Origin of the sequence: Methyloversatilis sp. NSM2, assembly GCF_038066675.1 — a bacterium.
In the GTDB taxonomy this organism is placed as follows: Bacteria; Pseudomonadota; Gammaproteobacteria; order Burkholderiales; family Rhodocyclaceae; genus Methyloversatilis; species Methyloversatilis discipulorum_A.
This window is the reverse complement of sequence record NZ_JBBUKV010000009.1, coordinates 1-45,599: the sequence shown is the minus strand read 5'-3', so window position 1 is coordinate 45,599 and position 45,599 is coordinate 1. Positions and strand designations below refer to the sequence as shown.

Below are 45,599 nucleotides of genomic sequence, written 5' to 3'. Positions count from 1 at the left end.
AACTCGGAAGAGAGGTCGGTGAGCTGCTCGGTGTCGCCGCGTTCTTCGATCCAGCGGGCGCGCAGCGCGGGCAGGCCTCGGCGGATGTCGATCGAGGCCTTGGGGTCGGTGTAGGGGCCGGAACAGTCGTAGACGAAGACCGGCGGGTTCTTCTCGCCGCCGAAGCCGGTGGGCGTGTCCGCCTGGGAGATCTCGCGCATCGGCACGCGGATGTCGGGGCGCGAGCCTTCGATGTGGATCTTGCGCGAATTGGGCAGCGGCGCGATCGCCGCTTCGTCCACGTGTGCCTGGTCGGCGAGGAAGGTGTCTTTGGCGTTCATGGAAGCTCCTGTGCTTGCTGCGTCGGCGCGGGGAACGCCGGCTTCCATGTCGAGAAGTCGCCCGTTTCCCTACGCCGGCATGATCCGGATCAGGTGTTGAGGGTGTGTCTCAGCCGGCTGCCATGCTTCAGGTCACCGGCACCCCTAACGTGTGCCTGAACACGGTAACCCGGCCGCGACGCAAGCGCAAGGCGTGCCGTTCAAGCCAACGGGCCCCTCTGCCGTAGACCGGTCATCGCCCCGATACGGGCAGAGCCTGAACGAGACCGGACATGACGCAGCTTTCCATCTTCCGACCGACCCTGATCGCGCTGGCGATCGGCTGCGCCTGCGGCGCGGTGCAGGCGGCCGACTGGCACACGATTTCGACCGACCGCGGCAAGAAGATCGAGATCGATCGCGACAGCGTGCTGCGCGCGGAGGGCGGCAAGAAGGTGGCCTGGGGCCGGCTGGTGCTGACCGAGGCCGACGCCGAAAAAACCGGCTACGCGATGGTGCAGGCCCTGAATCGCTACGACTGCCAGAGCCTGCGTTTCGCCACGATCAAGCGCGTCTATCTGGACGCCAACCAGAAAATCCTGCGCGAGGAGCGCACCGGCTCGGACAGCGAAATTTCGCTGCTGCCCGGCACGCTGGACGAAAAGCTGTTCCGCGAAGTGTGTCAGCCGCCGGCCGCCGAAGAACTCCGTCAGGTGGCCGAACAGGCTGGCCGTGCTGCGCGTACCGCCGCCAACGCGGGCGACCTCGGCAAGGTCGAGCGCACCGAAATGGTGAACATCAAGCCCGATCTGCGCGAAGCCGCGGCCCAGGCGCGCGAGGAAATGAGCAGCGCGAAGAAGCCCACCGGCTCGGCGGGCAAGCCGGAGGCAGCGAAGGCCGAGCCGGCAAAGGTGGCCGATGCCGGCACGAAGAAGCCGGACACTCACGACGCCGCGCCGGCGGCGACCAAGCCGCCGGTGATGCGCAGCGAAATCCCGCTGCCGCCGCCGGCCCCGAAGCCGCGGCCGCGCCCGGTCATGCAGGCCGCCGTCGCGCCGGCCGCTCACGCTGCGCCGAAGAAGCCGGCGCTCGAGGCTGCGCCCGTCGCGCACGCGCACGGCGACATCCACTGGAGCTACGAGGGCGAATTCGGCCCGCAGAACTGGGGCCGGCTGAAGCCGGAGTGGACGAAATGCGCGACCGGCCAGACGCAATCGCCGATCGACATCCGCGACGGCATCAAGGTCGATCTGCCGCCGGTACAGTTCGATTACCGGACCACCTATTTCACCGTCGTCGACAACGGCCACACGGTGCAGGTGAATGTCGGCGAGGGCAGCACGATCACGCTGGTCGGCAAGCGCTACGAGCTGGTGCAGTTCCATTTCCACAAGCCGGCCGAAGAGCGCGTCAATGGCAAGACCTATGACATGGTCGCTCACCTGGTGCACAAGGATCTGGACGGCAATCTGGCCGTGGTCGCGGTGCTGCTCGACCGCGGCACCGAACACCCGCTGTTCAATACGCTGTGGGCCTACCTGCCGCTGCAGAAGAACGTCGAGTCGCGCCCGGACGTGAGTATCGATCTGGCAAAACTGCTGCCGGAAAAGCGCGACTACTACACCTATATGGGTTCGCTGACGACGCCGCCGTGCTCGGAAGGCGTGACCTGGCTGGTGATGAAGGAGCCGCTGCAGCTGTCGCCGGAACAGATCGGCATCTTTGGTCACCTCTACCGCAACAATGCGCGTCCGGTGCAGGCAGCCAACAGCCGACTGATCAAGCAGTCGCGCTGAGCCGCGCGGGCGCAAATAAGGCCATCCCGAGGGATGGCCTTTTTCATTGGCGCGGCCCGAAGGGCGCGCCAACCGCGAACCGAATGCTCAGTAGCGGTAGTGGTCCGGCTTGTACGGGCCTTCCTTCTGCACGCCGATGTAGCGGGCCTGCGCGTCGGTCAGCTCGGTCAGCTGCGCATTCAGCTTCTTCAGCTGCAGGCGCGCCACCTTCTCGTCGAGGTGCTTGGGCAGCGTGTAGACGCCGACCGGGTACTTTGCGGTTTCGGTGAACAGCTCGATCTGCGCGATGGTCTGGTTGGCGAAGCTCGAAGACATCACGTAGGACGGGTGGCCGGTGCCGCAGCCGAGGTTCACCAGGCGACCCTTGGCCAGCAGGATGATGCGCTTGCCGTCCGGGAAGATGACGTGATCGACCTGCGGCTTGATCTCTTCCCACTGGTACTTCTCGACTGAGGCGACGTCGATCTCGTTGTCGAAGTGGCCGATGTTGCAGACGATGGCCTGGTCCTTCATCTTCACCATGTGATCGTGCGTGATCACGTGGTAGTTGCCGGTGGCGGTGACGAAGATGTCGGCGTGTTCGCAGGCGTAGTCCATCGTGACCACGCGGTAGCCTTCCATCGCCGCCTGCAGAGCGCAGATCGGATCGACTTCGGTCACCCACACCTGGGCCGACAGCGCGCGCAGCGCCTGCGCCGAACCCTTGCCCACGTCGCCATAGCCGGCGACCACCGCCACCTTGCCGGCCACCATCACGTCGGTGGCGCGCTTGATGCCGTCGACCAGCGATTCGCGGCAGCCATACAGGTTGTCGAACTTGGACTTGGTGACCGAATCATTGACGTTGATGCCAGGGAAGGCGAGGCGGCCTTCCTTGTGCATCTGGTACAGGCGGTGCACGCCGGTCGTCGTTTCTTCGGTCACGCCCTTGATGTGCTTGATGCGCTTCGAGTACCAGTTCGGGTCGCGCGCCAGCGTGGTTTTGATCGCGTTGAACAGGCACACCTCTTCTTCGCTCGCCGGGTGGTGCAGCGCGGTCGGGTCGGTTTCGGCCTTGGTACCCAGGTGCAGCAGCAGCGTCGCATCGCCGCCGTCGTCCAGGATCATGTTGCTGTAGCCGCCGTCCGGCCATTCGAAGATGCGGTGGGTGTAGTCCCAGTACTCTTCCAGCGACTCGCCCTTGACCGCGAACACCGGCGTGCCGGCAGCGGCGATCGCGGCGGCGGCGTGGTCCTGGGTCGAGAAGATGTTGCACGAGGCCCAGCGGACTTCGGCGCCGAGCGCTTCCAGCGTCTGAATCAGCACGGCGGTCTGGATGGTCATGTGCAGGCTGCCGGTGATGCGGGCGCCGCGCAGCGGCTGCTGCGTCGCGAATTCCTCGCGGATCGCCATCAGGCCGGGCATTTCGGTCTCGGCGATGGCGATTTCCTTGCGTCCCCAGTCGGCCAGCGACAGGTCGGCAATGACGTAATCCTTCAGTTCGGCGGGTGCATTCATTACGGGCTCCTTTTGATGCGGCAGGCGGTATCTCACCTGCCATCCGCGGCCGGACTGCTGCCCGGGCGGCGGGTTCAGGTGAGCGCCGTTGCAAAAGTGCCCGCGACCGTGGCGGTCTGGCGGGGTCCGAGCCTGGGGGCCTTGCGGCACCTTGCAGCGCTCCTCGGAAGCTTTGGATTATAGCGTCGCGCCCCGCATCTGCCGGGTGAAGTACCCGGTTTCACGATCGGCGCCCGCTACAGAGTGTGGCAACGGATAATCCGTTCCCGACCTCCGCACGATTTACGGCATCCGACGATGGAACTGGAACCGACGCCACCCCGTTCGCCTCTGGCCGACCTCGCCCGCAATCTGGGTGCCGGTCTGCGCGCCCTGCTGCTGTGGAAGGCCGCCCCGGCCCTGTGCGCCGGCGCGGCGGCCTGGATAGCACTCGAACTGCTGTCGCTGGCGCTCGATTTCGGCTTCGACTTCGCGCGCGCCGGGCCGGATGGCCAGTTCATGGCCGACGCGCTGGCCGGCAAGCTGTTCCACCTGCCCTGGCTCATGCTCGCCGTGTGGGCGGCGGCCCGTCTGGCCGGCCGGCCAGAGGCTTGGCTGCGCGGCGTGGTCGGCATGGCGGCGCTGTGGATATGGCTGTCGCTGCTGTGGAATGCGCTCGCGCTGCTGCCGGCCGAGGTGTGGGCGGAACTGGGCGACGCGGTCGATCTCGTCTGGTGGGCGCCCGCGGCCTGGGGGCTGATCGCCTCTGCCGTGCTGCTGGGAGAGGTATTCGAGGCCAGACCGGCGCGGCGCCTCGGCATGCTCGCCATCGTCGGTCTGTGCTACCTGCTGCCGACTGCGATGCTGGGTACGCAGATGCCGCTGTGGGTGGCGGCGCACACCGATGACGACGGTGAAACGGCGCGCTGGCAGGCCGCCCGCAGCGAAGCATTGATCTACCGCCAGCCCCTGCTGCTGACCGAGGCGATCGCCCGGATCGAGCCCGGCGAACCGGGTCGGCCGGAACTGTTCCTGCTGGCCATCGCCGGCCATGGCGCACAGGATGTGTTCCTGCGCGAGGTGGACAAGGTCGAACGCCTGTTCGCCGAGCGCTTCGACACCGGCGGCCGCAGCATCGTGCTGGCCAACAACCCGGCCACCGTGCTCGACCGGCCGCTGGCCACCGTCAGCGCGATGGAAGCCAGCCTGCGCGCGCTGGGCGAACGGATGAACCGCGACGAGGACGTGCTGTTCGTGTTCCTGACCTCGCACGGCGCCGAGGACCACCGCTTCGACCTCAGCCTGTGGCCGTGGGAACTGGAACAGCTGACGCCGCAGCGCCTCGGCGCCCTGCTCGACGCGGCCGGCATCCGCCACCGCGTCATCCTGGTGTCGGCCTGCTATTCGGGCGGCTTCATCGCGCCGCTCGCCGGACCCGATACGCTGGTCATGTCGGCCGCGCGCGCCGACCGCAGTTCGCACGGCTGTTCGCACGAAGCCGACTGGACCTTCTTCGGCCGCGCCTTCTTCGACGAGGCACTGCGCGCAACGCCATCCTTCACCGAAGCCTTCGCCCGCGCCCGTGCGGCGGTCGGCACGCGGGAGGCGGCGGAGGGGCTGGAAGCGTCGGAGCCGCAGATCGCCGTTGGCGAGGCGATCAAGGCACGGCTCGACGCGATGGCCGCGGACTGGCAACGGATGCCGCGCACGCTGCAGGCGCAGCAGGGCGGTCCGAGTGGCGAGCCGGCCGCGACCTCAAGTTGCGACCAGGCGCGCTGCTGACGGGCTGCTCGACCGGCGACTCAGACGCCGCTGCTGAACCACCACCAGCCGCCCGCCGCGAAAACCGCGACGACGACGGCGATGGCAATGTTCCGCTGCAGCGGGTAGCGCTCCAGCTTCACCAGCGGCGTGCGGTAGGAAATGTAGAGGAAGCCGCCGCCGAACAGCGCCAGCACGGCCAGCAGCGACCAGCGGTTGCCGGTGCGCGCGGCCAGCCGCAGCAGCGTGCCGCAGACCAGGATGAGCGCGAAGTAGCCGAACAGCGACAGTGGCGTGATGCCGGTGCACGAGCGCCCGCCGCATTCCGGACACACGGCCGGCGCCTTGGCGCGGGCGGTCAGCTTGATCAGGCGCGCGATGGTGTCCCGCCCGCAGTGCGGGCAGCGGTTCAGGGCTGACATATCACTTGCCGGCGAGGAAGGCGGCGCGCTGCACCGGGTCGGGAATGTCGCGCGACAGCTCTTCGAGCAGCGCCTGTTCGTCGCTCGCCCGCTTCAGCGCGCGACCGACCAGGATGCGCGCCATCGGCCCGATGCGTCGGGCCAGCCGGTGCTCGATGTCGGCGATCAGCGCGTCGTCCAGCGGTCGCGGGCCGAAAGCGCTGCTGCGCGACGTGGTGGTGAGCGGTGTGCTGCGGCGCGAGGCGCTGACCGTATCGATGGACGCACTGCGCACCGTCGATGACACGCCGGTGGTTCCGGCGATATGCCGCTTGGCCTCGATCAGGAAACCAGCGCGCTGCGCGTCGCCCGGAATGTGCGTCGCCAGCTGCTCGATCAGCAGCGCCGGGCTGGCGACCTTGGGTCCGATGCGCGTCACCAGCACGCGCGCCATCGGCCCGATGTGGCGGGCGAGCAGCGCTTCGAGCACCGGGGTCAGCGCGTCCTGCGCCAGGCCGGGCTGGGCATCGTCGACGCGGCGGGTGATGCCGCTGCGCGCATCCAGTTCGAACACCTCCTGGCTGCGCGAGGCGATCTCGGCGCGCTGGCCGGTGGCGTGCAGGCCGACCGGCGCGCCGCTGCCCAACGCCGACACGGTCTCGAAATAGGCGCGCGACACCAGCACCTGACCGGCGCGTGCCAGGCCGGCCAGCGTGCGCGCGGCATCGAGGCCGTCGCCGTGCACGTCGAGCGCGCCGGTGCCCGCGCGGGTCACCCGTACCGGGCCCAGATTGATGCCCTGACGCAGTCCGCCGCCCTCGTCGCCGAGGTCGAGCGCGCGCAGCCGCTGCGCCACCACGCAGGCGTCCTCGGGCTGGCCGAGCAGGCACAGCGCGGCGCCGTCCTCGGTGTCGTGGATGAGCCGGCTGTCGGCATCGACCGAGCGCGCGGCGCGCGCCAGCGCGTCGTCCAGTTCCGATTTGCAGGCCAGTCGCTGCGCCGTGTCGAGATCGACGCTGCGGTCGATCTGCGCGTACAGCACGCTGCAGACGATGGTGCGCCGCTCCTCCGACGCGCCGCTGGCGCGTACCGCGGGTGCCGGCGGCGTGCCGGACGCGAGCGGGCCGCGCGCCGCCGGCACCGGCATGAACACGCGACGGAAGTCGGCCACGCTGCGCGGGCGCCGGGTTTCGTGCGGCTCGAGCGCCCAGTCGATGGCACGCAGCAGCGAAGCGCCGAAGATGGCCGCGTCGGCGGCCTTGGCGGCCGGCCGCAGCGGATCGTTGTGCACGCGGGCGGCCGATTCGACCGGGCGCTGTCCGGTCACCAGCCAGTACATGACGGCGGCCAGCGAGTAGATGTCGGTCCACGGTCCCTGATTGCCGTGCGAGTGGTACTGCTCGAACGGTGCGAAGCCGGGCGTCACGATGGCGGTCAGCGTGTGCTCGGTGTCGTGGTAGCGGCGCGCCGCACCGAAGTCGAGCAGCACCGGCGTGCCGTCGTCGCGGATGCAGATGTTGGCCGGCTTGATGTCGCGGTGCAGGAAGCCGCCGTCATGCACCACCTGCAGGCCGTCCAGCAGCGGCTTGACGATGGCCAGCAGCGTCGTGCGGTCGATCGCATCGTTGCGCTCGCGCACCCACTGGTTCAGCGTGCGCCCCTGCACGTAGTCCATCACCATGTAGGCGGTGCCGTTGGCTTCGAAGAAGCGGCTGACGCGCACGATGTTCGGGTGGCGGAAGGTGGCGAGCGCGCGCGATTCGTCGAGGAAACGGCGCAGGCCCTGCTCGAACATCTCGACCGCCGGGCCGGCCCGCGGCAGCACGCGCTGCGCGTCGCCGCGCACCGCGATGTCGGTGGGCAGGAACTCTTTCACGGCGACCTTGCAGTCGAGCAGCGTGTCGTGCGCCAGATAGGTCAGGCCGAAGCCGCCGCCGCCGAGCAACGATTCGATGCGGTACTCGTTCAGTGCCCAGCCGACCGGCAGCGCACCGGGGCTGGCGTTGGCCGTGGGCAGGAAGCCGCTGCCGGCCAGCACGTCCGAGTTCACGCTGTCTTCGGTGAACGCCTCGTCGTCGTCGCCGAAAGGAGTAGGACCTCCGGCCATCTCAGTTTTCCGCGGCGCCGCGCGCCGCCCGCCGGGCCGGCTGTGCAAGGCCGGCCCTGTGCGAACGAAGTAAGCGTGGGGGCAATTTCATGTCAGCTGTCGATCATGCGCATCGCCGTTTCCAGGCTGCGTCGCATGCGGTTGAAGGAGGCGCCGAGCACCGACACCTCGTCGCGCCCGCCGTCGCCGAACTCCGGCACCGAGAAGTCGCCGGTGCTGATGCGGTCGGCGGCGGCCGACATGCGTGCGACCGGGCGGATGATGAGCCATTCCAGCATCAGGTTCAGCGCCACCATGACGAACACGAACACCCCGACAAGCGAGGCCATGAAAGTGGTGAAGGCGCGGTCGGCGTTGCTCACCGGCACCGTCATCGGCACCGACACCACCTGGGCACCGATGATTTCGTTCATCTTCCAGCCGAAGCCGTTCGCCTCGCCATACACCTTCACCATGCTCGGCGGCGCCGTCGCTGGCGTGTTGTGACAGGCCAGGCAGGCGGGGTTGGTGATCTGGATGGGCCGCGCGATATACATGTGGCGACCGGTCGGCGTGTCGCGTTCGCCGGTGAGCTCCTTCACGTCCATCGCGTTGCGGAAGCTGGCCACCAGATCGGCTTCCCAGTCCGACGCGCGATCGCGCGGGTTGGACGGGTTCAGCGTCGCTTCCTTGTAGGCGTACTCCGGGTGGTTCTTGCGCAGCTCGTTCAGCGTTTCGGTCGCCGCGTAGGCCGGCACCGTCTGTGGCAGAAACTGCTCGGCCAGCATCGGATCGAGGTGGGGCTTGATCTGGCTCACCGTGTAGGCGCGGATGGCGAGCGCGGTTTCCATCATCAGCCGGGCGTTGCGCTCGACCTCGGCGCGTGCGTTGTCATGCAGCAGCCGGTGCGACAGCGCCGCACAGGCGGCGAGGCCGATCGCGAACACGCCGATCAGCACGAGGTTGAATTTGAGTCTGAGTCCCATCGCAGGCACCGGTCAGTTTTTTGCCGCGGCCTCTTGCGGGGCCGCTCTGATTGCGGCCCGATTGTAAGTCATTGACGGGATTGCAAGGAATTGTGTCAGCGCAGGCAGGCGCAGGCTGTCACGCTGCCGGGCTCCGGTTCATCCACCACCAGGCGATGGCGGCGATCGACGCCGCCCACAGCAGCAGGATGAAGATGCCGGCCGCCCAGTTGGCCGGCAGCTTGCCCGCACGGGCGCGGGCGCGCGCCGCCTCCATCACGTCCGGCGGGATCATGCGCACCGCCAGCCAGATGCCCAGCGGCAGCAGCACCACCTCGTCCAGCATGCCAAGTACCGGGATGAAGTCCGGAATCAGGTCGATCGGGCTGGCCGCGTAGGCGAGCAGGAAGAGCAGCAGGATCTTGGCACGGCGCGGCGTGCGAGTGTCCTGCGCGGCGACGGCAAGCGCCATCACTTCGAGCTTGATCGCGCGTATGCGCTCTTTCAGTCCGGATCCGGTCATGATGGCCTGCAATTTGTTGTGATCGATTTGCATTCAATCAAACCACAAAAACGCCTTGTCCGTCAGCCAAGTACTGTCACACAACGGCCAGGGCCTCTGGCTCAGAGCAGCACGATGTCGAACTGCTCCTGCGAATAGCTCGACTCGGCGTGCAGCGAGATCGGCTTGCCGATGAAGTCCGACAGCATGGCCAGCGCCTGCGACTCTTCTTCGAGGAAAAGGTCGACCACCTTGGGGTGGGCCAGGATGCGAAATTCGCGGGCGGTGAACTGGCGCGCTTCGCGCAGCAGTTCGCGCAGGATGTCGAAGCTCATGGTCTGCGCCGTCTTCACTTCGCCGCGGCCGCCGCAGGTCGGGCAGGGTTCGCACAGCACGTGGGCCAGCGATTCGCGGGTGCGCTTGCGCGTCATTTCGACCAGGCCGAGCGAGGTGAAGCCGCTGACCGAAATCTTCGTGTGGTCGCGGCCCAGCGCCTTGTGCAGTTCGGCCAGCACCTGGGCGCGGTGTTCCTCGCTTTCCATGTCGATGAAATCGATCAGGATGATGCCGCCGAGGTTGCGCAGGCGCAGGTGGCGGGCGATCTGGTGCGCCGCCTCCAGATTGGTCTTGAAGATGGTTTCGTCGAAATTGCGCGAGCCGACGAAGCCGCCGGTGTTCACGTCTATCGTCGTCATCGCCTCGGTCTGATCGAAGATCAGGTAGCCGCCGGACTTCAGATCGACCCTTCGCGCCAGCGCCTTCTCGATTTCCTCCTCGACGCTGTGCAGCTCGAACAGCGGGCGCTCGCCGGTATAGTGCTCCAGCAGCTTGGTCAGCTGCGGCATGTATTCCTCGGCGAAGCTGCGCAGCTTCACGTAGTTCTCGCGCGAGTCGACCTGGATGCTCTGCGTATCGGCGCAGGCGAGGTCGCGCAGCACGCGCTGCGCCAGCGTCAGGTCTTCGAACACCAGCGTGGGCGGCTTGGCGGTCTTTGCGCGATTCCGTATTTCCTGCCAGGTCTTGCGCAGGTAGGCGATGTCGGCTGCCAGTTCCTCGTCGCTGGCCGATTCGGCCATGGTGCGCACGATGTAGCCGCCCGGGTCCTCAAGCGGCAGCAGCGCGTGGATGCGCGCGCGCAGTGCCTCGCGTTCCTCGGTCGATTCGATGCGCTGCGAAATGCCGACGTGGCGGTCCTGCGGCAGATGCACCAGCAGGCGGCCGGCGATGCTGATCTGCGTCGACATGCGCGCGCCCTTGGTGCCTATCGGATCCTTCAGCGCCTGCACCAGCACGCTCTGCCCTTCGGTCAGGATGCGTTCGATCGGCTTCGGCGGCTCGCCGTTCTGGCGCGCTTCCCAGATGTCGGCGACGTGCAGGAAGGCGGTGCGTTCGAGGCCGACGTCGATGAAGGCCGACTGCATGCCGGGCAGCACGCGCACGACGCGCCCCAGATAGATGTTGCCGACGATGCCGCGCGCGCTGCTGCGCTCGATGTGCAGTTCCTGCACCGCGCCCTGCTGCAGCAGGGCGACGCGCGTTTCCTGCGGCGTGAAGTTGATGAGGAACTGGTCGTTCATGGTGCGGACCGGAAAGTGGGAAGTCGGATCAGATGTCCATGCCAAAGCGGCGCAGCAGCTGCCAGGTTTCGTTCAGCGGCAGGCCGACGATGCCGGTATAGGAACCTTCGACGTGCTCGACGAAGGCGCCGGCGCGGCCCTGTATGCCGTAGGCACCGGCCTTGTCCATCGGTTCGCCGCTGAGTACATAGCGTTCGATGTCGCGCGGCTCGAGTTTCGCGAAGCGCACGGTGGAAATGGACAGCGCGTGCTCCAGCCGCCGGCTGTCGCTGACGGCGACCGCGGTGAGCACGCGGTGCGTGCTGCCGGACAGGCGGGTGAGCATGGCAGTGGCGTCGGCCGCGTCGGCCGGCTTGCCGAGGATGTCGCCGTCGATCTCGACCGTGGTGTCGGCCGACAGCACCAGCCCGGCCGACATGCGCCGCCAGGCCAGGCGCTGTTCGCCGCCCAGCGCCTTGGCGCGTGCGACGCGCACGACATAGGTTTCGGCGTCCTCGCCGTCGCGCACGTCTTCAGATACGTCGATGTCCTCGCGCGGCAGTCCGCGGAAGGGCAGCATCAGGAAACTCAGGCCGATCTGGGTGAGCAGTTCACGCCGGCGCGGGCTGCGCGAGGCGAGATAGAGGACGGGCGGAACGGTGTTCGAAAGGCTCATTCTCGGTGATAGGGGTGATTGGCTTCAAGGCTCACCGCACGATACAACGCTTCGGCCAGAAGCAGGCGGGCCAGCGCGTGCGGCAGCGTCAGGCTCGACAGGCGGATCAGCTCGTGTGCGCGCGACTTCAGCGCCGGCGACAGGCCGTCTGGCCCGCCGATGAGGAGCGCGACGTCGTCACCGTCGGCGCGCCAGCGACGCAGCCGCGCGGTCAGCGCGACGGTCGTCAGGTCGTCGCCACGCTCGTCGAGTGCGACGATGCGGGCGCGCGGCGGGATGGCCTGTTCGATGCGTGCCCGTTCGGCTTCGATCAGCACCTCGACCGGCTTGCCCTGGGTGCGCGGTTCGGCTTTCACTTCGATGATCTGCATGGCCGAGTCGCGCGGCATGCGGCGGGCGAATTCCTGCACGCCAGCATCGACCCAGTCGGGCATACGGTGCCCGACGCAGATCACCAGCAGTTTCAACGCGCCGCCGTTCCGCGTGCGCGGGCCGCGGCCGACTTGTCGGTTGACGGCTTGGCCGAGCCGGACCACAGCTCTTCGAGGTTGTAATAGGCGCGTACCGCCGGCTGCATCACGTGCACGACCAGGTCGCCGAGGTCGACCAGCACCCACTCGCCGGTGTCCTCGCCCTCGACGCTGATCACCGTGCCGCCGGCTTCCTTCACCTTCTCCTGCACGTTGCGCGCCAGTGCGCGCGTCTGCCGGTTCGAGTCGCCGCTGGCGATGACCAGGCGGTCGAACAGCGCATTGAACTTCGAGGTGTCGATCACTTCGATGTCCTTCGCCTTGATGTCTTCCAGCGCGTCGATGACCAGCGCCTGCAGTGCATTGATATCCATGTAAAGCTTTCAGTAGAGCCGGTTAAGGCGGATGTATTCGAATACTTCGTCGGGCAGCAGGTAGCGGCAGCGCTCGCCGCGCGCCAGCCGTGCCCGGATGTCGGTGGCCGACACCGCCAGCGGCGTCATGTCGAAACGTACGATGGCGCCGGACGGGCGCTCGCGCAAGGCCTGCGCATCACGTCCGCCGCGTGCCGCCAGTTCGGCTGCCAGCGCTGGGTCCAGCGCCGCGGCGTCGGCGGCCTGGCCGGCTCGGGTCGCCAGTCCGATATGGGCCAGCGCGAACAGCTCGCGCCAGCGGTGCCAGGTATGCAACAGGCTGAACGCGTCGGTGCCGAGTATCAGCACCAGCGGCAACGCGTCGCCCAGTTCTGCGCGCAGCGCGGTCAGCGTGTCGACCGTGTAGCTCGGCCGGCCGGACGCTACTTCACGGCCGTCGACCTCGAACGCCTCGTTCGACGCTACGGCCGCCTCGACCATGGCCAGTCGGTGCGCTGGCGAGGTCTGCGGCGCCGCGCGGTGCCAGGGCTGACCGGCCGGAATCCAGCGCACGCGCCCGAGCTGCAGTGCTTCGCGCGCCTCTTCCGCCAGTCTCAGGTGGCCGACGTGCACCGGATCGAAGGTGCCGCCGAACACGCCGAGCGGCGGCGCTTCACTCATCGGCGGGCTCGGGCGCCGGCTGCTCGCCCGGCGCGAACACCTGGCGGAAGCTCACGTACAGGCTGGCGGCCAGCGTGGGCACCAGCACGAACAGCAGTGCGATGCGCAGCAGGAAACGCAGCGCACTGGCCAGACTGCCGTCGCCGCCGAGCACCTGCACCACCAGCATCGGCAGCCCGACGCCGAGCAAGGCCGCGCCGGCGAAATAGACGATGAAGGCGCCGGCGTTGCGCAGCACGGCTACCGCGCCGAAGAACAGCGACTTGCCGAGCGGCATGTCCTGCGTCGCGATCAGGTAGGGCGGGAACCACATGATCAGGATGAGCGGCAGCACCAGCGGCAGCAGCTGCATCAGCGTGCGCATGAACAGCTCTTCGTCGGCGTCGACCGCGGCGCCTTCCGGCATCTGGAAGATGAGCGTGTGGATCAGCACCACCACCAGCGATCCGCCAAGGTGCACGAAGCCCAGCTGCACCAGCGTGCGCGCGTTCGCCATCAGTCCCTGTTTCAGGCCGGCGGCGTCGATGTCGCGCTTCTCGTCGAGGATGCGCGCACCGTTGAACACGATGACCGACATCACCGGCAGGCACACCGCCACCAGCACCGGACCGAGCAGTGGCACGATGTTGAGGAAGACCATGACCAGCAGATAGGTCATGGTGAGCGCCGTCATCAGCGGCGGATTGCGGCGGAACAGCGCGAAGCCGCCGCTGATCCACGACCAGCCGGCGAGCGCGGGCAGCGTGCGCGCCTGCAGGCTCACCGCCATGGCAGCGCGTCACCGGCGCGGATGCGCGCGCGCAGCACATCGCGGAAACGGGCCGGATCGTGCGTGTGCACCATCTCGCCGCCGCGCGGCATGTGGAAGTCGTAAAGCCGCGACATCCAGAAGCGCAGCGCCGCGCCGCGCAGCATCGCCGGCCAGGCGCGATGCTCGGCGTCGGACAGCGGCCGTTCGGCGTGGTAGGCCTTGATCAGCGCGTCGGCCCGGTCAGCCATCAGTTCGCCGGAGGCGTCGGAACACCAGTCGTTCAGCGTCACCGCGAGGTCGAACAGCAGGTAGTCGTCGCCGGCGAAATAGAAATCGATGATGCCGCCGATGCGTTCGCCATCCATCAGGCAGTTGTCGCGGAACAGGTCGGCGTGCACGACGCCGAAGGGCAGGTCGCGGCACAGGCCCTGTTCGCGGGCTTCGCGCTGGAAGGCGATTTCGGTTTCGAGCAGCGTGCGCTCGTCGTCCGGCAGGAAGCCGAGCAGCTTCGGCGCCGTTTCGAGCCACCAGCCGTAGCCGCGCGGGTTGTCGAAGCGGCGGCCGTAGCTCTGGCCGGCCACGTGCATGGTGGCCAGCATGCCGCCGATGGCGGCGCAGTGCGCCGCGCCCGGTTCCATCTGCGAGCGGCCGGCGAGGCGGGTGGCCAGCATGGCCGGCTTGCCGTGGATCGTGCCGAGGTATTCGTTGTCGCGGTCGGCGATCGGCGCCGGACAGGGAATGCCGTGACGCGCCAGATGCGCCATAAGGTGCACGTAGAACGGCAGTTCGGTGCGCGTCAGCTTCTCGAACACGGTCAGCACGTAACGACCGTGCGAGGTGTCGACGAAGTAATTGGTGTTTTCGATGCCGGCCGGAATTCCCTCCAGCGACACCAGATGGCCGATGGAGTAATTCTTCAGCCAGTCGCGCAGCTCATCTGCGGTGACGGTGGTGAAGACGGACACGAGTCAGAACGGATGGTTGGGCACGCGCCGGCGGCGCGCGCGGGTCAGTCGAACGAGAAGATCACCCACTTCGGCACGCGCAGGCCCGAATCGAGATCGTCATAGCGCGTCATCGCGCCGGAGCCGTTCTCGTCCATCAGGTAGTAGGGCACGCCGTGACGCGGCGTCACCTTGATCATGTAGAGCTTGCCGTTCACGCGGTGCTCTTCCACCGTCTCCTCACCGCGCTGGATGATGGTGATCTGCGGCTCGACGGCCACTTCGCCTTCCAGCGGCTCGGGCGGCGGCGGCGGTTCGGGAATCGGCTGCAGGTCGGGCGGACGACCGGCCTGGGCATATACCGCAGGCGCCAAACTGCCCAGCGCGGCTGCGAGAACTGCTGCAAAAAGTAGCGGACGCATCGAAAATCCTTCGTAATTCCGGCAGTTTAACAGAGGCAGGGCGGGGGGCAGCGGGGAGAGGCTAGGGGCTAGGGATGAGGGGCTAGCGAACAGGCGCGGCGGTCGCCGCGCGAGATCTTCACTAGCCCCTAGCCTCTAGTCCCCAGCCCCTGCCTCTCAAAGATTCAACATCGCCTCGTGTTCCTCAGGCAGCGGCATGAAGCTGCGGTTCTCGTAATGCCGGAATATCGCGTCGACGATCTGGGCAGGGTCGTCGATGATCTGCACCAGATCCATGTCTTCCGGCGAAATCATGCCTTCGGCCACCAGCGTGTTGCGGAACCAGTCGATCAGGCCCGCCCAGAACGGCGCGTGCACGAGGATGACCGGAATGCTGCGGCTCTTGCGCGTCTGGATCAGCGTCAGCGCCTCCATCAGTTCGTCCACCGTGCCGAAACCGCCGGGCATCACGACGTAGGCGGCGGCGAAGCGCACGAACATGTATTTGCGGGCGAAGAAGTGCTCGAAGGAATGCGATATGTCCTGATAGACGTTCGCGTGCTGTTCCATCGGCAACTGGATGTTCAGGCCGACGCTCGGCGACTTGCCGTGGAAGGCGCCCTTGTTGGCCGCTTCCATGATGCCCGGGCCGCCGCCGGAAATGACCGAGAAGCCCGCGTCCGACAGCTCGCGCGCAACCCGCTCGGTCAGTGCGTAATACGGATGGTCGACTGGCGTGCGGGCGCTGCCGAAGATGCTCACCGCCGGCCGGATCTGCTGCAGCCGCTCGGTCGCCTCGACGAACTCGGCCATGATGCCGAAGATGCGCCAGGCCTCGCGTGCGCTGCTGGTGCGTGCCGCTTCACCGGGGTCGATCATGCCCGGCAGTTTGTCTTTTGCGCTCATGGGAAAAGTATCCGGTGAAAGTGCCCGATCAGGGCGGGTGCGGCGATAATCGCGGGCCGACCGAATGTCCCCACGCGGAATCCGCCATGCCCACGCTGCTGCTCGTCGATGGATCGTCCTACCTTTACCGCGCCTTCCACGCGATGCCGGACCTGCGCAATGCACAGGGCGAGCCGACCGGCGCGCTGCGCGGTGTCATCAACATGCTAAGGCGGCTGGCAAGCGACTACAAGGCGGACTATCGCGCTGTCGTGTTCGATGCCAAGGGCAAGACCTTCCGCGAGGACTGGTATCCGGATTACAAGGGCCACCGTCCGCCGATGCCGGAAGATCTGGCCGCGCAGATCGCGCCGATCCACGACGCGGTGCGCGCGCTCGGCTGGCCGCTGCTGATGATCGAGGGGGTGGAGGCCGACGACGTGATCGGCACGCTGGCCGCGCAGGCGACCGAACGCGGCATCGACTGCGTCATATCGACCGGCGACAAGGACCTCGCACAGCTGGTGAACAAGCACGTGACGCTGGTGAACACGATGAGCGAGGAAAAACTGGACGAAGCCGGTGTGCTGGCCAAGTTCGGCGTGCCGCCGTCGGCCATCGTCGATTACCTCGCGCTGATCGGCGACAGCGTGGACAACGTGCCGGGCGTCGACAAGTGCGGCCCGAAGACCGCGGTGAAGTGGCTGCAGCAGTATGGCGGCACGCTGGATTCGGTGGTCGCCAACGCGGCCGACATCGGCGGCAAGGTGGGCGAGAACCTGCGCGCCCACCTCGACTTCCTGCCGCTGGCGCGCAAGCTGCTGACCGTCAAATGCGACGTCGATCTGCCGCAGCCGCTGGAATCGCTGACCTCCGACGGCGAGAACGCCGACGCGCTGCGCCCGCTTTACGAGCGCTACGGTTTCAAGGGTCTGCTCGAGGATCTGGCCAAGGGCCCGCGCAAGACGGTGACGGTCAATGCGCCCGCACCGGCCGAGGACGCCGTGCCCTCGACCGCACCTGAAGGCAGCCACCGTGCCGACTACGAAACCCTGCTCGACTGGGCGGCCTTCGAGCGCTGGCACGCGAAGCTGATGGCGGCGAAGGTGGTGTCGCTGGACACCGAAACCACCAGCCTGGAGCCGATGGAAGCGCAGCTGGTGGGCATGAGCTTCGCGCTGGAACCCGGTGTGGCCGCCTACCTGCCGCTGGCCCACGTGTACCCGGATGCACCGGTCCAGCTGCCCCGCGACGAGGTGCTGGCGAAGCTCAAGCCCTGGCTGGAATCGGCGACGCACGGCAAGCTCGGCCAGAACCTGAAGTACGACCGCCACGTGTTTGCCAACCACGGCATCCGGCTGGCCGGCGTGGTCGATGACACGCTGCTCGAAAGCTATGTGCTGGAAGCCGATCGCAACCACAACCTCGACACCCTGGTCACCCGCCACCTCGGCCTGAAGGTGATCAGCTACGACGAGGTGACCGGCAAGGGCGCGGCGCGCATCGGTTTCGAACAGGTGGCGCTCGACCGCGCCGCCGCCTACGCCGCCGAGGACGCCGACGTGACGCTGCGCGTCCATGAAGTGCTGGCCCCGCGCATTCAGGCCGATAGCAAGCTTGCATATATATATCGCGACATCGAACTGCCGGTGTCCGACATCCTGTTCCGCATGGAGCGCACCGGCGTGCTGCTGGACAGCGCCTCGCTCGCCGCGCAGAGCAACGAACTGGGCCAGAAGATGCTGGAGCTGGAACAGCGCGCGCACACCGCCGCCAAGCAGCCCTTCAACATCAATTCGCCGAAGCAGCTGGCGGAAATCCTGTTCGAGCGCGAAAAGCTGCCGGTGATCAAGAAAACGCCGTCCGGCACGCCGTCGACCGACGAGGAAGTGCTGTCGCAGCTCGCGCTGGACTACCCGCTGCCGGCGCTCATTCTCGAGTACCGCGGCATGGCCAAGCTGAAAGGCACCTATACCGACAAGCTGCCGCGCATGGTGCGCGCCGACACCGGCCGCGTGCACACCAGCTTCGGTCAGGCGGTGGCGGTGACCGGCCGGCTGTCCTCGGTCGATCCCAATCTGCAGAACATTCCGGTGCGCACCGCCGAGGGCCGGCGCATCCGTTCCGCCTTCATCGCGCCGCCGGGTCATGTGCTGGTCAGCGCGGACTATTCGCAGATCGAACTGCGCATCATGGCCCACCTGTCGCAGGACGCCCGCCTGCTGCAAGCTTTCGCCGACGGCGAGGACGTGCACCGCGCCACCGCGTCGGAGGTGTTCGGCGTGCCGCCGGACGAGGTAAGCAGCGAACAGCGCCGCTATGCCAAGGTGATCAATTTCGGTCTGATCTACGGCATGAGCGCGCACGGTCTGGCGAAGAACCTGGACATCGAGCGCAGCGCCGCGCAGAGCTGGATAGACCGCTACTTCGCGCAGTACCCGGGTGTGGCCCGCTACATGGACGAGACGCGCGCGCTGGCGCGCGAGCAGGGCTATGTCGAAACCGTGTTCGGCCGCCGCCTGCAGCTGCCGGACATCCGCGCCCAGCAGGTGGGGCGCCGCCAGGGCGCCGAGCGCGCGGCAATCAACGCGCCGATGCAGGGCACGGCGGCCGACCTGATCAAGCTGGCGATGATCGCGGTCGACGGCTGGCTCGCCGCCGAAGGCCTGAAGACGCGCATCATCCTGCAGGTGCACGACGAACTGGTGCTCGAAGTGCCGGAGGCCGAACTCGACCGCGTGCGCGAGCGGGTGCCGGCGCTGATGGAAGGCGTCGCGCAGCTGTCGGTGCCGCTCAAGGTCGAGGCCGGTGTCGGCCGCAACTGGGACGAAGCGCACTGACAGGCCGCAGCACCGCGGGCACCTTGCCCGCGCGGCTCTCCCTATGCTGGTTCACGCGCACCCGTCGATGCGCCGGCGAGCCGGTTCGCCCGGCTCGCTGCAATCCGGTCGAGGAGAACCGCCATGTCTTCGCTGTATTCGGACCACCATCGCGCACTGCAACAGGCCTACGGCACCACCGGTCTGGCCGAGATGCTCGACACCGGATGGGTGCATGAGCAGATTTCGGACGACGAGCGCGCCTTCATCGCGTCGCGCGACATGTTCTTCCTGTCGACGGTCGATCCCGACGGCAATCCTACGGTGTCGTACAAGGGCGGTCCCACCGGCTTCGTCAAGGTGCTCGACGCGCACACGCTGGTCTTTCCGGGCTACGACGGAAACGGCATGTTCTATTCGGTGGGCAATATCGTCGGGCAGTCGCGCGTCGGCCTGCTGTTCATCGATTTCGAGAACCCGCACCGCGTACGTGTGCAGGGCACGGCCGAATTCCTGGCCGACAATCCGCTGCTGGCCGACTACGACGAAGCCAAGTATCTGGTGCGCGTGACGGTCAGCAAGATCTGGGTGAATTGTCCGCGCTACGTCCACCGTTACCGCAAGCTCGAACAGTCGAAGTACGTGCCGAGGGCGGAATGCACGACGCCGCTTGCCTCGTGGAAGCGGCTGGACATGGTGCAGGACGTGCTGCCGGAACACGAACGCCGGCAGGCGATGCAGGAAGGTCTGCTGGATCTTGCCACCTACGAGGCAAAGGTGGCGCGCGGCGAGGGCTGACGCGGCCGGCCTTGAATTCGGGTAAGCGGCATGCACAATGCGGTGCCTCGCACTGGAATCTCCCGCAATGCACGTCCCGTCGGCCGGTACCGATACCCTCTCCCGCGTCGACCGGCACGACGCCGCGTCGCGCCTCGCGGTATTCGACACGCTGAAGGCGGTCGCGTCACAGCTCATCGTGCTGCATCACCTGGTCGCCTACGGTCCGCTGGCGGAGGCCTTCCGCAGTCGCTTCCCGCAGCTCGCCGACTGGCTCTACTACGACGGGCGGCTCGCGGTGCAGGTGTTCTTCGTCATCGGCGGCTTCCTCGCTGCCCGCGCGCTGGCGCCAGCGCTGCAGCCGCGACCGCTGTCGCTGCCGGCGGTGCTGTGGAAGCGCTATCGCCGGCTCGCACTGCCCTGCATGGTGGCCGTGCTGATCAGCGTCGTCTGCGCCGCGATTGCCCGCGCGCTGATCGACGACCCCAGCCTGCCCGGTACGCCCTCGGTCGGTCAGCTGCTGGCGCACGCACTGCTGCTGCAGGACATTGTCGGCGTCGAGGCACTGTCGGCCGGTGTCTGGTACGTGGCGATCGACTTTCAGCTGTACGCGATGGCGGCGCTGCTGGTCTGGTTGGCCTCGCACACCGGTCCGACACGCCACGCCGTCGTGCTCGCCGCGATCACCGCCGGCGTTGCGGCGGCGTCGCTGTTCGTGATCAATCGCGACACCGGTTGGGACGTCGCCGGTCCTTACTATTTCGGTGTCTATGCGCTGGGGGCAGCCGTCTGCTGGTTGTCCAGACCAGGCCGCTCGCTGCTGTGGGGTGCGGCAGTCGCCGCCGCCGTGCTGCTGGCGCTGACCCTGGAACACCGCGAGCGCGTGGCGTTTGCCGGCTGCGTGGCGCTGCTGCTGTGGGGCGGTCTGCGCAGCGGGTTGCTGGCGAAATGGCCGGACCTTCCGGCACTTGCCTTCCTCGGCCGGATCTCGTTCTCGGTCTTCCTGATCCACTACCCGGTGGCCATGCTGGTGAACGCCTTCGTTACCCGTCTGTGGGGTGCGACGCCGGATACCGCGCCGCCCGCACTTGCCTTCGCCTGGGCGGCCAGCGTGGGCGCCGGGGCGCTGTTCCATCGCCAGGTCGAACGGCGCTGCGCCGGCTGAACCCCTTGTGCGCGTGAAACCCCGCCGCCCGGCCGCTGTCTTCGCTTGCGCCCGCTGCCCGGGCGACACTACGCAGCCTGGCCGCCCGCTGCCATGCTTCGCCTGGTGTCCACTTCGATAGGGATCTCATGACCGCCGCCGTACCGGAACACGATGACGTCGTTTTCGACGGTCGCCCGCTCGACATCGAGGCGATTGCCGCGATCGCCGACGGCAGGCGTCGCGCCGTGCTGTCGACCGAGGCAGCGTTCCGCGCCCGCATCGACGCCGGCGCCCGCGTCGTGCTGCAGCTGCTCGCCGACGACGGCGTGATCTACGGCGTCACCACCGGCTACGGCGAGTCGTGCACGGTGGCGGTGCCTGCCGGGCAGGTGGCGGAACTGCCGCACCACCTCTACACCTATCACGGCGTCGGCATGGGGCGCCTGCTGGAAGCCGACGAGACGCGCGCGGTGCTGGCCGCGCGGCTGGCCTCGCTGTGCCAGGGCATGTCCGGTGTGCGCTACGAGCTGCTGCAGCATCTGGCGGCGCTGCTCGAGCACGACATCCTGCCCTGCATTCCGGCCGAAGGCTCGGTCGGCGCCAGCGGCGACCTGACGCCGCTGTCCTATGTCGCCGCCGCGCTGTGCGGCGAGCGTGACGTGCGGTGGCGTGGGCGGCGCATGCCGGCGCGCGAGGCGCTGGCCGAAGCCGGCATCCAGCCGCTGTCGCTGCAGCCGAAGGAGGGGCTGGCCATCATGAACGGTACCGCCGTCATGACCGCGCTGGCCTGTCTCGCGTGGCAGCGGGCACAGCGCTGCAGCCTGGTCGCCACCCGCCTGACCGCGCTGAATGTGTTCGCGACTGCCGGCAACCCGCACCACTTCGACGCGCTGCTGTTCGCCGCCAAGCCGCATCCGGGACCGCAGGCGGTGGCGCGCCGGCTGCGTCGCGACCTCGCTTGCGACGCAGGCGCGGCACGCAATCCGGCGCGGCTGCAGGACCGCTACTCGCTGCGCTGCGCGCCGCACGTGATCGGCGTGCTCGAAGACGCGCTGTCCTTCACGCGGACGCTGATCGAAAACGAACTGAACAGCGCCAACGACAATCCGCTGATCGACCCTGACAGCGGGCGCGTGCTGCACGGCGGACATTTCTACGGCGGTCACGTCGCGTTCGCGATGGACAGCCTGAAGACCGCGGTCGCCAACGTGCTCGATCTGCTGGACCGTCAGCTCGCGCTGCTGGTGGACAGCCGCTTCAGCCACGGCCTGCCCGACAACCTGACCGCCGCCACCGGCGAACGCGGCGCACTGAACCACGGCCTGAAGGCGCTGCAGATCGCGGTGTCAGCGTGGACCGCCGAGGCGCTGAAGACCACCCTGCCGGCGTCGGTGTTCTCGCGCTCGACCGAATGCCACAACCAGGACAAGGTGAGCATGGGCACGATCGCCGCGCGCGACTGCCTGCGCGTGCTCGAACTGGGCGAACAGGTGCTGGCGGCGATGCTGGTGTCGGCCCGGCAGGCGGTCGCGCTGCGCGGCCGCATCGACGCCGGTGCGCTGCCGCCGGTGCTGGCGCACACGCAGTCATGGCTCGAGGCCCGCATTCCGCTGGTGGTCGAGGACCGCGCGCTGGACCATGAACTGACCCGGCTGGTGGACGTGCTGCGCACAGGCAGCGCCAGCGACGTGCTGGAGTCGGACGGATGAGCGCCCCTTGGCACGCCGACGGCCCGGCGCTGGAACGCGTGCTTGCCGACCTGATCGCCGACGAGGTGCGACGGCTGCGGCCCGGCGGCTCACCGCTGCCGCAGCAGCCATGGTCGGCGTCGATGGCCTTCGACGACAGCGGCTTCGGGCTCGATTCGCTGGAGCGCCATACGCTGGCCGCCGCCATCGCCGAACTGCTGCAGCTGCACGACAGCACGGTGATCGATGCGCTGCCAGCGGCAAGCACCTTCGGCCAGTACTGCGCGCTGGCCCGCGAAGGCCTCGCGCAGGATGGCCGCCGCCTGACCTTCCGCACGTCCGGCAGCACCGGCATGCCGAAGGCGTGCACCCACGCGCTGACGATGCTGGAAGAGGAGGTCGATGCGCTGGCCGCCCACATCGGGCCGCGCCGGCGGGTGCTGGTCGCGGTGCCGGTCCATCACATCTATGGCTTCATCTTCGGCGTCCTGCTGCCGCCCAGCCTGGGTACGCACGATGTCATAGATGTGCGGCCGCTGCCGCCGCAGGCGCTGACCGGCCGGCTGCAGCCGGGCGATCTGCTGGTGAGTCATCCCGCGCACTGGTCGCTGCTCGCCCGCTTCGGCCCGCGGCTGCCGGCTGATGTCCTCGGCACCACTTCCACCGCACCCTGCCCGGATGCACTGGCCGACGCGCTTCTGGCGCTGGGTCTGGCGCGTCTGCTGCAGATCTACGGCAGTTCGGAGACGGCCGGCATCGGCTGGCGCGACGCCGCTGGCGCGCCCTACACGCTGATGCCGCACTGGCGCCGCGCGGTGGCCGACGATGCTGTACTGCTGCGCCGCGCAGCCGATGGCAGCGAACAGCCTGCGGCGCTGCAGGACCTGATCGAGTGGCTGCCGGACGGGCGCTTCCGCCTGGCCGGGCGGCGTGACGAGGCGGTCCAGGTGGCGGGCATCAACGTGTTTCCGGCGCGGGTGCGCGACGTGCTGCTCGAACACCCGCTGGTCGAGGCGTGTGCGGTACGCCGCATGTCGCCGACCGAGGGCGAACGCCTGAAGGCCTTCGTCGTGTTGCGCGCAGGCGCCACCCCGGCCGCACTGCTGCCCGCACTTGAAGCGTGGGTGAGGGAACGCCTGTCGGCGCCCGAGTGTCCACGCGCCTGGTCGTTCGGCGACCAGTTGCCGGCAGACGCCCGCGGCAAGCTGGTCGATTGGCCGATCGCGCCCTCGTTGCCTCCTCAAGTTCGCGAGTGCACTCCCGATAACTGATCCGTTGTCCGGAGTGTCCGCTGCCTCCGCATTGCCATCCGGCGCACCTCAAGGTGTCCGTTGATACCGACCCAGGGAGCACCATGAATACGGAACAGACCCTCTCGTTTTCCAGCGCAGCACTGTTTGACTATCTCGACCGCGCCAGCGATGCCGAGCTCGACAACCTCGACTTCGGCGTCATCGGCATGGACGACGCAACCCAGGTCAGACGATACAACCGCTTCGAATCGGCCGCCGCCGGCCTGTCGCCCGAACGGGTGATCGGGCACGCGCTGTTCACCGTGGTGGCGCCGTGCATGAACAACTTCATGGTTGCCCAGCGCTTCGAGGACGCGCAGCAGGACGGCAGCGTGCTCGACGACACCATCGACTACGTGCTGACCCTGCGCATGCGCCCGGTCAAGGTGAAGCTCAGATTGCTCGCCCGACCCGGCAGCGGCTTGCGCTATGTGCTGGTCCACCGCCAGACCTGAGCCGGAGCACGCATGAGCGCACCGGTAGAAGAGGAATACGAAGCGCTGCTGCAGTTCATGTACATGGCGCCGATAGGCCTTGTACAGACGCTGGCAGACGGCGAGATCACGATGATCAATCCGCTGTGCGCGCAGCTGCTGATGCCGCTCTCCCCGGACGGCCAGTTGGCCAATCTTTTCACCGCGCTGGAAGCCGTGGTGCCCGACCTGCGACAGCGGGTGCAGGATTTTCCGGACCTGCACGGCACGGTGTGCGACGCGCTGCAGGTGCCGATCGCGACCGGTCAGCCCGGCCGCAGACAGAGCCAGGTGCTGGCGCTGACATTGCTCAAGCTCGACGCCGAGCGGCTGATGGCCGTCATTTCGGACGTGACGCAGTCGGTCCGACGGGACCGGGAACTGCGCCAGAGCCAGGCCTGGATCAACACGCTGGCTATAGGCCTTACCGACTACGCCCTGGTGTCGCTCGACAACCATGGCTGTGTGCAGGACTGGAACCCGAGCATCGCCCGCATCACCGGCTTCACCGAGGACCAGGTGATCGGCCGCAGTCTGTCGATGTTCTACCCTGAAGACGCGATTTCCGAACAGCGCGTGCTCGACCGGCTGCATGAGGCCGACCGCACCGGCTGGAGCCTGGACGAGGGCTGGTGCGTGCGCGCCGATGCAGGTCGCTACTGGGGCAGCTGCCTGATCGCCCCGCTGCACGACCGCGATGATGCGCTGACGGACGAACATGCCTACAGCCTCATCATCCGCGACGTGTCAGACCGGCGCGAGGCGGCGGAAGCGTTGCTGAAGGCGGTGTCCTGCGATCACCTGACCGGCCTGTTGAACCGCCGCGCCTTCGTCGAGGCGGTCGAGCTGGAGATGCAGCGCTGGGCGCGCTTCCCGCGGCCGCTGTCGCTGGTGATGATAGACGCCGACCATTTCAAGCGCATCAACGACCAGTATGGACACGCCGCCGGCGACGCCGTACTGCGCCATCTCGCCGCCGGCATGACCGCGACCTTCCGTGCGATGGACGTGCTGGCGCGCTTCGGTGGCGAGGAATTCGTCGTGCTGCTGCCGGACACCACGCTGGAGGGTGCCGAGGTGGTTGCCCAGCGCCTGTGCCAGTTGCTCGCGTCGCAGGCGGTCGAGGTCGGCGGGCAGGCCGTGCGCTACACCATCAGCGCCGGCATTGCGACGATGGATGCCGACGTGAGCGATTTCGATGCCCTGATGCAGCGTGCCGACGAGGCGCTCTATGCCGCCAAGGCCGGCGGCCGCAACCGGGTCGAGCGCTGGCAACCGGCGCTTCAATCGGCGGCCGTCCGATGAAGCCCGACAGCGACCCTGAGGATCTGCAGCCGCCCGCTTACGAGGCGCTGATCCAGTTCCTCTACCAGGCGCCGATAGGCCTGCTGCAGATCCGGCCCGACGGCACGGTGACGATGATGAATCCTCGCTCGGCGCAGTTGCTGATGCCGCTGGCGCGGCAGGGCAATCTGGACAATCTGTTCGAGGTGCTGGACGAGGTGGCGCCCGATCTGCGCGCCATGGCCGACGCCGCCATCGAGCCGGGTGCGCTGGTGTGCGAGGGGCTGCGCATGCCGGTGCGGTCGACGGCCGGTGGCCGGCGCGTGCTCGGCATCAGTCTGCTGCGGCTCGACGCCCACACCATCATGGGCTGCGTCAATGACGTGACGCACGAGGTGGAACTGGAACAGCAGCGTCTGGCCTCGCGGATGCGCGACGCCTCGCGCACCGACAGCCTGACACTGATGCCCAACCGCTCCGCCGTGCTGGAGCGGATACAGCAGGCGCTGGCGCGCCACGACGCTGGCGGTGCGCCCACCTTTGCCGTGCTGTTCATCAACTGCGACCGTTTCAATCGCGTCAATCTGACGCTTGGGCAGGCCGGTGGCGACCGGCTGCTGCGCATGGTGGCCGAGCGGCTGAATGGCACCGTGCGTCAGCGCGACGCCGTCGGTCCGGCGCAGGAGCCGCTGCACACGACGGCCCGCCTCGGCGGTGACGAGTTCGTCGTGCTGCTCGACGGCCTGCGCGACAGCGAGGACGTGCACAGCATCGCGCAGCGGCTGATCGACACGCTGTCCCGCCCCTATCTGATCGATAGCGTCGAGGTGCACATTTCTGCCAGCATCGGCGTCGTCGCCGGCATACATGCCGCCGCCGAAGCGAACGCCCTGCTGCAGGACGCGAGCCTCGCCATGCAGGAGGCGAAGCGCGCCGGCGGCGGGCGCCACGTGCTGTTCACGCCGTCGATCAAGGACATCGCAACCCGCCGTGGCGCACTCGAACTGGAACTGCGACGGGCGCTCGAACAGGACGAACTGTTCGTCGTCTATCAGCCCATCGTCGAGCTGACCGACGGTCGCGTCGCCGGCTTCGAGGCGCTGGTCCGCTGGCAGCATCCGCAGCGCGGTCTGGTGTCGCCGGTCGAATTCATCGAGATTGCCGAGGAGTGCGGCCTGATCGGCGCGGTCGGCGAATTCGTGCTCGATTCGGCCTGCCGACAGCTGGCGGCGTGGCAGCGCCGTTTTGGCGCGCAGGCGCCCGGCATGGTGTCGGTCAACCTGTCGCGAGCACAACTGCAGGACGCCGCCATCACCGACCAGGTCGCGCGCGTGCTCGAATCGAGCGGCCTGCCGGCGCAGGCACTGCAACTGGAACTGACCGAAAGCATGGCGGCGCAGGGCGATGACATCCGCGCCCGCCTGCTCGAACTGAAAGCGCTCGGCCTCGCGCTCGCGCTGGACGATTTCGGCACCGGCTATTCCTCGCTGGCCTGTCTGGGCCAGCTGCCGATCGACACGGTCAAGATCGATCGCTCCTTCGTCGCCGACGCCGAGAGCAATCTGCACAAGCGGGTACTGATAGAAGCCACCGTGCGCGTTGCTCGCAGCCTCGGCATGAGCACGACCGCCGAAGGCATCGAGACCGAAGGTCAGGCGGCGCTGCTGGCGACGCTGGACTGCAACAAGGGCCAGGGCTATCTGTGGTCGCGCCCGCTGGCTGCGCCTGCTGCCACGCAGTGGCTCGCGGAACGCATCGGGGCCACCGACCCGATGCCGGCGGAAACCCATCCGTCCGCCGCGGCGCCCCTGCGCGCCGCCTCCGGCTTCCGCGCCTGACGACCGCCGGATCCTGCGGACCGCTGCGGCAATCCCTGTGCAGACACCCGCGTTGGCCGGAGTCGCGGATCGCGCTGACGCGGACGCGCCCGCGCACGGCAGGCGAGCGCAAATGAAAACGGGCCAGTCCTCACAGACTGACCCGTTGTATGCATGGCGCGCCCGGAGCGATAAACATGGGCACTGGAGCGAGAACATAAAGACCTCTAATTAACTGACTGAAACAACATGAAATATAAATAAATCACTCAAATGTCTCGATCTGCTTGTCGATCTTGCCTTAGAACGTGCAGATCGTTAATGAACATAACATTTGAAACAACAACTTTTAACACGGACTCCAACTGAGAAAATGTCATAAGGATAACAGCTGTTAGCGCAAGCGCCTTAAACTCCACTCTATATTCGAGATAAATCGGGGTCGAAAAAAATATAATTTTAGCCAGAATAACCATCAAGGCCGCGATCATCACAAATGCAGACGTCAAGATCGCAGCAACAATACTTTCAAGGCGCTTTGCATCAGACCGAGATTCAGAAAAATCCTTCACCACTAGTTTATCTGAGCCAGTTATCCTACTAATAGCATTGGGATATAGAAATGCAACCCATATTCCCATTATCGTAAATACCATGCCAGACACAGCAGACATCAACTCCAAGTAATCTTTGAGATCACTATAGTTATAGTCATGCTTGTACTTTATCGCGACAAAATAGACTGCAAAAGAAAAAAGCACATAAGAAATATATCGATATCTCACGACCCCACCCCAAGTGCAGTTTTCTTCTCAGCACCCATGCGGCTTGATTCATCCTTCCGCACTGCCCTCAAAATCCTATCTCGCTGCTTATTTAACTGAGAAAAAAGGTCTGATGCAGCAAAGACCGTAGATGCATCTTTGCTCAAGTTTATTTTTGAATGAAGGCGATATCTATCCGCCCACACGACGGTGCCATTCTCTGTTTGGAAGCCCACGTTATTCCATGAGTTCTTCCCGCGTTCCTCTCGAGCAAAGCTCTCAACTATCGCTTTGATTTCAGCCGCACTAGGCTTCGCCTCGGCGCGAACCTCAATCTGCCTTGTCTTTGCCTTCGGCTTAGGCGGCAAAAATGGAACACTGTCAAACAACTTCACCCAAGCGGGCCGCTCATCGACCCCTGTGCCGACTTTTATGGTGTCTCGACGAACTATGTGAGTAACCGTGGAAACAAGCTCATCCATCTCCGCGTTCCCCGTTTCCAAAGACCTTAAATGGACATCGAACCTGTAAGAGTACCTACCGGTATTTTCGGTCGAATCGGAAAATTCAAATCGCACAAACCCATTATCAGTTTCAGTTTTTGTTTTATCCGGATGATTTACCCTGTTAGTAATGGACTTTGAGACCCACTCTTGAAACAATCCTGAATCACATACAGAATGATCAACCTTTATCGATACTATGGTATTTAGCTCTGGAACTATCCAGTAGTAACAAGGACGCCCCCAAATTACCTTGCGCCCCTTGTAATTATCCTTATATTCCACTACTGAGGACATGCCTGTTGGAGCGTTCGCCTGTGCACCCCAAATTGCACCTGTGCTATCAGATTCGGACTTCCATAAAACAAAGAGGAAATCTCCTGTTTCTTCACAATGAAAAAAATCGTGACAATAACATTTTGCCATCCCGGATTTCGCGCTAACCGGATCCCATGGAATAGTAGCCTCCATTGGCCTAGTCTTCACCCAGTCATAAATCAAACTGAAGGTCTCCGATGGCTCTAAACCCTTAGCGACATCACCTCCGGTTTTGTACAAACCACATTTATTTATTCTAAAAAAATTCATATGCGCAGAGATGATCATTCACACATTCCTTGATTATTTATCTTCGCGAAGCAGCTCTCCCGTCCAAGTAACAGGGGGGGGCTATGGACACATGGATAGGATGAGCGCGTAACTATACCCGCTTTGCATCCACGTCCTTGTCACACGACTTCGCGACCGTACACCCGACGGATGTGGATGTGCGGTCGCGAAGCCTCTATGCTGATAGAAAATGTCGAGTGACATTCGCTAGCCGGCTGCTGCAGCATGGGTGTCGTTCAAACTTCATTCGAGTGACGACCATGAAGGCAAACCACCTGCACGACCTCTGGAGCAGCCCGGACAACACGCGGCTCACGCCCCGCCAGTTCTCGTTCCGTCTGCCCACGCACATCGCCGCCAAGATCGCCGCTCTGTGCGAGATGTACCCTACCAAGAACCGTACGCAGATCGTGGCCGACCTGCTGACCGCGGCGCTTGCGGATCTGGAGCGCAATCTGCCCGTCTCGCTGGGTCCGCTCACCGAAGATCAGCACATCGAGCGCCTGGCCGCCGAACAGAACGGCTACGAGTACGAGCCGGTCCATCTTGCGAACCGCCCTCGAAGCGATTTCCGCCGCCTCGCCAACCAACACTTCAAGGAAATCGAAAAGGAGCTGGGCAACGAGAACCCGGAACAGCTCTACCCGCCGCTGCTCCTGTCGCCTTCCGAGCTGCAAACGAAGTAAGGCCGCGCCGTGCAACCCACTTTCCTCCTCTTCGGGCATGACACAGTGGAGTGTGCGTATTACCTCGCGCCCTCTTCCGGTCCATGCTTGGACTACGCCAAGCTCGCCGTTGAGAAGGAAGTGATGCGTGCGTCCAAGTCGCGCGGCCCGACACCGGTCAAGCTCGGCTGAGAAGAATTCCTGCTTGCCAGTCACGGCACATGCAGCGGCTATCCCTTTCTGCTCGAAAACGATGCTTTCGTGGTTCAGTGCGGCGAGTTCAACCAGCCGAATTTCTACGTCACTTTCTGCAGCTTCGCGCTGTGGCAGTTCGGCTCGTTCAAGCTGCATGACCGCTTTCTTACCTGGGCGGCTGCGGGCGGCCTCGCACCCTACCGGCCCGAACGCCTTTCCCGTGTCGATCTGACCTTCGATTACCAGCTCGACCTCGACCTCGACCTCGACCTCGATCTCGATCTCGATCTCGACTTCGACTTCGACTTCGACTTCGACTTCGACTTCGACTTCGACTTCGACTTCGACGAAAACATCTTCGTGTCGCAGGCACAGAAGGACAACAAGCACCGGCGCAACGGCCGGGCGCAGACCTTCCGACTCGGCGAAGGGCCGCTGGTACTTCGCATGCACGACAAGTGCGCCGAGATTGACGAGAGCAGCAGCAAGGCGTGGCTCTTCGATCTGTAGGGCTGCAAGGAGAATGTCTGGCGCGTTGAATGGCAGGTGCGCAAGGAATGGCTGCGCCGCGTCGGCATTCGCACGATGTCAGAAGCGGCGTGCGACGCTTTGAAGGGGAGTGCCAACGACAGCGAGCTGCGGCGAAGAGACCATGACCAAGAGTTTTATCGACCGGACAACAACAAGGTTGTCAACCCGATAACATCGGCACTATCGTTATCGGACTGATAACAGGAGCACGCCTATGAACAGGATCGCAACGTACCTGGATGAAGCCGTCGATCTGGGCCGCGCGAAGAACGACGCTGACATTGCCGCCAAGCTGGCGGTGAGCCGCAGTGCCGTCTCGAACTGGCGGGCTGGAGTGAAAGCACCCGACGACGATCTGGCGATCGGTCTTGCCAAGTTGATCGACCGCGACCCGCGGGAGGTGATGGCGTTTTGCGCGAGCAAACGGGCAAAAACAGACGAGGCGCGCAAGGAGTGGGAGTCGATCGGCCTCGAGCTGGCGAGGGCCAAAAGTAAAACGGGCCGATCCTTGAGGATCGACCCGTTTAGTGACTGGCGCGCCCGGCGCGATTCGAACGCACGACCCCTGCCTTCGGAGGAAAAGCGACATGCTCGCGCGAGGAGACCACAATGCAGTCTATTGACTGCTCGCAGAACACTAACGACAACTCTCCGTCACACAGAACGTGCTTATGGCTCTTGGGCGGTCAAACATTAAAGCTGTACGACGCCTAATCACTTTTCTCCGGAAAGTTCAGCCGGCGTCGGGATTTTAAAGTTCCTAAACCCACCGGCTAAGAAGGCAGGCTCTGCACGTAATACGGCGAGCTGATAGAGGACGGCCAACATTCCCGCCATTACGTCAGCTGGAATACTCCCCCAATCTGCGACACCTTCGCTCTTTACGATGCGAAAAAGGGCATCTATTTTCACATTGTAAGAGGCCATTCTTGCCCCGTCGTCTTTCTTCTTAATCTGAATCGAAAAATCTAAGGAGACAGAGGCTCGAGTGGGTGCAGCAGTGTCGTCGACCGAGACAGTGAAAGAGCTCCCAACTTCCGTTGTTTGTTCAAACCTCATCGTCTGAGGCTCAAATCCAACATCCTCCCGTTCTTCTCCCTCAAATAGAGTTTCGAAACTCTCTCCTCGCAATCGGCTCTCTGTGATTCTCGCGTCTATAAAAGCCATCTTAAGCTCTTCCTGTCATACCGGTAACATTAAAAGAAATGGCCGATTTTTTTCTCAGAACAGCTGGCTGCCCCGCCGGGGCAGCGCTAGAACTGGCTGGCCCATAGGAGCCGACCAGCCGCGCATCTATCAAATCCAGCTCTGAGGCCGAGAGGAGAACCTCACTCTGCATGATCATCAAACTCTTATTCGTTACTCTAGATACAGAGTAACCACCGAACCCAGCAACCACGAACTCAGCTTCACCATCTTCCGCCACGACCTTCTGAACATAGGTTCGAGGCTCACCCGTTTCCACCCAAGAGCCGTGTAAAAACGACAAAAAAACAGCGCCAGGAGCTGGGGCCGATCCTTCTGCCAGCTCAGTTAAATCCTTAGCCGAAAAATCAGGCTCAAAAAGACTACAGAACCGAATTCTAACGGCCAGATCTGCAAGAAGTGGGACGTTATCCTTACTCTTCTCCCAGCGGGCAATTGTTTGAGAATCGCGTTCTAAGAAAGCTCCAAGTTGCGCTTGGGAAAGTCCCATTCCCTGCCTGATAAAGCGCATATCCCAGCCGCTTAAAAAGCGCTTCCGCGTGACCACCAAGCGGCGAATAATTTGCTCGAGGCCCTTCTCGTCCGCATACTCTCGAACGAGGCCCTCGGGAGTCTCTGTTTCTGAATATCCGTTCAGAAGAAACACATCGTCAAGAGAAAAATTCTTGTACTTAAGCATCTTCAAAGCCTAGCTCGGGTCTATAACGGTAATCACGACAACAGCATCTGCCGGGTTCAGTGCAGCGACCACGTCGATCTCCCGCCCTTCAATCAAAGCATGAATACGAAACACATATTGAATTGCACCTGGCCTATTCGGCACAGATGGGCTTTCGACAAAGCCCCCTCGTTGCAAGCACTGTCGAACGTCATCTCGCGTGTAACCGCGTTCGCTCATACGCTCCTCTGCATGAACGGTGTATCGCAGGTGGCACTTTGAAACGAGGGCACGTACCTCGCTGAGAACTGCGGCGTCAGATAACAGTTCCATCAACACCCATCAGAAGTATAGCCCCGCCACCCATCAACTATCAAAATGATAGGTCACATTACGGTAAAACGGCACGGCGCTTTAGCAGCAGGCTCCACGCACCCCGGACTCAAGAGGGCGTGCGTAGCCTAGAAAAGACAGGCCCCAAGTCGATCTACAGCGGCCCGTGTCTGGCTTGGCGCCAGATGGGCGTAGATCTCAGTTTGCGTGACACTAGCATGTCCGAGCAGCTCCTTCACCACATAGATTGACTCCCCCTGCATCACGAGCCAGCTTGCGAAGGTGTGGCGCAAGTCGTGAATCCTGAAGTTCTCAATACCGGCCCGCTTCAGCGCCGATGTCCAGCTGGTCTTAAAGGTTGTGATCCTGCTTCCATGCTTCCAGCCAAAGACCCACGGCGAGCCGGGGACGTGTTCGTCCTGCCATGCCTTCAAGCGAAGCAGCGTTCTAAGCGCGTCGTCGTTGAGCGTGATCGAGCGGCGGCGGCGCGTCTTGGTGTGCCTGGCTTCGAGCAGGAATCGACGCTGAGGGAAGTCGACGCGTGCCCATTCGAGGTTAAGCAGCTCGCCGCGCCGGCAACCGGTGTTGAGTGCCAGCCGGATGAATGCGGCGAGGTGAGGCCGAGGTGATGACTGCTCCGCTTCGGCGACCAGGCGCGCAGCTTCTGTGCGGGAGATCCACCGGACGCGCGGTTCTTCCGTGGCGAGGCCTAGCCTCTCGACAGGGTTCGGGAGGTCCTGCAGGTCGAACTCCAGCCGCACGAAGTTGATGGCGGCGCAGACCAGACGCAGTTCTCGGCGGACGGTGGAGATCTTCACGCCGCCGTCGAGGCGCTGCGAGATGTAGGCGCGGACGTGTGCGCGCTTGATGTCGCGCAACGGTTTTCCACCGAAGTAGGGCCGCAGGTGCTTGAGGCTGTAGTGGTCGCGCTGGGCGCTCTTGTTAAGGTGCGGCTTGACTGACAGATAGGCGCCGATGGCGTCGTCAAACGTCATGGAGGCCGGCGGCGCGACCTCTTCATAGGTGTGTTTCATGGCCCGGTCTTTCGGCCCGGCCAATTCATTCTGCATAGTCCGAAACTCCGAGTTGTGATCAAGGGCACAGGCTCGGGCAATCACGGAGAAGCGCAGGACCATGCCAGCCGTTACGGCTCGCATGGTCAATCGGAGTCATCAGCTTACAACGGCCGAGGACGGCAGCGCGAAGCGCAGCCTAAGTGCCAAACCTCGGGGCTATGCCCCGAACCCCGGCGACAGGGCACCGCGAAGGCTCTGCTGCGCCCTACGGGCTTGGCCTTCGGCTTTGCCTGCTGAACGCAGGCAAACACTCGCGCGGTGCCCTGCCGCCCTTCGGCCTTCGGCCTGCGCGCTTCGCTTGCAAACGGCGGTTTGCGGGCTTCGCCCGGAGCGGCGCGCACAGCGCGCCGTGTCTCGCCGTACCGCGCACCAGCAGCCGACATCGCCCTCCCGTTCGCTGAGTTCCTCGCCACTGCCCTACCGAAATCGGTGTGGGGACAAAAGACCGCGCTCGCGCGCTACGCGCCAGCCGCTGCGCGTCTGTCACGTTCTTTTGCAACCACAAGGAACGATGCGCGCTTCGCGCGGCTGTCCGGGCGAACCGTGGGCGAGGAACTCAGCGAACGGGAAGGCGAAACGAGCCCCTTTGACATCTGTTGCAACGGCGAGCCAGACGACAAACCGGGCTCGGAATCTAGCGCCCAGGTAGGCGTTAAACCACTGGAGGTTTTGCGATGACGACGGTAACCAACATCAAGAAGGCGACGGCCAAGAAGGCCGGTTCGAAGAAGACGGGCGCGGAGCAATCCGGCGCCGTTCGACCGCAAGGCGGTCCGGCGCTGGATTGGCTGGACGTGGCTTCAATCCAGACGCGGGACAACATCCGGAGCGACATCGATCCGGCCGGCGTTGCTGAGCTGGCCGCCGATATCGAGGTGAATGGCATCCTGCAGCCGCTGCTGGTGCGCGTGATCGACGGTGCGCCGTTCGTGATCGCCGGGCATCGACGGCTTGCGGCGGCGAAGCTGGCCGGTCTGAAGTTCGTCCCGGCCATGGTCGGCACCCTGGACGATGACGCGGCCGAACTGATGCAGTTCGCGGAGAACATCCAGCGCGAGGACATGAGCGCCCAGGACGAAGCGCGTGTCGTGTGGCGGCTGCTGGAACACCTCGGGAGCTTGACCGCCGTTGCGGAGAAGGTGAACAAGTCGCTGTCGTGGTGCTCAAAGCGCGCCGCAGTGATGAAGCCGGAGTATCCGTTTCACATCCGCAAGCTTCTGGAGGACGGCGTTACGGCTGACTTCGAGCTGCTGAACACGCTGGCGAAGATTTGCGAGCACCACCCGCACGGAACAAACCATTCATGGGCGCTTGCCGAGTCGGTGCGACGCGGAGAGATCGACCGCGCGAAGGCGCGCGATCTGTTGAAGGCGGCTCAGTCCGGGAAGCCGGATCAGCCGGAGACGAAAGCGAAGGCCCCCAGCAAGGCGCCAAAGACAGCCACGCTGGAAGAAGTTGCAGCGGCGGCGGAACGGGCGCGGATGGAGATCGCCGTGCGGCAGATGGAGGCATGGCGCGTTGTCGACGCGGCCGGCGCCGACGACATGGAGGCGGCGGCGGAATTCTGGAAGGAGCTGGAGCCGGAAGCAGTGACCTTCTGGAAAGGCTTCTTTTCAGGACTGGACCACGGCAGCAACGGAATGTCGTACCTGATCGGCTACAGCGCCGCCGTCGTGGCGAACGACGGGGACCGGGACCAGATCGTCATGAAGCTGTGGGCGATCAACTACGGGCCGGAAATCGCCTCGATGACGCCCGAAGCAATCCTTCACGCTTTCATGTGCTCATTTGGGTCGCGGGTGGTTTCGCATGCGAAAGGCATGATGCAGAATGAATGACGGCGCGTCCCTCCCAGCGTTGTTAGCCCGCCTTGAGCGGGCATTTTTTTGGGCAAAACGCGGGACCTCGACGCCGAACAAAGCCGAGGCCCCGCAAGGACTACAGGAGAGCTCCTATCGCTGCTGAGCGTACACGATCAACTTCCACCGGATCGGACCTGATCCAGGTACGTGCTGGTGATGGTTCTGCGGCGGGAAAGGGTTGCCTTGATTTGATGCGATTTCATCACCGCAGGACTCGCATCGATAGATCCCGGACAGCGGGCAAGTGTTACCCGGGCTATAAAGGGTATCGAAGGAACTATGTTGACTCTGCGCCAGATAGCTGGCGTTCTTATACAAAGCCATGGCTCTATCTCCCGCGCTCAGCGACTTTTGGGCTTCTGCGTCAGGACGCTTCCCGCGAGCGTTCGGGTCGTGGAACCCGTCCGTCCATCGGAAAGTGCTTTAGACGCCTTAGAAGCGACGGCCGGCGAAGTCGTTTTGGAAGTACCCGACTGCGCCAAAGCGCTACCGGCTAACGATCGCTGCGCCGGACTTGCAGAAGGGCTGCGCAGTACTTGGGAAGCCTTGGCGGCAACACTGTTTGAAGTTTTTTCAGTCTTAGGCATTTCTCTTACTCCGAAATATCCGCCTCACATCCAAGCGCTGCGATAGACTTTCGTTGCACTAAAAGCAGTTCGCAGCACTTAACCTCAGGCGGGTTGGTTGAATGCTTGAGGTCCCAAAAGGCCGAGCCCCACGCTCGGCCTTTTTTCGTATGTAGCGAAACCATCCTAGTGCGCTCGGGCGGGGCCCGCAAGCGCGATTTTTCAGAAAAACGCGCTATTTAGTGTTTCCACAGGCTTATCCACACTACTGGTAGAGCGTGTATATCCATACACTACGGCGCTAAGTGGGCGCCTGCGCGAACTTATCCACAGCTAAAGCGTGAATAAGCTTGTCGGCGCTAAAGGGCGGCGATTTCTCGAAGTTCGAAGACTACTAAGGCCGCGAGCGCCGCGAGATGCCCCACGTAGAAGGCCAGAAAAGCCCGTGGGGGCACGAATCGCCCAGCCCAGCCGCTCAGGCCCTTGCCGGACATCCAGAGAAGCACCATGAGGCCGACAGCACCCGCCACAGCGAACAACGGGTGAGCCGGATTGAGCGCGAGCAGTGAAACCCACCAGACGGCTACGGCGGCACGTGAGTGCGCGAATCGGTACGGGTGAAGCAGCACAACCGACGAAAGCGCGAAGGCGACGCCTGCAGCGCCGTACGTGGTGGAGAGCACGAGCGAACCGACCGCCAGCAGCAGGCCAGCAGAAACCCGGTGGGTCGTGCCGCCGTCCAGTCCCCAGCGAAGCGCCTGGGCGACTACAGCGAACAGGACAAGAATGTTCGCCCCCCACCACGGACCATTGAAGGCGAGAACGAACGCCGGCTGAGCCAGCAGGGACGCGACCCACAAGCGCGACGCCGAGCGCTGCAGGCGATCCGGCGAGAGCGTGAGGTTCTCGGCGAAGGCGACGACGAACACCGGCAACGCGGCCCGACCGACCAGCGCGGGCCAGAGGTAGGCGCCGCCGAGGAGCGCGCTATTCACGTGGTCGATCAGCATGGCCAGGCACGCGAGCACCTTGAGGCGGTCGATCTGCGCCGGGCTGGCCAGCGCCACGAATCGGAGGCAGAGCGGAACGGAGAGCAGCATCAGATGGACTCCACGTGAAGGACTAGAACGAGCTCGGTTTCGCTGTTGTCGCGAGTCTTGGCTTTGAGCCAGTCCGGGACGAATGACCAGCCGCTTGCGTCGTCACCGGTTCGGGTTTCCTGCAGGCCACCGAACACGACCAGCGACCCCGGCTCGACCTGGACGCGGGTTTCGACCGCGCGCTTTAGCAAGGTGGGCGACTGATTGACGCCGGTCGAGGTCTGGACGAAGGAGGAGCTTTCCTGCCGTACCTTCAGTTCGATGATCGAGTCGAGGACCACCGGTGACACGTCGAGGATGACGCCGGAGGCCCGGTATTCGACGGACTGGGTAACGGTGCCGTTGCCTGCCGTCGTGACTGCGCCGAGCACCGGCACATCTGCGCCGACCGTTACACGGCCGGTCGCGCCGGAGGCGACGCGGAGCTCCGGCCGGCTGAGGGACTTGAAGCGTGTGTCGCTGGACAGCGCCGCAAATGCGGCCTGAATGCCGGCGATGTTCAGCGACGCCGACCAGGCGCCGGAAACAGGCTTGCCGAGGTTTAGGCCAAGGCGGTCATTCAACAGCGACACGGCCAGGCTGACGCCAGAGGAATCCCGCTGAATGTGGCTCACCTCATACACCGCTGCGCGGATCACGACTTCAGGTGTCCGGGTATCGACCTGGGCCAGAAATTCCCGGAGCCGGCGCACGTCGGCCGGCGTGGATTGATAGACGAAGGCGTCAGTGTCGATTCGGCCAATGGCGGCGCCCATGCCTGCCGGTGGTTTCTCTGCAGCACCGCCGGCATTGGGCACGCCGCCGGGCACGGTGGCGGCGCGCTCGAAGGACCACTGACCGCGCGGGAAGAAGGGGCGCACGAGCTCGATGATGTAGCCGAACGACCGGAAGCGCGGACGGTAGAAGAAGGATTCCAGATCCTCGGATGCCTTGACGCCCTTCGCCAGCCGGACGCCGTAGCGATCACGTGTAAGCGTGTAGCCGTAGGGCTGGACGACGGCTTGAAGCCAGTCGAAGGCGTTCGCCGTGGTGACGGCCGATGTCTTGATGGTGATGGGCGCGTCGTCCTTGAGCACGTCCGCGTCCAGGACGTAACCGACCTGCAGGACGTCGCCGAGGACGATCCGGGCAAGCGGTGCAATCCGGATTTCGTCGAACTGAAGCGTCACAGATTCTGCGGCGAAGATTGGCGCGGACCACACGAGCAGCGCGAACAGCAGCGCGCGGATCATTTCGACAGCCCCCCGAACAGACCACCGCCGCCCGTCCGACCTCCCTGCCACGGCGTGAGGGTCTGGCCCTCGAACTGAATGTTCGACGTGTGCGAATTGACCATGAAGGACTCCGGGTTCTCTTGATAGCGGTAGCGGCCGGTGTCGGTCTCGATGACGAACACCATGCGTTCGCCGATGCGAACAAAGCCGACGTTGCGAGCCGAGGCCGAGGGCTTGGCCGGTGGGGGCGTGGTCTGAACCATGGCTGCGGCGATAGGGGCAGGCGCAGAAGGCGTCGCGGCTGCAGGCTCATCCACGACCGGGCCGCTAACGCGGTCAGGGTTGAAGAAGCGCAGCACCCACCAGCCGGCGCCGATCACGACGAGCAGGGCGACGCCGAGCTTCAAACGAAGGCCCGCGCCGGAGAACATGTTCTGCCGGCTATCAACGCCGACTTCCTTGGCCTTCTTGCCGCTGTAGCTCGAATAGAGCTCGAAGACCTCGGGCTTGTAGAAATAGCGGTGGGTGCTGATGCGTCGTGTTCGGTGGAGCTTGGCGCCCTGATACAGATCGACGATGTAGGCCGTTGTGATGCCGATTTCCTTCGGCTTGTAGCAGAGCGTCGTCATCTCGACGACGCTGCGGACGCTGCGCGCAAGATCGCTGATGTCCTGGGTGATCAGGATCAGATCGCAGGTAACGCCGGTATCCGGGTGAGTGAAGTGACGGTGCTCGCGCAGGAAGGCCATGTCGGTGGGCTTCACGCTCTTCGTGTCGCCCCAGATCGCCCATGCCTCATCGAGCACGACCAGGTCACCCGGCATCACGAGGGATTCGAAGCTCGGGTCGTAGTGACCTTCGTCGTCCAGGCGCGGGAAGAAGTCGTCGGCGCGAATCTGCTTTCTCGTCACCGAAACGATGACGCCGGCCTTCGGGGCCTGCACCCCCGCTTCTCCCGAAGCGGGGTCCCCCGCAGGCGCCTCGTCCGGCGACACATACGCCACGATCTTTTCGTAATCGAGGCCGGCGACGTTGGTGACGACGCGCCGGCCTTGCTTGATGGCGGGGCAGATCGCATGCAGGACGGTTTCGTATGTCTTGCCGTGGCCCTGCAGGCCGGTCGCTACCTTGATCGCCATCAGCCGATCACCGGTAGGCGCCGAATCACGAAGCGGGCAACGTATGCGGCAAGAATGATCGGAAGACCTGTCCCCAGCTGGAACAGGTCGATCCAGTACCAGACGCCGGCCGGCAGCGAGGCGAAAGCAGAGGTGAAGGCCGACGAGGACACCCAGGGCGCGACGCGGGCCATAGCCATCGGCATGAGAACGGACAGAACGGCGATCAGGGCGGCAAACACGCCGAACTTGATCACGACGTGCTGCAGAAGGAAGGCAATGACAGGCTGAAAGATTCCGAGCATGGATCAGGCCTCCATGACGATGAAGAACCCGGCGAGCAACCAGACGATGGCCATTACGGCGGCGAGGGGTTCGCGAAGGTGGTCTTCGATCAGCGCGCAGTGCTGGTCCATATGGACGTGCAGATCGGTCCCGCCGATCACTTGGGCGTAGTCGAGGACAGGGCACGTCGAGGCGTGTGCAGGGAAGCGCCACGCCACGATAGATGTGAAGGTGTCGCCCCAGCCAAGGGCCTGATTCAGATCGGCGGTGTTGTCCGCAGGCGTTGGCGCGGCGACGGTCTGCGTAAGCGCATTTTTGATGGCGGTCGAACTGGTGTCGATGCTCTGCAGTGTCGGCTGGCGCGCGTAGTCGTCGGGAAACTGGACGGTGACCGATTGTGAGCCGGTCGATGGATTGGCCTCGGGATAGGTTTCGTAGAAGCTGCTTACGTTCGCGCTGTTGGTGACTGTTTGGGAGGCCTGTGACGGCTGAAGGGAGGTGTTGAGCGTCACGCTGCGATGCATGACCTTGTCCGACTCGATCTGCGTCAGGGCATTTATCTGCACCTGCTTTGCTGCGTCGAGAGACACGTCGACGCGAACGTCTTGACCGAGTGAGTTATGGCCGCGGATCGCTATCCGCGATGCTGCCGGGCTGGCGAGCTCGGCGGGGCTCCAATCCGGGTCCAACGCGTCGGGCGCCCACTTGTCATTTGCAAAGACGAAGCGCTTCGTGCCGTCTGGCGGCTCGACAAGCTTAGGGACCAACTTCGTGTTGCTGACGAATCCATCCGAGAACGACGGATTCGATGTGTGCTTCTGCTCATAGACAACTTCGGCCTGATTGAACAGGTACGTCGTGCCGCCGTACGTGACGTTTGAATACAGATCCTCTCGGACGCGCAGGCGAAAGTTTCGATACGAGAACGACGCGCACGGCCCGGCGGTGACGCACGACTCTTTCCAGGCGGCGAATGCCGAAACGATCTGATCGCCTGTCATCGCTGTATCCGCCTTGAAATAGACCAGGGCCCCACCGGGGCCTGCATAGCTGTCGGCACTTGTGGTGAATGGGCCGAAGCGAACGGACGACGACAGGGGCGACTGCGTACCCGTGCCCATACCCGATAGGGGCGGCTTCGGAATGCTGACATTGGGCTTCAGCGGGACTTGATACTTCTCGTCGCCGGTGCTTCCGGACAGCACGCCGAGGCCAAGGAAGGCAATGATGTTTGCTGCGGTGCCCGAACCGCTGGAGCCGCCGACCGTTGCCGCCGTGGCCCATGTCGCATCGTTCGCCGCAGTGCCCAGTGTGATTACGGCTTCCTTTCCGGCTTGGCGAAGCACGACGCCGCCGAGTGCAACGGCCGCTTCCTCGATCAAGATCAACGCTGCCGGAAGCGCGGCGAACGCGGAGGCGCCGACGACAAGTGCTATGAGGAAAACGACGGCGCGCTTCATGTCCGCATCCCGATCAGAACAGCCCATGCCATGGAAATGCCTGTCAGGAAGCCGGCTGCATTCCAGAAGTCATACAAGCTCCACGCGATCACGATTCACCCCCTGAAAAGAGAATGGGGGCCGAAGCCCCCGGTTACTGCCGAATTAGCCGCCCTTGGCCTTGCTGATACGGGCCAGCACGATGTCAGCGGCGGTCGTGAGCACGCGGAAGGCGATGATGGCGGCGGAGCCGACCAGCACGGCAGCCGTGGCGTCCGCCCACGAGATGCCGGACGCCAGCGCCTGGGCGGTGGTCGGGGTGGTGGTGGCAAACGCAGCGACCGGAGCGGTCAGGGCGACGACGGCACCGAACTTGCGGGCGAGCGTGTGACGGTTCTTGAACATGGTTGCTTCTCCTGAAGATCCCGGAAGACGCCGGGCCGTTATCGGCGATGGCCGAATTCATGAGCCTTTGGCCTTTCGGACCAGGCGAATCAGTTCGCCGAAGGGCTGGGCAAAGAGGTAGGCCGCGAACGTGAAGCCGAAGCCGAGCGAACAGAACGCGGAGACTTCGGCCCAGTTGGGCGGAATGTTCGGGACGCCTTGAATCTGTATCTGCTGGATGGAGCAGGTCGCGAGGACGCCGGCATCGGCGCCCCACTGCGGAACGGGCGAGGAAACCTGATTGCCTGCGACGGTCGCGGGAAAGGACGCCGTGACGGTCGCGCACTGGGCAACGGGGAGAACGGTCAGCGCGTCGCCGGTGAGGACGTACGCCTTACCAGTGCTGGCGACATGGCCGACGAGACGTGAGCCGGCCTGATAGCAGGCGCCGCCGGTGCGGACGCACTCGACGGCGACGGCTTCAGCCAGCGTCGCGAAGCATTGGCCGTTGGCGGCGTATGGCATCAGGCAGCGACCTTGCAATCGGCCCACGAACGGACCGGGTCATCGATCACGACGACATGGCGGCGAAACGGGACGATTTCGGCGGTGGAGATGTCCATGTCACCGAGGCCGGCATCGCGCAGCAACTTGACGTGACGGAACCACGTCGCGCGCGGCATGGATTCCTTAGCCTGCTGCAGACCAACGGACTTGATGACGGACCACGTCCGGAATGCGGCGAGCGCTTGACCTTCGGAGATCGGCACGAGGTGGCCGGTTTTCGCATGCGAAACTTGGAGCGCCTGCAGGCGCGGAAGAACGTCGCTCATGTCTTTCACCTCTACTTCGCCGAACATCCGGCCGAAAAAATCTGTATGGAATTTCCGTAGGTCTTCGATGGACAGGTCGAACCAGTGCCGGCCGGCTTTTTCAAAATCGCGGAAGAACTGAGCGCCGCGCGTGTGCTCCAGGCGGAGCATTCGGTCGGCGATTTCGAGTTGTGCGTCGCTGATCGCGACTGAGGTTTTGCGCATCAGGGCGCGCAGCTGCGGCCCCTTGTGATAGGCCTTGCCCTTCGAGCGGACTGACTTGGGATTCCAATAGACCGAGTCGCCGCCCGACTTCGGGCTCGACGCGCGGCGATGGCCGCCATCGGTCTGCAGCAGGACGCGAAGCGCGTGCTTCACCGCGTCGGCGGTCGGCAGCAGGTAGTTTTCGGTGATGTCGATGCGGCGGACGGTCCATGCTCGGACCATCGGAAGAGCGGCGCGGAGTGCCTTGCTGGCGTGCTCGATGATCACGCGGGCGCAATGCACGATGTCATCCGAGCCGAAGACGTTGCAGCCGTGTTCCAGGCTGGCGGGGCTGGCCCCGATGGCCAGCCACGTCTGAACGCCGTCGCTGTGGGTCATCCAGCAGATTCCGGGCGTGTCGCTGCGCAAGCTGTCGAAATCGACAACGGCCTTACGCCACATCTCGACGCCCTCCGGGTCGAAGCAATGAACGGTGTTCATCGATTCGCGAAGGCGCTTCGACAGTTCCGGACCGAGGCCGGAAACGTCGAGCGGAATCCGCAGGGTGAGCCAGTCAATCACTCGCCGGACTCCCCTTGAGTCTCACCCATGAGACTAAAGTAGGGTGTTACATACGACCCTACGACTTCCGAGGCCCCCGCCGAGCACTCAGCCGGGGGCACGCACGGACCGCCGAGCGAGACAGGCGGGACCGCCTTCAGCTCGACTTCGCACCCGCTCGACCGATAGAACCGCGACAGCACCGCGGCCGACTCGGGCGAAAAAAATCCGACGAAGCCGAAAGGCTCCGTCGGATGCTTCTGGACGTGCAGCGCGATCACGCTCAGTCCTCGATGTGGAACAGGCGGTTATCAGCGGTTGCGATGTTGCGGATTTCTCCCGTGTCCGGGTCGGTCGCCTTGTACGTGCGGCGGTAGCCCTGCAGGCGGCATTTCACTTCGATCATTTCATCGACCTGGCCGAGCGGCTTGGCGCTGGTGATCTCGACCGTCGACGGGCTGGAGTACTCGTCCGGCGCCGGCATGGTCAGAAGGGTCAGGACACGATTGCCGGCTTTGCGGCGCTGGGACACTTTCCCGTGGATGGTTACGACGCCGTACGGAATAGCGGGCTTGGTCGATTTGACCGGGAGGGCTGCGGGTTCAGACATGACGATGTACTCCGAAAAGTCCCAAATCGGGACGCGACGGAGCCTAGTCCGGATTTGGGACGTCCGTCAAGTCCCGAATCCGGACTAGAATTGACGAACCAACCGAGAGGACGAGCCATGGATATCACGAAGGTATTAGACGCAGCGAAAGAAAAGCTTGGTATTTCAAGCGACTACGCGCTGGCGAACATGCTTTCGCTGAACAAGCAAAGAATTTCCGATTACCGCAAGGGTGATCGCGTGCCGGACGCTTACGCGTGCGCACGGTTGGCTGAAGTGCTTGAGATCGATCCGTTCGCGCTGCTGATCGAAGTGGAAGCCGACGCCGAGAAGAATCCGGTCCGTCGTGCGTTCTGGGAGGGGAAAAGGAAAACGGGCCAGTCCGCGAAGACTGACCCGTTGAATGCGTGGCGCGCCCGGCGCGATTCGAACGCACGACCCCTGCCTTCGGAGGGCAGTACTCTATCCAGCTGAGCTACGGGCGCATTGCGGACGGTGAAACAGCCCGCAGGCGGCGAAGGATAGCCGCTTTGCGCCTGCGCGTCCATGTGGGTGGTAGGTCCGGGACGCAGGCGGCGCCGGCTGCCGCTATAATGGCGCGTTCTGTTTTTCCAACCCTATCCAGGTCATCAGAGGAAGGCACCATGTCGGACGCGCACGAAGAGCACGAAACTCTCATCAAGACGCCGCAACAGCTGATCGCGGTGGTCGTACTGTCATTTGTGGTGTTTGTCGGTCTGGGCGTGCTGGTGGCCCAGTACGTGTCGTCCGGTTACAAGGGCGCCAGCAATCCCGATCCGGAAGTGGTGTCGCGTGCGATCCAGCCGGTTGCGCAACTCGCTCTGGGCGAGCCGGAAGCCAAGGGCCCGAAGACGGGCGAGCAGATCTACAAGGGCGCCTGTGCCGCCTGTCACGACGCCGGTATGGCCGGCGCGCCGAAGCTGGGCGACAGCGCTGCCTGGTCCAGCCGTATTGCCACCGGTCTCGATGCACTGGTGAAGTCGGCGATCAACGGCAAGGGCGCGATGCCGGCCAAGGGCGGTAACGCCTCGCTGAGCGACGACGAAATCACCCGCGCCGTGGCCTACATGGGCAACAAGTCGGGCGCCAGCTTCGCCGAACCGAAGGTCGCCGACGCGGCCGAAGCGCCGGCTGCCGATGCAGCCGCGGCGCCGGTCGAAGCCGCGGCCATTGCGGCGCCGGCTTACGAAGAGAAGAAGTAAGCGCAGTACCGCTGCAAGGAAGAAGCCCGCCGATCGGCGGGCTTTTTTTCGTCCATCGCGGGCGACGTGAGTGCGCAACGCCCGCTTGCGGCTGCCGTTCGACACATGAGTTCGTCGGCAGCGGCGTGGATCGACGCCGGCGGACTGCAGCGGCCGCGTCGCGGTCAGAAGACCGCTCCCACAGGGGTGGTGCGCCCTATCCAAGACCTGAGCTCGGGACGGGGTTCTGTGGGAGAGGCCTTCTGACCCGGGCAGCGGCGTGGATCGAAGCCGGCGGACTGCTGCGGCCGTGTCGCGGTCAGAAGACCGCTCCTTGTATTGTCTTTACCTCCCGAGGGGCACCTCGGGACGAGCAGGTGGATGCCGCGTCGCTCCTTGGGC

Annotated in this window: 44 protein-coding genes, 1 tRNA gene, 1 pseudogene and 2 riboswitches; of the genes and pseudogenes, 15 read left to right on the top strand and 31 right to left on the bottom strand. The window is 64.7% G+C overall.

Annotation, left to right across the window (positions count from 1 at the left end):
* Nucleotides 1–320, bottom strand: a pseudogene (locus WJU27_RS15975) (phosphomethylpyrimidine synthase ThiC); the annotation flags it as partial.
* Between the two features lie 49 nt (nt 321–369).
* Nucleotides 370–476: riboswitch (TPP riboswitch) on the bottom strand.
* A 116-nt stretch (nt 477–592) separates the two neighbouring features.
* On the opposite strand from WJU27_RS15975, the gene WJU27_RS15970 reads away from it, so the two are divergent.
* Nucleotides 593–2,095 carry a carbonic anhydrase gene (locus tag WJU27_RS15970; protein WP_341422719.1) on the top strand — a complete coding sequence of 501 codons (1,503 nt, stop codon included), beginning with the start codon at nt 593–595 and terminating at the stop codon, nt 2,093–2,095.
* Between the two features lie 87 nt (nt 2,096–2,182).
* Here WJU27_RS15970 and ahcY read toward each other — a convergent pair whose 3' ends face one another.
* Nucleotides 2,183–3,592: an adenosylhomocysteinase gene (gene ahcY / locus WJU27_RS15965; RefSeq protein ID WP_296807773.1), complete on the bottom strand. Its 1,410-nt coding sequence runs from the start codon at nt 3,590–3,592 to the stop codon at nt 2,183–2,185.
* Between the two features lie 73 nt (nt 3,593–3,665).
* Nucleotides 3,666–3,763: riboswitch (S-adenosyl-L-homocysteine riboswitch) on the bottom strand.
* 126 nt (nt 3,764–3,889) lie between these two features.
* Here ahcY and WJU27_RS15960 point away from each other — a divergent pair.
* Complete coding sequence (locus WJU27_RS15960; RefSeq protein WP_341422718.1) at nt 3,890–5,353, top strand: C13 family peptidase; 1,464 nt, start codon at nt 3,890–3,892, stop codon at nt 5,351–5,353.
* A gap of 20 nt (nt 5,354–5,373) precedes the next feature.
* Here the strand turns inward: WJU27_RS15960 and WJU27_RS15955 are convergent, their stop codons facing one another.
* The 13 genes from WJU27_RS15955 to WJU27_RS15895 all read right to left on the bottom strand — a co-directional run bounded on the left by WJU27_RS15955 (nt 5,374) and on the right by WJU27_RS15895 (nt 16,024).
* Entirely contained in the window at nt 5,374–5,754 is a 381-nt protein-coding gene (locus tag WJU27_RS15955; protein WP_341422717.1) for a hypothetical protein, read from the bottom strand.
* A gap of 1 nt (nt 5,755) precedes the next feature.
* A complete protein-coding gene (locus tag WJU27_RS15950) occupies nt 5,756–7,840 on the bottom strand; it encodes a protein kinase domain-containing protein (protein WP_341422716.1) in 2,085 nt (694 codons plus the stop codon).
* Between the two features lie 92 nt (nt 7,841–7,932).
* Nucleotides 7,933–8,805, bottom strand: coding sequence for a Tll0287-like domain-containing protein (locus tag WJU27_RS15945; protein WP_020162973.1), 873 nt, complete (start codon nt 8,803–8,805; stop codon nt 7,933–7,935).
* A gap of 118 nt (nt 8,806–8,923) precedes the next feature.
* Nucleotides 8,924–9,307 carry a YkvA family protein gene (locus tag WJU27_RS15940; RefSeq protein ID WP_232415935.1) on the bottom strand — a complete coding sequence of 128 codons (384 nt, stop codon included), beginning with the start codon at nt 9,305–9,307 and terminating at the stop codon, nt 8,924–8,926.
* A 101-nt stretch (nt 9,308–9,408) separates the two neighbouring features.
* Nucleotides 9,409–10,863: a ribonuclease G gene (gene rng, locus WJU27_RS15935; protein ID WP_341422715.1), complete on the bottom strand. Its 1,455-nt coding sequence runs from the start codon at nt 10,861–10,863 to the stop codon at nt 9,409–9,411.
* A gap of 28 nt (nt 10,864–10,891) precedes the next feature.
* Nucleotides 10,892–11,518, bottom strand: coding sequence for a Maf family protein (locus tag WJU27_RS15930; protein WP_341422714.1), 627 nt, complete (start codon nt 11,516–11,518; stop codon nt 10,892–10,894).
* Nucleotides 11,515–11,985, bottom strand: coding sequence for a 23S rRNA (pseudouridine(1915)-N(3))-methyltransferase RlmH (rlmH, locus tag WJU27_RS15925; RefSeq protein WP_341422713.1), 471 nt, complete (start codon nt 11,983–11,985; stop codon nt 11,515–11,517). The genes WJU27_RS15930 and rlmH overlap by 4 nt, the downstream gene beginning before the upstream one ends.
* Nucleotides 11,982–12,362 (bottom strand): ribosome silencing factor, encoded by a 381-nt coding sequence (gene rsfS / locus WJU27_RS15920; protein ID WP_019915848.1) that lies wholly within the window; start codon nt 12,360–12,362, stop codon nt 11,982–11,984. The genes rlmH and rsfS overlap by 4 nt, the downstream gene beginning before the upstream one ends.
* Nucleotides 12,363–12,371: 9 nt before the next feature.
* Nucleotides 12,372–13,022 carry a nicotinate-nucleotide adenylyltransferase gene (nadD, locus tag WJU27_RS15915; protein WP_341422712.1) on the bottom strand — a complete coding sequence of 217 codons (651 nt, stop codon included), beginning with the start codon at nt 13,020–13,022 and terminating at the stop codon, nt 12,372–12,374.
* Nucleotides 13,015–13,791, bottom strand: a complete 777-nt coding sequence (locus WJU27_RS15910) for a BPSS1780 family membrane protein (protein WP_341422711.1) — start codon at nt 13,789–13,791, stop codon at nt 13,015–13,017. Before WJU27_RS15910 ends, nadD begins: the two co-directional genes overlap by 8 nt.
* The gene (locus WJU27_RS15905) at nt 13,782–14,738 is read right to left on the bottom strand and encodes a homoserine kinase (RefSeq protein WP_020162978.1); all 957 of its coding nucleotides are present in this window, start codon (nt 14,736–14,738) and stop codon (nt 13,782–13,784) included. The genes WJU27_RS15910 and WJU27_RS15905 overlap by 10 nt, the downstream gene beginning before the upstream one ends.
* Before the next feature lie 44 nt (nt 14,739–14,782).
* Nucleotides 14,783–15,139 carry a DUF2782 domain-containing protein gene (locus WJU27_RS15900; RefSeq protein ID WP_341422710.1) on the bottom strand — a complete coding sequence of 119 codons (357 nt, stop codon included), beginning with the start codon at nt 15,137–15,139 and terminating at the stop codon, nt 14,783–14,785.
* Between the two features lie 156 nt (nt 15,140–15,295).
* A complete protein-coding gene (locus WJU27_RS15895; protein WP_020162980.1) occupies nt 15,296–16,024 on the bottom strand; it encodes an LOG family protein in 729 nt (242 codons plus the stop codon).
* A gap of 86 nt (nt 16,025–16,110) precedes the next feature.
* On the opposite strand from WJU27_RS15895, the gene polA reads away from it, so the two are divergent.
* The 8 genes from polA (at nt 16,111) to WJU27_RS15855 (ending at nt 27,321) form a co-directional block, all read left to right on the top strand.
* Entirely contained in the window at nt 16,111–18,843 is a 2,733-nt protein-coding gene (polA, locus tag WJU27_RS15890; protein WP_341422709.1) for a DNA polymerase I, read from the top strand.
* Nucleotides 18,844–18,966: 123 nt separating this feature from the next.
* Nucleotides 18,967–19,620: a pyridoxamine 5'-phosphate oxidase family protein gene (locus WJU27_RS15885; RefSeq protein ID WP_341422708.1), complete on the top strand. Its 654-nt coding sequence runs from the start codon at nt 18,967–18,969 to the stop codon at nt 19,618–19,620.
* Nucleotides 19,621–19,687: 67 nt separating this feature from the next.
* Nucleotides 19,688–20,764, top strand: coding sequence for an acyltransferase family protein (locus WJU27_RS15880; RefSeq protein WP_341422707.1), 1,077 nt, complete (start codon nt 19,688–19,690; stop codon nt 20,762–20,764).
* Between the two features lie 128 nt (nt 20,765–20,892).
* Entirely contained in the window at nt 20,893–22,455 is a 1,563-nt protein-coding gene (locus WJU27_RS15875) for an HAL/PAL/TAL family ammonia-lyase (protein WP_341422706.1), read from the top strand.
* Nucleotides 22,452–23,705 carry an AMP-binding protein gene (locus tag WJU27_RS15870; protein ID WP_341422705.1) on the top strand — a complete coding sequence of 418 codons (1,254 nt, stop codon included), beginning with the start codon at nt 22,452–22,454 and terminating at the stop codon, nt 23,703–23,705. Before WJU27_RS15875 ends, WJU27_RS15870 begins: the two co-directional genes overlap by 4 nt.
* 83 nt (nt 23,706–23,788) lie before the next feature.
* Nucleotides 23,789–24,181 (top strand): phosphonate transporter, encoded by a 393-nt coding sequence (locus WJU27_RS15865; protein WP_341422704.1) that lies wholly within the window; start codon nt 23,789–23,791, stop codon nt 24,179–24,181.
* A gap of 12 nt (nt 24,182–24,193) precedes the next feature.
* On the top strand, nt 24,194–25,504 hold the full coding sequence (locus tag WJU27_RS15860; RefSeq protein ID WP_020162987.1) for a sensor domain-containing diguanylate cyclase: 1,311 nt from the start codon (nt 24,194–24,196) through the stop codon (nt 25,502–25,504).
* The gene (locus WJU27_RS15855) at nt 25,501–27,321 is read left to right on the top strand and encodes a putative bifunctional diguanylate cyclase/phosphodiesterase (protein ID WP_341422703.1); all 1,821 of its coding nucleotides are present in this window, start codon (nt 25,501–25,503) and stop codon (nt 27,319–27,321) included. The genes WJU27_RS15860 and WJU27_RS15855 overlap by 4 nt, the downstream gene beginning before the upstream one ends.
* 248 nt (nt 27,322–27,569) lie before the next feature.
* On the opposite strand, the gene WJU27_RS15850 is transcribed toward WJU27_RS15855, so the two are convergent.
* Nucleotides 27,570–27,974, bottom strand: coding sequence for a hypothetical protein (locus tag WJU27_RS15850; protein ID WP_341422702.1), 405 nt, complete (start codon nt 27,972–27,974; stop codon nt 27,570–27,572).
* Between the two features lie 107 nt (nt 27,975–28,081).
* The gene (locus tag WJU27_RS15845) at nt 28,082–29,173 is read right to left on the bottom strand and encodes a hypothetical protein (RefSeq protein WP_341422701.1); all 1,092 of its coding nucleotides are present in this window, start codon (nt 29,171–29,173) and stop codon (nt 28,082–28,084) included.
* Nucleotides 29,174–29,436: 263 nt separating this feature from the next.
* Between WJU27_RS15845 and WJU27_RS15840 the strand changes: the two genes are divergently transcribed.
* From WJU27_RS15840 to WJU27_RS15830, 3 genes are all read left to right on the top strand, one after another.
* On the top strand, nt 29,437–29,862 hold the full coding sequence (locus WJU27_RS15840) for a hypothetical protein (protein ID WP_341422700.1): 426 nt from the start codon (nt 29,437–29,439) through the stop codon (nt 29,860–29,862).
* 240 nt (nt 29,863–30,102) lie between these two features.
* Complete coding sequence (locus WJU27_RS15835; protein WP_341422699.1) at nt 30,103–30,546, top strand: hypothetical protein; 444 nt, start codon at nt 30,103–30,105, stop codon at nt 30,544–30,546.
* A 235-nt stretch (nt 30,547–30,781) separates the two neighbouring features.
* The gene (locus WJU27_RS15830) at nt 30,782–31,264 is read left to right on the top strand and encodes a hypothetical protein (protein WP_341422698.1); all 483 of its coding nucleotides are present in this window, start codon (nt 30,782–30,784) and stop codon (nt 31,262–31,264) included.
* A 17-nt stretch (nt 31,265–31,281) separates the two neighbouring features.
* Here WJU27_RS15830 and WJU27_RS15825 read toward each other — a convergent pair whose 3' ends face one another.
* The 4 genes from WJU27_RS15825 to WJU27_RS15815 all read right to left on the bottom strand — a co-directional run bounded on the left by WJU27_RS15825 (nt 31,282) and on the right by WJU27_RS15815 (nt 33,834).
* Nucleotides 31,282–31,734 (bottom strand): hypothetical protein, encoded by a 453-nt coding sequence (locus WJU27_RS15825; protein ID WP_341422697.1) that lies wholly within the window; start codon nt 31,732–31,734, stop codon nt 31,282–31,284.
* A gap of 1 nt (nt 31,735) precedes the next feature.
* Nucleotides 31,736–32,452 (bottom strand): helix-turn-helix domain-containing protein, encoded by a 717-nt coding sequence (locus tag WJU27_RS15820; protein ID WP_341422696.1) that lies wholly within the window; start codon nt 32,450–32,452, stop codon nt 31,736–31,738.
* Between the two features lie 9 nt (nt 32,453–32,461).
* On the bottom strand, nt 32,462–32,764 hold the full coding sequence (locus WJU27_RS21040; protein ID WP_445928442.1) for a DUF4258 domain-containing protein: 303 nt from the start codon (nt 32,762–32,764) through the stop codon (nt 32,462–32,464).
* Between the two features lie 128 nt (nt 32,765–32,892).
* The gene (locus WJU27_RS15815; RefSeq protein WP_341422695.1) at nt 32,893–33,834 is read right to left on the bottom strand and encodes a tyrosine-type recombinase/integrase; all 942 of its coding nucleotides are present in this window, start codon (nt 33,832–33,834) and stop codon (nt 32,893–32,895) included.
* A 680-nt stretch (nt 33,835–34,514) separates the two neighbouring features.
* On the opposite strand from WJU27_RS15815, the gene WJU27_RS15810 reads away from it, so the two are divergent.
* Entirely contained in the window at nt 34,515–35,678 is a 1,164-nt protein-coding gene (locus WJU27_RS15810) for a ParB/RepB/Spo0J family partition protein (RefSeq protein WP_341422694.1), read from the top strand.
* Between the two features lie 949 nt (nt 35,679–36,627).
* Here the strand turns inward: WJU27_RS15810 and WJU27_RS15805 are convergent.
* The 10 genes from WJU27_RS15805 to WJU27_RS15760 form a co-directional block, all read right to left on the bottom strand.
* Nucleotides 36,628–37,368, bottom strand: coding sequence for a TraX family protein (locus WJU27_RS15805; protein WP_341422693.1), 741 nt, complete (start codon nt 37,366–37,368; stop codon nt 36,628–36,630).
* Nucleotides 37,368–38,600, bottom strand: coding sequence for a type II secretion system protein GspD (locus WJU27_RS15800; protein WP_341422692.1), 1,233 nt, complete (start codon nt 38,598–38,600; stop codon nt 37,368–37,370). The genes WJU27_RS15805 and WJU27_RS15800 overlap by 1 nt, the downstream gene beginning before the upstream one ends.
* Nucleotides 38,597–39,721 (bottom strand): zonular occludens toxin domain-containing protein, encoded by a 1,125-nt coding sequence (locus tag WJU27_RS15795; RefSeq protein WP_341422691.1) that lies wholly within the window; start codon nt 39,719–39,721, stop codon nt 38,597–38,599. Before WJU27_RS15795 ends, WJU27_RS15800 begins: the two co-directional genes overlap by 4 nt.
* On the bottom strand, nt 39,721–40,005 hold the full coding sequence (locus WJU27_RS15790; RefSeq protein WP_341422690.1) for a DUF2523 family protein: 285 nt from the start codon (nt 40,003–40,005) through the stop codon (nt 39,721–39,723). The genes WJU27_RS15795 and WJU27_RS15790 overlap by 1 nt, the downstream gene beginning before the upstream one ends.
* A 3-nt stretch (nt 40,006–40,008) precedes the next feature.
* Nucleotides 40,009–41,445 carry a hypothetical protein gene (locus tag WJU27_RS15785; RefSeq protein WP_341422689.1) on the bottom strand — a complete coding sequence of 479 codons (1,437 nt, stop codon included), beginning with the start codon at nt 41,443–41,445 and terminating at the stop codon, nt 40,009–40,011.
* 144 nt (nt 41,446–41,589) lie between these two features.
* Nucleotides 41,590–41,829 carry a hypothetical protein gene (locus WJU27_RS15780; protein WP_341422688.1) on the bottom strand — a complete coding sequence of 80 codons (240 nt, stop codon included), beginning with the start codon at nt 41,827–41,829 and terminating at the stop codon, nt 41,590–41,592.
* Between the two features lie 57 nt (nt 41,830–41,886).
* Nucleotides 41,887–42,333 carry a hypothetical protein gene (locus WJU27_RS15775; RefSeq protein WP_341422687.1) on the bottom strand — a complete coding sequence of 149 codons (447 nt, stop codon included), beginning with the start codon at nt 42,331–42,333 and terminating at the stop codon, nt 41,887–41,889.
* The gene (locus tag WJU27_RS15770) at nt 42,333–43,406 is read right to left on the bottom strand and encodes a phage/plasmid replication protein, II/X family (RefSeq protein WP_341422686.1); all 1,074 of its coding nucleotides are present in this window, start codon (nt 43,404–43,406) and stop codon (nt 42,333–42,335) included. Before WJU27_RS15770 ends, WJU27_RS15775 begins: the two co-directional genes overlap by 1 nt.
* Nucleotides 43,407–43,668: 262 nt before the next feature.
* Nucleotides 43,669–43,995 carry a hypothetical protein gene (locus WJU27_RS15765; RefSeq protein WP_341422685.1) on the bottom strand — a complete coding sequence of 109 codons (327 nt, stop codon included), beginning with the start codon at nt 43,993–43,995 and terminating at the stop codon, nt 43,669–43,671.
* Nucleotides 43,996–44,403: 408 nt separating this feature from the next.
* Nucleotides 44,404–44,480 (bottom strand) — tRNA-Arg (locus WJU27_RS15760).
* A gap of 159 nt (nt 44,481–44,639) precedes the next feature.
* Between WJU27_RS15760 and WJU27_RS15755 the strand changes: the two genes are divergently transcribed.
* The gene (locus tag WJU27_RS15755; RefSeq protein ID WP_296807839.1) at nt 44,640–45,218 is read left to right on the top strand and encodes a c-type cytochrome; all 579 of its coding nucleotides are present in this window, start codon (nt 44,640–44,642) and stop codon (nt 45,216–45,218) included.
* Nucleotides 45,219–45,599 lie beyond the last annotated feature (381 nt).

What these genes read in the sequence shown, in the direction of transcription:
- WJU27_RS15970 (WP_341422719.1), top strand. Translation starts at nt 593, where the DNA reads ATGACGCAGCTTTCCATCTTCCGACCGACCCTGATCGCGCTGGCGATC.
- ahcY (WP_296807773.1), bottom strand. Translation starts at nt 3,592, where the DNA reads ATGAATGCACCCGCCGAACTGAAGGATTACGTCATTGCCGACCTGTCG.
- WJU27_RS15960 (WP_341422718.1), top strand. Translation starts at nt 3,890, where the DNA reads ATGGAACTGGAACCGACGCCACCCCGTTCGCCTCTGGCCGACCTCGCC.
- WJU27_RS15955 (WP_341422717.1), bottom strand. Translation starts at nt 5,754, where the DNA reads ATGTCAGCCCTGAACCGCTGCCCGCACTGCGGGCGGGACACCATCGCG.
- WJU27_RS15950 (WP_341422716.1), bottom strand. Translation starts at nt 7,840, where the DNA reads ATGGCCGGAGGTCCTACTCCTTTCGGCGACGACGACGAGGCGTTCACC.
- WJU27_RS15945 (WP_020162973.1), bottom strand. Translation starts at nt 8,805, where the DNA reads ATGGGACTCAGACTCAAATTCAACCTCGTGCTGATCGGCGTGTTCGCG.
- WJU27_RS15940 (WP_232415935.1), bottom strand. Translation starts at nt 9,307, where the DNA reads ATGACCGGATCCGGACTGAAAGAGCGCATACGCGCGATCAAGCTCGAA.
- rng (WP_341422715.1), bottom strand. Translation starts at nt 10,863, where the DNA reads ATGAACGACCAGTTCCTCATCAACTTCACGCCGCAGGAAACGCGCGTC.
- WJU27_RS15930 (WP_341422714.1), bottom strand. Translation starts at nt 11,518, where the DNA reads ATGAGCCTTTCGAACACCGTTCCGCCCGTCCTCTATCTCGCCTCGCGC.
- rsfS (WP_019915848.1), bottom strand. Translation starts at nt 12,362, where the DNA reads ATGGATATCAATGCACTGCAGGCGCTGGTCATCGACGCGCTGGAAGAC.
- nadD (WP_341422712.1), bottom strand. Translation starts at nt 13,022, where the DNA reads ATGAGTGAAGCGCCGCCGCTCGGCGTGTTCGGCGGCACCTTCGATCCG.
- WJU27_RS15910 (WP_341422711.1), bottom strand. Translation starts at nt 13,791, where the DNA reads ATGGCGGTGAGCCTGCAGGCGCGCACGCTGCCCGCGCTCGCCGGCTGG.
- WJU27_RS15900 (WP_341422710.1), bottom strand. Translation starts at nt 15,139, where the DNA reads ATGCGTCCGCTACTTTTTGCAGCAGTTCTCGCAGCCGCGCTGGGCAGT.
- WJU27_RS15895 (WP_020162980.1), bottom strand. Translation starts at nt 16,024, where the DNA reads ATGAGCGCAAAAGACAAACTGCCGGGCATGATCGACCCCGGTGAAGCG.
- polA (WP_341422709.1), top strand. Translation starts at nt 16,111, where the DNA reads ATGCCCACGCTGCTGCTCGTCGATGGATCGTCCTACCTTTACCGCGCC.
- WJU27_RS15885 (WP_341422708.1), top strand. Translation starts at nt 18,967, where the DNA reads ATGTCTTCGCTGTATTCGGACCACCATCGCGCACTGCAACAGGCCTAC.
- WJU27_RS15880 (WP_341422707.1), top strand. Translation starts at nt 19,688, where the DNA reads ATGCACGTCCCGTCGGCCGGTACCGATACCCTCTCCCGCGTCGACCGG.
- WJU27_RS15875 (WP_341422706.1), top strand. Translation starts at nt 20,893, where the DNA reads ATGACCGCCGCCGTACCGGAACACGATGACGTCGTTTTCGACGGTCGC.
- WJU27_RS15870 (WP_341422705.1), top strand. Translation starts at nt 22,452, where the DNA reads ATGAGCGCCCCTTGGCACGCCGACGGCCCGGCGCTGGAACGCGTGCTT.
- WJU27_RS15865 (WP_341422704.1), top strand. Translation starts at nt 23,789, where the DNA reads ATGAATACGGAACAGACCCTCTCGTTTTCCAGCGCAGCACTGTTTGAC.
- WJU27_RS15860 (WP_020162987.1), top strand. Translation starts at nt 24,194, where the DNA reads ATGAGCGCACCGGTAGAAGAGGAATACGAAGCGCTGCTGCAGTTCATG.
- WJU27_RS15855 (WP_341422703.1), top strand. Translation starts at nt 25,501, where the DNA reads ATGAAGCCCGACAGCGACCCTGAGGATCTGCAGCCGCCCGCTTACGAG.
- WJU27_RS15850 (WP_341422702.1), bottom strand. Translation starts at nt 27,974, where the DNA reads ATGTCTGCTGTGTCTGGCATGGTATTTACGATAATGGGAATATGGGTT.
- WJU27_RS15845 (WP_341422701.1), bottom strand. Translation starts at nt 29,173, where the DNA reads ATGATCATCTCTGCGCATATGAATTTTTTTAGAATAAATAAATGTGGT.
- WJU27_RS15840 (WP_341422700.1), top strand. Translation starts at nt 29,437, where the DNA reads ATGAAGGCAAACCACCTGCACGACCTCTGGAGCAGCCCGGACAACACG.
- WJU27_RS15830 (WP_341422698.1), top strand. Translation starts at nt 30,782, where the DNA reads ATGAACAGGATCGCAACGTACCTGGATGAAGCCGTCGATCTGGGCCGC.
- WJU27_RS15825 (WP_341422697.1), bottom strand. Translation starts at nt 31,734, where the DNA reads ATGGCTTTTATAGACGCGAGAATCACAGAGAGCCGATTGCGAGGAGAG.
- WJU27_RS15820 (WP_341422696.1), bottom strand. Translation starts at nt 32,452, where the DNA reads ATGCTTAAGTACAAGAATTTTTCTCTTGACGATGTGTTTCTTCTGAAC.
- WJU27_RS21040 (WP_445928442.1), bottom strand. Translation starts at nt 32,764, where the DNA reads ATGGAACTGTTATCTGACGCCGCAGTTCTCAGCGAGGTACGTGCCCTC.
- WJU27_RS15815 (WP_341422695.1), bottom strand. Translation starts at nt 33,834, where the DNA reads ATGCAGAATGAATTGGCCGGGCCGAAAGACCGGGCCATGAAACACACC.
- WJU27_RS15810 (WP_341422694.1), top strand. Translation starts at nt 34,515, where the DNA reads ATGACGACGGTAACCAACATCAAGAAGGCGACGGCCAAGAAGGCCGGT.
- WJU27_RS15805 (WP_341422693.1), bottom strand. Translation starts at nt 37,368, where the DNA reads ATGCTGCTCTCCGTTCCGCTCTGCCTCCGATTCGTGGCGCTGGCCAGC.
- WJU27_RS15800 (WP_341422692.1), bottom strand. Translation starts at nt 38,600, where the DNA reads ATGATCCGCGCGCTGCTGTTCGCGCTGCTCGTGTGGTCCGCGCCAATC.
- WJU27_RS15795 (WP_341422691.1), bottom strand. Translation starts at nt 39,721, where the DNA reads ATGGCGATCAAGGTAGCGACCGGCCTGCAGGGCCACGGCAAGACATAC.
- WJU27_RS15790 (WP_341422690.1), bottom strand. Translation starts at nt 40,005, where the DNA reads ATGCTCGGAATCTTTCAGCCTGTCATTGCCTTCCTTCTGCAGCACGTC.
- WJU27_RS15785 (WP_341422689.1), bottom strand. Translation starts at nt 41,445, where the DNA reads ATGAAGCGCGCCGTCGTTTTCCTCATAGCACTTGTCGTCGGCGCCTCC.
- WJU27_RS15780 (WP_341422688.1), bottom strand. Translation starts at nt 41,829, where the DNA reads ATGTTCAAGAACCGTCACACGCTCGCCCGCAAGTTCGGTGCCGTCGTC.
- WJU27_RS15775 (WP_341422687.1), bottom strand. Translation starts at nt 42,333, where the DNA reads ATGCCATACGCCGCCAACGGCCAATGCTTCGCGACGCTGGCTGAAGCC.
- WJU27_RS15765 (WP_341422685.1), bottom strand. Translation starts at nt 43,995, where the DNA reads ATGTCTGAACCCGCAGCCCTCCCGGTCAAATCGACCAAGCCCGCTATT.
- WJU27_RS15755 (WP_296807839.1), top strand. Translation starts at nt 44,640, where the DNA reads ATGTCGGACGCGCACGAAGAGCACGAAACTCTCATCAAGACGCCGCAA.